Below are 57,671 nucleotides of genomic sequence, written 5' to 3'. Positions count from 1 at the left end.
AATGCTGAATGTCCCCACGATTACCGTGATACACGCCACAACTACAAAGCCGCCTATCAGCTTTGCACTCATCCTGAGATTGTTAAACCAGTTCATTGCTTGATCCTCCTGTTGATTTCTATTAATTTCGTAATAGCGTGGTGACCTGTTTTTTGGCAATAAAAGGCGCAACTCCACACTCTGACACCCTATACTCTATACTCTGACACCCTATACTCTATACTCTGACACCCTATACTCTATACTCTGACACCCTATACTCGGACATAGTTTAAGCTATTGGAATCTGTTTTGTCAAGTATTTTTTTAGGGTTATTGCAAGATTTCCGTGCTATGGTAAATTTGTTCTGCATGCACCGATGCCGGCGTGTTTTTTATCAGCCTTTTATGTTACTATTCGATATTATGGGCAGAAACCATATCAGTGTTTTTCGCATTCCCTCAACGGCGATAAGGGTGTTGACAACCCCTGCTGATTTTTTCAGCACGATGCCCAAAAAGGGTGGATACATAGGGCCGTTGGTCTTTATGATAGCGATGGGTGTCTTTGGTGGTTTGCTAAAGGCGGCCGTCAGCATCCTGGGATTCAACATACTTGAGGGGATCGGGAAGGCCGTGGCCGCTTTCTTGTTTGTACCGGTTACGGTAACGTTGTTTGGTTTTTTGGCGGCCCTGGCGCTCTTTATTATCTGGAAGATTCTGGGATCGCGGCAATCCTATGAGACCTCCTACAGGTGTGTAGCGTACATGTCCGCGCTGATGCCGGTGATGGTGGTGATTAACGGGGTTCCATTTCCGGGCGGTTTGTTGTCAGTTACACTGTTGGTAATATTCATGGTCATAGCCGGCGAAAAGGTCCACGGCATACCTCCGATGAGGACAAGGATTGTATTTGTCGTATTAGGCCTGGTCCTGGCCATGATGTACGTCAAAAACGATCAGCGCATAAGACAACCCGAAAAGGAAAAAATCTACCAGCAGCAATACAAAAGATAAAGATACCCCTATGGTTAAACGACAATTGGTACTACACACAAGTTGCAGATAAGTTGTATAATAATAGCATATATGGAAGGTTCGGCAACAATTACATTAGACGAATTATTAAGCAAGATAGCCTCCTACAACGTTGACGCCAATACGGAGCTTATAAAGCTGGCGTATCACTTTACGCACGAGGCACACTGCGACCAGAGGCGGCGTGAGGGTACCCCCTACGTTAGACACCCCTTGGCGGTTGCCTCCATCCTGGCCGACATGCACCTGGATGTCACGACGATCATCTCCGGCCTCCTGCACGACACCGTTGAGGACACCGATACGACTATCGATGACATTGGCGACATCTTTGGCGTGGATGTTGCGTACATGGTCAACGCCCTGACCAAGTTGACCCAGATGGAGTTTAAAACCCGTGAGGAGACCCAGGCAGAGAACTTCCGAAAGATGTTCATGGCAATGGCCGAGGACGTCCGCGTTATACTGATAAAGTTTGCAGACAGGCTCCACAATATGCGAACCCTCGAATTCATGCCCTCGGACAAACAAAAACGCATATCGGCTGAAACACTGGACATCTATGCCCCGTTGGCCAACCGCCTGGGTATCGGATGGCTGCGTGCTGAGTTCGAAGACCTCGGCTTTAAATACCTCCATCCCGAACTCTACGAGGAAATTGCCCGTAAGGTCGCCGAAAAACGCCACGACCGTGAGAGCTTTATAAAGGACCTGGCCTTCAACATCGAGTCGAAACTCAGAGAACACGGCATATTTGCGAGGGTCAGTGGCAGGGTGAAGAACTACTACGGCATATACCAGAAGATGGTCAAACAGCGAGTCCCCTTTGAGGAGGTCAACGACATCCTGGGTCTTAGGATCATCACACAGACCAAGGACCAGTGCTACATGACCATGGGCATCATACATTCGATGTGGATACCGGTTCCTGGCAGATTCAAGGACTATATAGCCATCCCAAAGGCCAACATGTACCAGTCGTTGCACACCACCGTGCTCAGTGCACACGGAGAGCGGATCGAGTTCCAGATACGCACCGAAGACATGCACATGCTGGCAGAGCGTGGCATCGCCTCTCACTGGATATACAAGGAAAAAGAACGTCCCATTGACGACAGGGACGCCAAGTACTTCAACTGGCTCCGTGAACTCATCTACATGCAGAAAGACTCCAGCGATGCCAGGGACTTCCTGGAGATGTTCAAGGGCGAGGTGTTCCAGGACGTCGTATTTGTGCTAACGCCCGCAGGTGAGATCAAGGAGCTTCCCACCGGTTCAACACCCGTTGATTTTGCCTACGCCATCCACACCGAGCTTGGCAACAGGTGTGTTGGCTGTCGCATAAACGGCAAGATAGCGCCGTTAAAATACCACCTCAAAAACGGCGACATCGTTGAAATTCTGACGTCCTCCTCACACACGCCAAGCCGTGACTGGTTGGGCTTTGTTGTTACGCACAAGGCGCGCAGCCGCATCAAACACTGGATAAAGTCTGAGCAACGTAAACAGGCCATCACCCTGGGCACTGCCATGCTGGATGAGGAACTACGAAAACACGATATCGGTCTTGCCATCCTGAAGTCAAAGAGGATCAGGGAGTTGTTGCAAGAGTTTGGCCTCAACACCCTTGAGGAGCTATATGTTGAGATAGGCTATGGGAAGCTCTCCGTTGTCCCGGTGATCAACCGCTTAAAGCCCGAACAACACCCACCCGAAGAAGCAGGACCAACGTTAAAGGTACGGAAAAAGCCCACACATCACAGGGGTATCCAGATCATGGGCATAGACAACCTGCTCTACAACACGGCAAAGTGCTGCTATCCCGTCCCCGGCGACAACGTGGCAGGCTTTATCACAAAAGGCAAGGGCGTGACCATTCACAGGATGGACTGCGATAACTTTCAACGTCTGGCCATTGATGAATCGAGGATGGTTCAAATATCCTGGAAGGCCGGCGGGGACTTCACAACAACAACGCGGCTGTACGTCGAAACAATCGATAAGCCCGGCATCCTGGCAACGCTGAGTTCCATGATTTCAACGTTTAACATAAACCTCTCCCAACTGGAGGCCAGATCGGCTCAGGATAAGCATGCACACTTTATCTTTACACTCGAGGTCAGGGACAAGGTGCAGTTGACCAACCTCAGCAACAAACTCATGTCCGCAGATGGCGTGATCAGCGTCCACCGGTAACATAGAAACAAGCCTGATATTGAAAAGTTTATGCACACATCTCTTGGCGTTAACTATATTGGACAGTAACAATGCCATACTACTAAAATATAAAAGTGCCTTAAATACTGGTAACCACGGTTGATTGTCGTGCTATCCAATCGAAATCTGCTATACGATTATCCTGTTACAAAAAACTCTTGACAAACACAGTCGTAAATGCAGTACAATAACTATATGGGGATTATCAATAGTTAATATATGATAGAGACAAAGATACCCGTTGTAGCACGTATAATGGATGGGATGAGAACTAAGGGTGAGTTTCCCGTGATGGGGCGTACTATTGCCCTGGTAAACACGCAGACAAAAGCGGACAACAAGACCTCTGTCGATGAACTTGCCAACACGATCTTAGGTGATATATCGTTGACCAACAAGCTGCTCAGGTTGGTAAATTCAGCCGCTTACATAAAGTATAACAGAGGGACGAAGATCAACACCATTTCACGCTCCATTCAGATATTGGGATTTAGCCATGTCCGTGAAGTAGCCTTATCACTTGTGCTCTTTGAGACTATTAAGGACAATTCGCTGGCTTCAGACGTCAGGGAGTCGGTCCTGGTTTCGTTTATGAGTGGGATAATGGCAAAGCGGATAGGCAGCAGGTTAGACATCGGCGAATTAGAGGAGGCCTTTATCTGCTCTATGTTTCATTCCTTTGGAAAGTTATTGATTGCCTTTTATCTGCCCGATGAGCATAAGAAAATCATGGAACTTGCCAGGCTCAACAAGATATCTGAAAATGAAACAGCCCTTTCCGTCCTGAATGTAACGTATGACACTATTGGTATAGCGATTGCCAAACATTGGAACTTCTCCGAAAACATCATGTACTGCATGAAAAAGGTACCTTTGCAAAAGCTGGTTAAACCAAAAACCGTTATAGAAAATATAAAATGTGTGTCCCTGTTTTCCAACAATTTATGCGAGTTACTTAACAATGAGCAAGTTAATGTAAAAATGTGGAAAGATGCCTTAAGCAGCTTTAATAACCTGTTTGACAACTGCAATGAAAATCTTATAAACGAAGCCATAGAAGCCTCTTTCAAGATACTGATGTCCCATTGTAAAGACAGCAACTTCAATATCAGCTATAGTCGCATTACCAGGAACTTGAGTTTTATGGTAAAAGGGCAGGAGATACCAGTAGTAAAGCAGGAGAAAGCTAAACCTGCAACTTCATTGCATATTATAGACAACGTCCATGACAGCGATAGCGATAGCAGCGAAATTGTAACCCCAGAGGATATACTTGCAAGAGGGGTATTAGAAATAACTAACACCATGGTGGAGGATTTCTCTTTAAATGACATATTGCGCATGATTCTGGAGACCATGCACAGGGGCATGGAGCTTACACGCACTATCATCAGTATAAAGAACGCTAAAGGACAGTCAATAGACGGCCGCTTTGGCTTTGGACAGAACATAGAGAATCTGATTAAAATATTTCGTGTTCCTATTAACAGGGACTCAAACGACGTCTTTAACATATCGCTCAACAATGACTCTATTGTCGTTATCAGCAACGTTAATGACATAGATGTGCAATCGCACATTCCGAGCTGGTTGCAGAAGGTGTTTAAAGCCCAGACGTTTATCCTGGTCCCTGTATTGGTACGTAAAACCCCGATAGGGTTGATCTACGGCGATTGGGCTACGGTCAACCCGCATGCAATGAAAAACTCGCGCATGAGATATATTAAAATGCTTAAAAATCAGGCCGTAATGGCCATCAAACAAGTCATGTAGGGTAATGTAGGAAAAAAACACTTGCCATTCTTGTATTGTACACAATCTAAACGCGCTGTAAAAAACCCTTGACAAACACAGACGTTAATGTAGTACAATAAGCAGGGGATTATCAGTAGTTCATATATGGTAGAGACGAAGATACCCGTTATAGCACGCATATTAGACGGGATAAGGGCAAAGGGGGAGTTCCCCGTAATGGGTCGCACTGTTGCTCTGGTGAGCGCACAGACAAAGGCCAACAGTAAAGCCTCTGTCGATGAGCTTACAAACACGATATTAGACGATATTTCGCTGACCAACAAGCTGCTCAGGTTGGTAAACTCAGCCGCTTATGTCAAGTATAACAGAGGCGGGAAGATCAACACCATCTCACGTACCATCCATATATTGGGATTCAGTCACGTCAGGGACGTAGCCCTGTCCCTTGTGCTATTTGAGACTATTAAGGACAACTCCATGTCCGTAGCTCTAAGGGAGGCGGTGTTGGTTTCGTTTTTGAGTGGAGTGATTGCAAAGAGAATGGGCAGCAGATTAGGTATGAGGGAATTAGAGGAAACCTTTATCTGTTCGATGTTTCATACCCTCGGAAAGTTATTGCTTGTCTTTTATCTGCCCGATGAACATAGAAAGATCGTAGAACTTGCCAAGCTCAAAAAGATATCCGAAAATGAAATAGCCATCTCTGTCCTCAATGTAGCATATGACACCATTGGTATAACTATTGCCAAGCACTGGAACTTCTCTGAAAACATTATGATATGTATGCAAAAGATACCTTTGAACAAGCTCGATAAACCAAAAAACAATATAGAAAATATAAGGTGCCTGTCCCTCTTTTCCAATAACTTATGTGAGTTGCTCAACACCGAACAAATGGACTTAAACATGTGGAAAGATGCCTTAAACAGCTTTACGAATATGTTTGATAACTGCGATCAAAGCATGGTAAACGAAGTCCTTGAGGCCTCTTTCAACATATTAATGGCTCACTGTGCAGATAACAAATTTAGCATAAACTACAGTCATATCACCAAAAATTTGAGTTTTCTGATAAAAGGCCAGGATATCCCAATAGTACAGCAGGAGATAGTTAAACCTGTAAGCTCATTGCAGATACTTGACAACACCCATGATAGCGAAGACGACAGCAATGAAATCGTAACTCCCGAGGACATACTTTCACGAGGGATACTGGACATAACGAATACCCTCCTGGAGGAGTTCTCTTTAAACGACTTATTGCGCATGATCCTTGAGACATTATACAGGGGAATGGAGTTTACACGCACCATCATCAGTATAAAGAATGCCAAGGGGCAGTCGATAGATGGCCGTTTTGGCCTTGGGCGCAATATAGAGAATCTGGTTAAACACTTTCGGTTTCCGATTGACAAGGATTCAAACGACGTCTTTAACATATCTCTCAGCAAGGACTCCATTGTGGTAATCAACAACGTTAATGACGTGGAGGTACAATCGTGCATTCCGAACTGGTTGCACACGGTGTTTAATGTCCAGACGTTTATTCTGATCCCTATTTCGGTGCGTAAAACCCCGATAGGTTTGATCTACGGCGACTGGGCTACGGTCAACCCGCAGGCAATGAAAAACTCGCGCATGAGATACGTTAAAATGCTTAAAAATCAGGCCGTACTTGCCATCAAACAAGTCATGTAGAATAAATGCCCGTATGGCACAATAAAAACAGCTTTATCTACTTAACAAACCGCTCCTTTGAAGATAGAATGTTAAAAACTCTATCACCCCAAACTTATTCTATTTCAGTTATAACCAAATTAGCATTTTTAGCCATCTCTTGAACATTTATCAGAGGAAGAATCAACGAGCCGATACCTCCATGCGCACAATTGGGTAAGGTTGCAATATCAACTGTATATAAAGAATCGGAAACTGAAAAAGCATCGGTATAATTAAGAATATTCGCTATATCTCCGTCACCTTCGCTCTCAAACTTTTGCAAAAGCTCTTCGTCAGACATTTTCATTAACCTATCAAAAACTGCTGCAATTGCCTTGTTTACTGCTTCGCTATTCATCCCCTATTTCCTCACATTTATGACAAGCGATGATATGTATACAATCCGTCACTCTAACAACACAACACCAAGGGTTGCCTGTAATCTTATTTCGATACGTTGAATATTGGGGAGATGGTAATCTGATTATTAATGCTTTAAACACTTTACCCAATTCTTTTTCTACATCTTTTACAGCCATATTATAAAGTCTTTCCTTTTGTGCCTTATTATTTTCATCAATACGTAGTTTTCTACATAAATTATGGATCAAATTTGTCATCTCTATTGTTTCCATATTCAAATATTCCGACTCGTCTGCCTTTATTTTCGCAATAATAACGCCGCACTCGGACATTTCAGCATTGCGGGTGCCCATTGAATTTTTATGAATATACCACTCTTTTGCAAGTTTAAGATATAGAGGCCCTTCGACCCAAAAATAGACCCCATTTCCAGCCAACCCACCACCTGAATTGAAGCCTGATCTAAGAATACGCTCACATATGCTAACAGTTGTTCCATGCGAACCAATGTAACATTTTATAGCCATTAATAACAAGCGATTAACGCTATTCCTACCTTTATTAATAAATTCCAAAAAACAGTAACATCTACTTAAGATTATACCATAATCTGTCATATTTACAATATCTATTTTTCTTGACTTCCCACCTACATCGGTTTCATCAACTTCCACTATACCACCTAAAGCATTTACTACAGGATCACACGTCATGGCTTCTCTAACTTCTATGTGGCAAGTGCCATGCCGATTGGTAGGATTTTAATCCCCGATTCTTTTAATTTGCAATATTAAGTTAAGTTTTAATATACATGCCATCGCACTAAGGCTAGTAAATTTAGGTGGTTCATATCTCATCGCTTACCTTCTTCCATCTGTCTTTATTATAGCATAGGTGGCTGTGGTTTGTTAAATGGATAATTCCGATAAAAAAATACCCCTTAACCATGTTCATTCCCTGTTATATCCCCCTTCTTTTCTATCTCTGATGCAATGTTGTAAAATAGTTCCGAGGTGGATGCTACGTTCAGACATAAGGTGCTGCTCATCGAGGATGAGGACAAGATAAGCGACATAATATCTACGTATCTGCTTAGGGAGGGCTACTCCGTGCTCAAGGGAGCCACCGGAGCTGAGGGACTGCGACAGATGAGCCAACGGCCCGACCTGATAATCCTTGACCTCAGACTGCCCGACATGGACGGTGAGGACCTCTGCCGGATGATACGAGCCGATTACGACATCCCAATTATCATGCTAACGGCAAAGACGCACGAGGACGACCGAGTCAGGGGGCTCCTTATGGGTGCCGATGACTATGTCCTGAAGCCCTTCAGTCCCAGGGAACTCATGGCTCGCGTCAAGGTCTGCCTCAGGAGGGCGGGCAAAAAACAACGCACTCTGAGCTTCAACAACGGCAAACTCGTCATCGACATGAGCACTCACGACGTCATAGTCAACGGCAAGGTCGTGATACTTACACCGACGGAGTTTAACATGCTCCTTGTCCTTGCCGGCAATCCCAACAAGGTGTTGACGCGCCCACAACTGACAAACGCCGTCCTTGGCTATGACTTCGACGGCTATGACAGGACCATAGATGCACACATGAAAAACATGCGACAGAAGCTGGGACAATCCGATTACGTCAAGACCGTCTACGGGGTCGGATACAGGTTTAACTGCGCACCCGATGAAGACTAAGATATTTCTCTCCTTTTTAACCGTGATCGTTGTTGCCGGTATTTCAAATGCCATTTTCAGATATTCAACCGTGAGGGACTTCGATAGTTACAGGACGGGCATAGAGGAGGCCAACGTTTACTGGCTGATAGCCTCCGTTGAGAGCAGCTATGAGGGTGGTGCTTTCAACCATGCCAGTCTGATGGAGGCCGTACACTGGGGGATGATGCTTGGTCTGGACGTGGTTGTGCTGGATGCCACCGGCAGGGACATAGTGGACTACACCCACGTGTTGCAGCACATGAGCCAGCCAATGAGGCAGAAAATGGCAGGCATCGTTGGCAGACATGAAGCGACCGAACCCGCCAGAGAGTATGATATCCTTGCGGAGGGCAAGAGGGTTGGCCGGGTGCGGTTTACGCCGCTTGTCAGGGCCGACATACGAGCAAGGGAGGAGGTATTCAAGGGGCGTGCAATGAGATTTATGCTTGCATCGTTTACGATAGTTGGAGCGGGGTCGTTGTTGCTGGCGCTACTTTTTAGCACGCTTTTGTCGTTGCCGCTGAAGAGGCTCAGGGAGGCTGCCGCAAGGATCGCCGGTGGGGACTTTGGTGTAAGGATTTCACATGGGGGCAGGGATGAGGTAGGCTTCCTCACGGAGTCCTTTAATCACATGGCCGAACAACTCAAGCGTAACGCCGAACTCAGAAAACGCCTCATGGCTGATATTACGCACCAACTGAGAACCCCCCTGACCATCATCAAGGCAAATGCGGAGGCAGTCCTTGACGGTGTGGTTGAGCACTCGGGAGCAACACAGAACATCATGGCCGAGGCGGAGAGATTGATGTGTCTCATCAAGGGCATTGAAGACCTCACAAACGCCGAGGCCACATTCTTTAAGCCTCGCAACTACAGCGAAATTAACCTGACGTATTTTTTGTCCGAGGCCCTTGAGCGATACAGGCAGGTTGCGCTCAATAAGTCTCTTGCTCTTTCGCTACATGGTTCAGACGTGATTGTCAGCGTCGATGGTGAGATATTGCAGTCAATCCTTGACAACCTGCTCTCCAACGCCATCAGATACACAAACGCAGGCAGCATTGTTATTGAGTATGGAGGGGATACCGCCGCCGTGTGGATCAAGGTATCTGACACCGGTATAGGTATACCCGCCGAAGAACTACCCCTTGTCTTTGAGCGTTTCTACAAGGGCAGACACTCCGGCGGTATGGGCATAGGGTTGGCCATCGTGCATGAGCTGGTTGGCATAATCGGCGCACAGGTTACAATCAAAAGCATTCCAGGCCAAGGAACAGAGGTGATGTTGACAATTCCGTAAAAATTACAAACTTTCATCTTTACTTCCCCGTTCATAAGGTGTTTTGAAAAGTAAAAATCGTTTTTCCTGATACACTCTTTTATCCATATGAGATCAAGCACATTTTAACAGCCAAGTTTCTTGCCCAGCTCAACACTCCTCTGACGTGCGGCGACGAGGGTCTGCGTGACGATACCTTTAACGTTGCTGTTGTTTAGCACATTCAGGCCAGCCTCGGTGGTGCCTCCGGGTGAGGCCACCATCTTTACGAGAGCCGCCGGGGGGATTCCGGAGCCAAGGAGCTTTGCCGTACCAACCAACGTCTGGATTACCAGCATCAAGGCGGTATCACGCCCAAGACCAAGCCCCTCTCCGGCGTCGATCATCGCATCCACAAAATACGCAATAAAGGCCGGTCCGCTGCCCGAAACAGCCGTCACTGCATCCATAAAACTCTCCGGCAGAACCAGAGTCTTGCCTATGCAATCAAGTATCTCCGTGGCCTGACTGAGAACACCCTCTGCCACACCTTCGCCCACCGATACGACCGACATCCCCTCCTGCTCAAGGGCAGGGGTGTTGGGCATCACACGGATTACGCTTGCACCACGGAAGACCTTCTCCAGGTACGACAGATTGATCCCCGCCATGATCGATATAATCACCTTGTCGGTGAAATCAACAGTCCGTGTTTCACCGGCAAGGGCGGCGAGGGTCTGTGGCTTGATGGCCACAATAACCACGTCGCAGGCGCTTATGAGTTCCAGGTTGTCGTCGATTGTGTTAATGCCGTATAGCTGTGTAAGCTGCTGCCTCCTGTCTTGCCTCGGTTCAGAGACAAGAATGTCCTTCATACCCTTTGCCAGCATTCCCTTGAGCATGGCCTCGGCCATGTTGCCACCACCTATAAATCCTATCATAAAACTGTTCCTCCTTGATCATATGCAACAGGGCTTGTACACGAAATCGTACCGTTACTGCCTGATACCATGCCTGTTACGGTATAAGTCGTGGACTTTGGTGTTGGCGTTACAAATGCCCACGATGTTTACTTGTTAGTACCTTGCACGGTTATTACTGCCCGAACTTCCATGTATTTCCATTCTTTCCGTAAATTTTGATTGATTGTCTTTGGTTTCTTCCTTCTCCCTTAGTAAATCTTCAAGTATCTGAAATTCGGCGTCAAGTCCATGCCACGCCCTCTTAAATTCAGAATTCTTCATCTTTTCCTGTATGTCTTCCTGCAGCATTCTACCTCTCATTGCCTGATAATGCCTGCCAACACCTTGGCGCTGTGGTCTGAGGAGCTGTCCTGTGCCAGGGAGTTGCAGTTCTGCCTTATTGTTTCGATCTCCTGGGTTGTCATGGATAGCAACCTATTGACGCAAAGACGCAACGACCGCGGGTCGGAGGTCTTAAACACCAGCCCGACGCGATACCTCTCAACGCAGGCCCTTATGGATGGCCTGTCACTAGCGATAATTGGCCGCTTAAGGCTGCATGCCGTCCACAGAACGCTTGGCCAATCAAGAAACTCCTCCTTGTAGGATATGACCGCGACATCGGCTGCAAAGAAGTACAACCGCTTGACCTCTTCGCTGACCCACTCGTTGACAATCCGATAACGCTCACCAACCCCAAGCCTCCGGACCAGGGAGACGATCCGCTTATGCCTGTCAGGTGGTACAAAGCCAACCTGAAGCACGCAGATATCGGGCGGCATATCCACAAGGGCCTCAATAACTGTCTCGGGGTCTCTGCCCTGATGCACGACGCCAAACAACAGCAGTATGGGCTTTGCCGCGGGCAATCCAAACACCTTGCGCGCATCGGCCTGCGACACCTCGACCTCTGCCGGGTTGTATCCCCAGGGGATCAGGTGGACACGCCCCGACAACACTCCCCCTAGAAAGCCGCTCCAGGCCTCAACGGTCAACTCGTCATGCCCCACGATTATAAACCTGTTGCGCAACATCGCCAGGCTGTAAAGGGGCCGCCACAGAATGAGATTCTGCAGGCGTCGATACGTGTCCATTGAGCGGGGATAACCATGTGCAAACCTGCCCTTCATGGCGTAAAAAGGCGTCATCATTATCAGTATCCAGTTGGTTTTTTTCAGGAACAAGGCAAACAAAAACGGCAAAAATATGTATGGGTCGCCGTTTAAGAGATAATAGAAGTCATACTTGTGTTGCCTGACTATGCGTATGGCAGACACAATGCAAACTACCTGGTATATGAGGTGCTTTGCGTAATAAAAGACCTTAAAGGCGCTCAATGCCGCTATCACGGATAACAACCATGAGCCGGCCCTTATGACGGTGTACTGTTTTACGCCCGGGGGCAGCCCCCCATCGAGCAACCCCTGAAACGTCAACAGCGCCACCTCCACGCCCGCCCTGGTCAGAGATGCGATTTCGTTGCGTGTCCTGTCGGAATAATGTCCCGTCTCGTGCGCCCTGGGACAGATGTACAGGATAGACATTTTAGTATCCTCTGACAAGTAATCCGCTCACGTTATGCCGTGTAAGATGTCGATAAGCCCTTTGGTCGTTTTCTCCCAGAGGTACCGATCCAGTACCAGCGCCCTGGCGTTTGCCCCAATACGCTTCACCCTGGGGGCATCAGACCATAGCTCTACTACCTTGTCGGCAAACTGCTTAGGCTCATCCGCTATGACAAAGTGTTCGCCGTCTATGCCGTCAATACCACCGGCTCCGCTTGAGGTCGTCACGACACACTTGCCCAAGGCCATTGCCTCCAGTATCTTGTTCTTTATCCCTGAACCGGATATCATCGGCGCTATGAACATCCTGGAGCGGACAATCATTTCGTAGGGGTCATCGACGAAGCCCGTTACAACAACCCCCCTTGAGGCGGTCAGTGCCCGTACCTCCGGGGTCGGGCGGGAGCCTATGATATGGAACTCTGCGTTGTCGAGTTTTTCTCTGATTGTCGGCCATATTTCTTTGACAAAGTACACGACGGCATCTATGTTGGGGCTGTAGTCCATTTTTCCCAGAAATGTCAGGGTATCCAATGGTGGCGCTGCGGTTGGCCGGCTGCCGTAATCAATGATTTCCTGTGCTACGCCGTTGGATATGGTGATGACGTTGGTCTGGCCGGAGAGCTTCCTGATGTGTTCCGAATCACTGTCGGAGGTCATAAAGCAATAGTTAAAGCGTCCCGGTAGTTTGCGTTCGTATGAGACTACCCGATCCCTTTCCACGAGGTATATAAGCCTCCAGAGGAAGTTGCTGCCGAGCTTGTTGTCCTGCATGTAGCTCAGGGACATGGAGTCAACGCAGTCAACCACGCACGGGATATCGACGTTGCGGACATAGTCTGTAGTCCTGATGTGACTGCAAAATATGAGGTCGTACTTATTTTGCCGTATGAGTGAGTTGATCTTGTCCTGTGCCTGTCTGAAGTAGTAGTAGCCCACCTGGAGCGGTCTTTGATCGACCAGTGCCCTGAGGGCATTGAGGTAGCTGGTATGTTTGTAGTGTCTGTAGATGTGGACGTTGTTAAAGTGTTGTTTATAGGCATTGAGGTGCCTGTCCTGGATGTCGTATTCGGTCAGGCTAAAGACGTCCGTGGTGAAGTGTTGGGCGATCACCTTTGATACGTTATACATCCGGATCAATCCACCCGATACCGGCGGATACGGAAAGCGTGAGGCAAGGTACAGAACCTTTTTCTTATTCATATCAGGCCACCTTTTTCTTCCCCAAACACGACCACTCTGATCGTTCGGAGGATTATTTGTATGTCAAAAATCAGGGAAAAGTTCTTTATGTAGTATATGTCATATTCGAGTTTTTTTGCAGCGTCCTCGATAGAGGCACCGTACTTGTAGTTGATCTGCGCCCATCCCGTGAGGCCAGGTTTTACGATGTGTCTGAAGCTGTAGTATGGGATTTGCTCCTGTAGTTGGCTGATAAAGGCGGGTCTCTCCGGTCGCGGTCCGACAAAGGACATCTCCCCCTTGAGGATGTTAAACAGTTGAGGCAGCTCATCAATGCGCAATCGCCTGATGACCCTTCCCACCCTTGTGATTCTTGGGTCGGCGTCAGCAGCCCAGGTGGGGCCGTTTTTTTCGGCGTCCCTGACCATGGAGCGAAACTTGCGCAGTCTGAAAGTTTCCTCATTCTGCCCCACCCGCGTTTGCATGTACAGGGCCGGCCCGCTGGATTCAAGCCTGATTATCAGTGTCATCAGCAGCATAAACGGCGCCAGCAGGATTATAAACGTCACCGACAGCAAGATATCGATGAGCCTCTTTGCCCTTATGTAGAAGTCATTGTGGATGACCGTAAAGCCGCGCGAGTACAAAAACCACCTGTCCTCCAGAAAGTAAATAGGCACCCGCTCCAGGACGTCCTCGTAGAAGTCGGACATTTCCCTGACCACCATGCCCTTCATGCGACATTCCAGCAGGTGTTGAAACAGCAGGGGGGGAATCCTGGGTGAGTCAACAAACACGATCACTGGTGACTCTGCGCGCTTAAGCCCCTTGCACGTAAGCTTCTTGTCCAGCTTGCCGCCATAAAACACGGTCTTGTCTATTTTGACCTTGTCTGATTTATCAAGGCTCTTTGACACCTTTCTTATAAACTCCTCGGGGCCGTACAAGACGACACGAACGGGTTTGTTGATCTTGTGCCGTATATTATACATCAAAAGACGCGACGTGGACGTGAATAAAAATATCCCGGCAGTCTGCATTGCCAGCAGTCCCCTGCCTATAAAGAATTTGTAAAACACGAAGGAAAAGAGCATTATTCCTATGGCGGCACATACCACCCCCAGCAGCAGTCTCATGATGAGCTTCTTGCGAAAAGACAAGTCATAGAGGTCAAAGATATAGAATGCCGTAAATATTGTCACTACCCACAGGGTCATGTCGTTGATAGTCTGTGACAGTACAAGCTCTTTGTGTCTCAACAGGTGGGCGATAAATATGGATACGTATATAGAGACGACATCAAAAAACGGGATCAACGCCTTTTGTAACCGATAATTTGTCAACTACGCTATAATCTCCTGTGGTCGTCTCTTATGGAGTTCACTCACTTGCCATCGCATATATCCATTGTCTGAAATTATTATACCACATCCAAAGGAAAGAAGGGGGTGACTTCGCTTCTCGATTATCCCCTTGACCCCATAAAGGTGCTGCGTATTTTGAATTTAACCAAATCTAAATCTGCTATACAAATGTTGCAAAACATGTTGCCTGTAGGATATTATAAAATCATGGAGGTATCACATAAACGGCTCAATATTTATGAGACAGAGTATGGCAAGAAACCATCGGGCATATGATATCAAGAAGACCTTAATTTATTGGAATGAATTTATAAACAGGATCGCCGTTAACGCTTATTGTGATAGTTTGTCCATCGACAAAGCTAACAGCTAAAATGATAAGCAAGGTTAGGGTTATTATGTTCTTGCTGCATCTTAAATATCGTATAAGCATATAACAAACTCCCTTCCCTCATGATCTATTATAACATAATCTTATTGTACCAGATATAGGAATAATGTCCTATGACTAGTATCATAAGTCACAAAAAAATAATATTTAATGTACTGACATATTGTGTCATCTACTTACGAAACGTGTCACACTTGCATCCGCATCTTTAATACAAATACGTCTGTTTCGCTTGTAGTTATAACGGGCACGTTAAATGCACCGATACAGCGAACGGTTTGTTATAGTTCATCCCACGCCCGGCAGTAAGTTACGCTGGTATTTATCTGATATACTGCCGAATTTAGACATTTACATTGCATCATGAGTATAATGGCATTGGTATCTGTTTCATGTAACAGAGTTTGCTGTTGGGCAGAACCATATAACGTTTAATTGGAGGAAGAAACAATGTTGTTTCGAAGTAACAGTCAAACCGGGAAGAGGTATCTCCACTGTCACAAAAAGCTCAGTGCGAGGGTGTTGTTAATGTTGATGATGTTTGTAGTAATAGGAGCCTTGTGTCTCAGTGGCTTTACAGTTAATGCCTCTGCTGCCGTGACCATGTTAGCAAGCAATATCTCAGGCGATGTTACTCCCCCTGCTGCAATAGTTACAACCCCAACACCGACACCGACACCAACGTCAAGACCGACGCCGACACCGACACCGACACCGACACCGACACCGACGTCAAGACCGACACCAACGCCAACCGTCACACCGACGCCAACTGTCACCCCAACGCCGACGTTAAGGCCGACACCGACGCCGACTGTCACCCCAACGCCGACGTCAAGACCAACGCCGACGCCAACCCCGACGCCAACATCGACGACCTATACCTTTGTAACCAAATGGGGGAGCTATGGCCCGGACAACGGACAGTTTTACTTGCCCACCGGGGTTGCTGTTGACAGCGCCGGGCATGTGTATGTGGCTGATCCCGTAGGCCATTGCGTCCATAAGTTTGATTCAAACGGTAATTTTATAACCAAGTGGGGAAGCATAGGTACAGGGGATGGACAGTTTACCGGAATATCTCCCTTGAAGGTGGCCGTGGACAGCGCCGGAAATGTATATACGGCTGATAACGGCAATGGTCGCGTCCAGAAGTTTGATTCAAACGGCAACTTTATAGCCCAAATGGGTAAAGGACTGATGAGTAATGTTCAGGGAGTTGCAGTGGACGGCTCCGGAAACGTATATGTCTCCGATTCCGGAAACTTTTGTATACATAAGTTTGATGCTGGTGGTAACTATATAACCAAGTGGGGGAGTGCCGGGTACGGCGCCGGGCAGCTTGGTCAGCCCATGGAAGTGGCCGTAGATAAGTCTGGAAATGTATATGTGGCAGATTCCGGGATTGCAAGTTATAATGCGCGCATTCAGAAGTTTGATCCAAACGGCAACTTCATAAGCCAGATAGGGGATGCTGGTTCTGCCGACGGGCAGTTTACCGCCGTTGTTGGCGTGACGGTTGACGCTGCCGGAAACATATATGCTATTGACTCCTTGGCCAATAGAGCGCAGAAGTTTGATGCAAATGGTAACTTTATAACCAAGTGGGGAACCCAGGGGTCAGGAGACGGACAGTTTTCTGGACCACAGGGAGTTGCGGTGAACAGCTCCGGAAGTGTATACGTTGCCGATACGGGTAATTATCGCGTAGAAAAGTTTGCTCCTCCGTCAACCCCGACGCCAACTCTGCACGTTAAAAATGATTTCGATGGCGATGGCAAGGCCGATATATTGTTACAAAACACCGCTCTGGGGGATGTCGGCATCTGGTTTATGAATGGGACTACGATAAGTTCCGGCAAGTATGTGACCATGAATCTGCCATCAAATTGGGTGCTTAGAGGTAAGCCGGACATCAACGGTGATGGCAAGGCTGATATGCTCTGGCAAGACACCAACACGGGCGATGTTGTTGTCTGGATAATGGATGGTGCTACCATATCATCAGGGGGCTATGTTTTTCATGCTCTGCCTTCACAGTGGAAGTTTATAGGAGTGGGAGACTTTGACGGCGATGGCAAGGACGATATATTGTTGCAAAATAACGCCCTGGGGGATGTCGGCATCTGGTTTATGAATGGGGCCACGATAAGTTCCGGCAAGTATGTGACCATGAATCTGCCGTCAAATTGGGTGTTAAAAGGCATAGCCGACCTCAACAGTGACGCCAAAAGTGATATGCTCTGGCAAGATTCCAACACCGGTGATGTCTTTGTCTGGTTAATGAACGGTGCGACCATATCTTACGGTAACTTTATCACGCTTGCCCTGCCCTCAGAGTGGCGCATTATGGCAGCAGGGGACTTTAAAGGCGATGGCAAGGCAGAAGCATTGCTGTACAATATATCCACCGGCGATGTTGTTCTCTGGTTTATCGATTCAACGGTAATAACATCAGGGGCATATGTAACTCATAATCTGCCGCTAAACTGGATATTCAGAGGCATAGAGGACCTCAACGGCGATGGCAAGCTCGATATAATCTGGCAAGACACCAACACTAATGATGTTGTTGCCTGGATGATGGATAGCAATAACATATCATCCGGTGGACTTATTATGCATGGCCTGCCCTCACAGTGGCAGATCAAATAAGCCCTAAGCGATGAGGGCAACAAGGCACGATTGAGTGATTGAAGAGGGGCCGGCCGCAGAACTGATTGTGTGTCGGCCCTTCTGCTTATAGAGGATTTTTATGACTTTCAAAAATAGAGTGGTGAACTATTACTTCAGATGTAATTTTAGAGCCTGATGTAGCCTTACTCTTTCAAAAAGAATAAATTCAATCTGTGACAATGATACCTCTGATGTGGTATAGTATAAAGTATAATTAATACTGTTAAGTCAGGAGGTTTATTTTTATGATAGTTCTGTATGTTGAGAATTTCAGAGGGTTTACAAAGCAGTATATACCGTTGAAGGACGTGAACTTTTTCCTCGGAGAAAACAGCACAGGAAAAACCTCCATACTAGCCTTGATTAAGCTTTTTTTTTCACCTGATTTTTGGCTTAATAAAGACTTTAATGCTGAAGAATACCAGTTTGGTAACTACGGAGACATTGCAAGTGTTAACGCCAAAGGCATTGATTATTTTCGGGTAGGCTTCATATCTTGCTCAGAACGACAGTCAGAAGGTGAAGTGCCTAAATCTGATATTTTTTTAATGGAGTTTCGTGAGGAAGATGGAATCCCGGTAATTTATAAGTATTGTTGCATACAAGGCCTGAATGTTTTCCAATCTCTTTTTGCTAACAAAACAATTAAATACTGGATTAGCAAAATTGAATATGGTAAAAAACCACTTAAAGCAATCAAGCAGACTTTTGAGTCGTGGTTGGTATCAGACCTCAATGAAGCAAACTTTAAAAAGTTAAAAAAACCTCCCTCTGGTTATAAAGAGATGCCTGATGGCATTTTAATGAGCAACATGCTCAGTGGGCTTATGAAGAAAGATAAATATTTACAATATAATTTAAACGGATTTGATTTTGTTAAAGAGGTTGTATGGATTGCACCTCTGAGAAGCAAACCAAAGAAAACTTACGATCAAATTAATTTTGTCTTTTCTTCTGAAGGTGAACATACGCCATTTTTGATAAGAAAAATACTTAAAGACAAAAATAGCGAACTGTCTCAAAAATTTCTAAAATCTCTTAAAGAATATGGAGAAGAAAGTGGTTTGTTTAAGGATATTGAGATAAACAGTTTCGGAGAGCATCCTGCTTCTCCATTTGAACTCAAGATTGTAACTGAAGATAAATCGCTAAACGTTTGCAACGTAGGTTACGGTGTAAATCAATCCTTGCCAGTTTTAGTGGAGCTATTTGCACGCCCCAAAAATATCTGGTATGCAATCCAGCAGCCGGAGGTTCATCTTCACCCTCGTGCGCAGGCAGCGCTTGGCGATGTTTTTTTTAACGTTGCTCTAAAAGAAAAGAAACGGTTTTTTATTGAAACCCACAGTGATTTTATCGTTGACCGTTTTCGCCTTAATGTCAACAAAAACAAGGATTGCGGCATAGAATCGCAAGTAATTTTCTTTGAGCAAAAAAATGGCGTCAATACTGCACAGTCAATAGAAATTCTGCCTGACGGTAAGTATCAGGAAGGTATGCCGGAATCATTTTACAGCTTCTTCATCAAGGAAGACCTTTCAATACTGAGGCTACAATAATGTGCATCGTGATTGACACAAATTGCATCAGTCGTGTGTTTGATACAGATAATGTTGAACACCATGAGTTTGAGCCTGTCTTTGAATGGATCACAAGAGGTAAGGGGAAGATTGTTTATGGAGGTTCAACATACGCGAAAGAATTGGAAGAGATGAAAACCAGGCGGAATGTTCTAAAATCATTTGATAAGGCCCGTAAGATTGTCTACATCAACGATGTTACTGTTGACGACAAGGAAGAGGAGTACAAGGCCCACGTTAACAACAGGGATTTTGATGATCCGCACATTGTTGCCATTATTGCCGTAAGTGGCGTAAAATTAGTGTGTACAAATGACGATCGTTCCATCCCATTTCTGAAAAACAAAAAATTCTACCCGAAAGGAAAATCCCCCAAGATTTACACCTCAAAGAAGAACGCCAACCTCCTCTGCGACAACAACATTGCCAAGTGTTGCAAGCCTGCCAACAGACTTAACAAAACCATGTGGGAGCTTTTAACTAAATAACGGAGCATAAATGTTTAGAACATCAGGGTTAAGAATAATGGGGTCAAGGGGGGCAGGTACGTAATCACACGTCATAGAGGATGACGCTCCAGATCGGCTCGCTGAGGTTGTAGAGGGGGAGGATTGTTGTTGTTGCCTCAAGGTGCCTGATGGCGTCGTATATCTTACGCCCGGAGTACTCGGCTGCTATTACGATCACGTTGGGCTTGAGGGATTCAATGTCCTCGTACCTGTAGATGGGAAATCGGCCAATCTGGTCACCCTTGATATCCCTGTCCACGATTCCGATCACGTCTAACTCGCTGTGTCGGTTAAACAGTGCGATCACGTTGTCGGCCATGGTGCCTCGTCCACCGTAGATCAGCACACGCTGACCCGCCATGACCATGTTGCCAATTGCACGTTCCAGGCAGACGATGTACGGAGGTGGAAAGTCCGCCTTAAAGGCGCTGTCTATCCCCATGTCGTTTACAATCAGTCCGCTGTAAAAGCACGGCAATGCAGCAAAGGCGCCGACGTCGTTTGATACAAATGCGGCAGCAACGGCCTTTATGTATCCTGCGGGGATTATCAGGTTGATCAGGGGGATGATATAGTCACCGTCGTCGATGACGGGCATGACGCTACGGATATAGTCTATGAGCCGGGGATCGGTGCGGCGTATGTTGACCTTTTCGTTTAGCATCACGCCGGTGATGTTTTCCTTCTTGCGCTGCAGGGGATTGTGATGCAGGCAGGCAAGTTGCAAAAACGTCCTGACCGCAGTGATTGCCGTCTGAGCAGGATGGATATCGCCACTGAGCAGGCTGTAGTTTATGTCGTAACACTCCAGGGTGACGGGGACAAGATGAAAGGCCGTCTGTTCACTATCGGCGGCGTCTGCTTGTGACAATTGGCGCAGGAGCGACGTTGCCATATCGTTGTGGTCGTACCGGATGGTTTTGATGGCGGCTCTGGTGCTGCGGTGTGTCCTGGGTCGTGACTGCTTAAGGGGCAAGCTGCCAATGAGCGTTTCGAGGCGATTGCGGATCGTGTGGGTAGCGTGTGCAATATCGTAGATGCGGTTGGACATCTCTTGCCTGATGCGGTCGTGCGTGAGGAAGTAGAGTATCTTGTCGTTTAACTCCTCCAGGGTGCTGAAGTAGGCAATCCCCGCATCATCGGGGAACAATCCAGCCAGTTCGGGATTTTGGTTGACGAGCTGGAAGGCGCCACACCCTGCCGCCTCAAAGTGGCGCAGTTTGGTCTGGTAGCTCAGGATGTCCTCATCGCCATCGCCGGAGAAACCGAAATTGAGGACTATCTTTGCCCGATTGTAGGCCTCGGCCATCTGAGCGCTTGAAAGGATGCCACCGTAGCATTGTCTGAGTACCGGATGCCTGTCCCACCCCGGGCCAAAGACCGTAAGGCTGTAGCCATGAGTCTTGCTATGTCTGTACACGCTCTCAAGTACCCTTTGTCTGAGGCGTCCGTCCCGTAGGTATATCTGAGGGGGGTGGGCCACCCCCGGCACAAAGAAGTCCCGGCTGACCAGGTTTTCGCCAACGTACAGGACGTCGTAGAGTTTATCTGCCCCGTCTATGCGGTTAAAGAACAGGGGGTTAAAACTCCAGGGCATAAAGATGAAGTTATCCCCCCTGCCCTCTGCCTGTCGTCGTTTGAGGGCGTTGAGCGAATGCGTGCCCACCACGTCAAAGCGGTGGTCGTAGGGGGTGTTTTGTTTGTACCACAGTTCCGGTTCATCGTCGGCGTAGAAGGCCGCTATCGGGATGCCTCCGCCCCTGACCAGGTCAAAGAACCTGTCTGAAAAATCGGAGTTTATTGCATCGGGGTAGAAAAACATGCAGTCGTAGTGTCTTTGCCTCAGCACCCTGAGGATATAGAACTCGTGGTAGCCGTTTTTGTAGGCGTTGAGCATCGGGGTGACGTCTATAAATGTTGCATCGTACATCCGCCCTACCGTCTCGACCCAGTTGTCCCTGACATACCGGATAGAGAGCGCCCCAACCATCAGAATAGAAAGGGGGATATCTGTCTCTGAAGTGATGTCAGTAGTATCCTCTTTATAGTTCATGGTAACTATACTGTTACGCATCCTGGATTCCTGGTCAAGCCAGGAATGACACAATTGGAAAACGGCTATAACTGTCATTCCTGCGAAAGCAGGAATCCATGTCTTTAAGCCATGATGTTAATTTTACCATGCTTTTTAAAGAGGATACCGTCAGTGCGCTGCAATGGAGCAATATCAGAATCAGTGTCATATCAGTTTATTTTTTATGGCATATTTTATCAATTCCGTCTTTGTCTTGAGCTTCATCTTGTTCTTGATCCTGTCTTTATAGGTGGAGACGGTCTTGAGATTGATACCGAGTTCGGTGCCGATATCTTTGAGTAGCATCCCGGAGGCCAGCATCAACATCACCTGATACTCCCGCTCTGAGAGCACTTCATGGGGCAGTTTTTCCTGCTGAAACCTGTCAACGTGCCTGGCCAGCTTCTGTGCCATAGCCGGGGTAATGTACTTGTTGCCTGAGGCCACGGCCCGTATAGCATCAACCAACTCATCTGCCACCGCTGATTTGTTTATGTAACCGGCAGCACCGTTTTCAAAGGCACGTATGGCAAACTTATCATCAGGAAGCATGCTTAGTATTATTATCTGAAGTCTTGGGTTACCGGCCTTTAAAGCCTCAAGAAGGTCAAAGCCGCTACCGTCAGGCAGTGATATATCCAGGATAACAACCTCACAATCAACCTTGCCTATAAGCTCCATACACTCGGAAACACTACCGGCCTGGGCAACTATGCTCATGTCGCTTTGCGTAGATAGAATATTCTCAATCCCCTTTAACACAACAGGGTGATCATCTACTGCCATAATCTTAATCATAAACCTGAACTCCTTTGGGTATAGAGACCGTTACCTGGGTACCAACACCCTTTTCTCCTTTTATGCTTATCTCTGCCCCTATCATCAGCGCCCTTTCTTTCATTCCCATAATGCCAAATGAACCTGTCTCCGATAACTCGGACTCATTTATACCATCGCCATCATCTATTACCGACAATCTCAAGCATATATCATTAGCATCTATTATAACAAAAATCTTGGAGGCATTTGCATGGCGCATAACATTTGTCAGGGACTCCTGAAATATCCTAAACAGCGCTATCTCTCTGTCACCGTCCAGCTTTATATCCCCCTTGTTACAACACAGCTCAAAGGCAATTCCACTGCGTTGTTGAAAGTCTTCCAGATAAGACCTGATTGCCTGCAGCAGCCCCAGCTTATCCAGCTCCATTGGCCTCAGATTCGTGACTATCCGGCGTATGCTGCCAAAGACCGCATCTATGGAGGACGATATCGACAACAGCTTATCAATGGCAGTGCCGTCATGCCTTGATGCCGTCATCTGTGCTATCAGCAAAGACACGTCGATCTTTAAGCCGGTCAGTATCTGTCCCAGGTCATCGTGGATGTCACGAGCGAGGATGACTCGTTCCTCCTCTCGTGAGGAAATCATCCTCGATGTGAGCATATGCAGCTTCTGCTCTGTCTCTATGCGACTGAGTATCTCGGCCTTAAGGCGGTTTTCCATATCCTTGCGGTTGGTTATGTCACGTGCCACTACGACGACCGTCTTGACCTTACCGCTGTCGTCATATTCAGGGAATAATCGCCAGTTAAAAAAGTGTTTGCCACTGGGGCTTTCAAGCTCAAATTCGAACTCCTGCGGTTGACCTGTTTCAAAGACCTTTTGTGCATATTCCTCACGGAGTCTGGTCTTGTCATCAGGGAATCCAAAAATCCGAAATGTCTTTCCGATGACATTGCTGGGCTTTATTGGCCAATATAAGCTAATTGCAGGGTTTATGTACAGGTATTCGCCATTTGAATTAACGCGTGCTATGATATCGTTGCTGTTTTCTGCCAGGGTGCGATACTTCTCTTCGCTCTCACGCAGGGAGTTTTCAAATTGCTTACGATCTGTGATCTCCCGGCTTATTCCCAATATTCCGATAAAGTTTCTTGCACTGTCAAATACTGGTGCCTTTATGGTGTCGAAGTATATGACGCCTTCCTGGGTGGTCATTTTTTGCTCACAACGATACAAGCTATGTAAACATATAACCTCATCGTCACTCTCTCTTATCGTCTCAGCAAATGATGGCGGGAAAAATTCATCAGGGCTTTTGCCTATTAAAAAATCCCTGGCAAGCCCCATGAACTCCTCGTATGCCCTGTTAACAAGGATTAAACGTCTGTCTTTATCCTTAAAGTGAATTATATCAGGTATGGCGTTAATCAACGCATCTAACTGTGCGTTGGCTGCCAACAAACTTTTCTCGATACACTCCCGCTTTGCTATCTCTTTATTTAAGGGGGTGGATATCCTGTTCACTATCCATAATGTCACCATTGTCGTCAGAAATAAATCTATTGCCAGCTCACGGTATTCACTATGCGGTTTGATATTTCTGACGCCCATCAGGACTAAAACTACCAGCGAGATAACCCCAAATATCTCTAAGAAAAATATAGTTTTTCTTGTCATCTTTTTTCAGTATCACATCTTACGTCTTAATCACTCCCATTCCTAACGATTTAATCTATCATAGTCTTGATATTTTTTGCAAATACCTCCAAGAATTTTTACTTTTTTATCTGACGATGCTACCGTTGTTTCCGACTCCTGCGACGATCGTAGCGCCGGCCAGGAGGGCGACCCTCTCCACTTCGTCGTAGCCGCTGCCGTTTGGATTGCTGTATGGGATCACCACGCCGGCAAACTGATACCTCTGCCGGAGGTTGACGGCAAAATCGTACAGCAGTTCGTACCTGAAGTCAGCCGTGTTGCTAAAGACGTGCATCCGTTGGGGGGCAATCAAACCGGCAAAGACACCGGCAAACCGCTCATGTAGCATGAGATGCACCTCGTAAGGCATGTCGTTGAGTTGTCGCAGCAACTCCTGCGTCAACGTATACGTGGCGCTCTGGAGCAACAACACCCGTGCCCCGGGGGACAACCGTGCGCCTAACCTGTCCCTGAAGGCCGCCCTGAATTCCCCGCCGAACTGCCCGGCCTTTGCCCTGCCCCAACGCTGGTAGGCGAGCGTCACAAACCGTTCAAGTGCTTCGGCGCTGAAGTGGTTCGTGCGTGCCACGGCAGTCTTTGAGCCATCGTAGCGGTCCCAGTCATGCGTGGTGATCCAGCCCCTGTCCTTATACATTTCATACATCCTGGTGCCGGGAAACGGCGTGGCTATCGAAAACTGTACAGAGTCCGCCACCAGACTGCACGCCAGGTCTATCGTGCGCTCGATCCCCTCAACCGTATCGCTGGGAAGGCCAAACGTAAAGGTCAGATGCACCTTTATGTCGATCTCCTTTGTGAATCGGACAATCTCCCTGACCCTGTCCAGGTCCAGACGTTTTCCGATCTCATCCAGCACCGTCTGGTCTGCCGACTCCACCCCGTACTTGAGGCTGTACAGGCCGGCGTCCTTGAGGGCAATCAGCATCTGCTCATCCATCAGGTCGGCCCTGGCCATGATCCCCCAGGGGATGCCCGACAATCCATGCTCCCTGATCAGGCGGGCCATCTCAAGGACGTGTTGGCGGTTGACATTGAATGTGTCGTCATCTATGTAGAAGCTCCGGTATGGATGCCTGTCAACGTTTGCGGCTATTTCGTTCACCACGTCAGCGGCAGGACGCCTGCGGTACTTGTTGCTGTGGTAGATTACCTGTGGCCAGACGCAAAAAATGCACTCAAACGGACAACCCCGCGTTGAGGTTATCTGTAGTTGTGGACGCTGAAGCCCACATACACCATCGTAGTAGTTGTCAAGTGGTAAACCCTCGCGGTGAGGCCAGGGGAGGTCCTTTAAGTCTGTCAGTGCACCGGCGGGGGTTTTCAGCACACCATCTCCCAGGCGACAGAGCAGATTGTCAAGCCCCTCCGGTGATCGTGCGTCACGGATGGCAATGAGCAACTCGTTTACCGGCACTTCGTACTCACCATAGACGGCGTAGTCTATCTCCGGATGGTCTGACAGAAACCCCTCCTGTTGCAGTTCAAAGTGGCTTCCACAGAAAATGACAATCGCCTGTGGCAGGATGGCCTTTATGGTCCGGGCAACCCCGAGGTCGTTTCGCAGGCTGGGCGTTGAGGTTTCGATGACAACAGCCCGGGGGGTAAACCCCTCCACGTAACGGTAAAATACGTCATAGCCCTCACCCATTGCGATGCTGTCTCTTATGACGGCCTCAAACCCGCTCCTGGCAGACAGCGCACAGGCGGTTGCAAGAAATATCGGAAACGGCATGTATCCGCCGACCATATCCTCCCCGTAGCAGGGCAGCGTGTGGGGCCAGCGGGACCCCGCCCGTATCCCGCGCCATCCCCTGCCAGTGGCATCCCGCTCGTGCCACGGGACGTTGGCAAACAGCACCCGCATCAATGCTCCCTCATGTGCAGGATGAAAATATCACTTTTCATTTAATCTTATGGTATCACAGCATAGTATGTTTTGCAAGCAACAAGTGGAACTATTTTTCTCCGGGGGGTACTGTTTACATGCAGGGTAATAGCATGTAACCGGAGGCTCCCTTCTTTTCTTTGACGAAGCACCCACAAGTGTATCCTCATTGTATACACATTTTTATTACCACTTGTTATCCACCAAAAATTTATGCACCCCAAGTCTTTTGGTTGCTTTCAATTTTTTAATGCCATGCGTTATAATATATCATATGGATACTACACCACCAGGCGGTTACGATAAGCTCATCAAGGAGCTGATAGAGGAAATAGAGCAGCCTCTGATAGAGAATGTATTGGGAATCAAGGCCGATAAAATTACCAGACTGAACCCCCTGATGCAGTTGACGGACGAACGTGAGACTGATTTCCTGGCCAGGGTGGACTGTGCCAACACCGACTCCTTCATTGCACACGCAGAGATTCAGAGCACAAATGACCCCAAAATGCTTAAGAGAATGATGCGGTACTTTATTCACATATATTCGTTGTACGAGTTGAGAGTAAAGCAGTACGTCATATTTATCGGCAAAGACAAGATGAATATGAAAACTCGGTTAAACCTGCCGGAGATGCGCTACAAGTACAGGTTGATCGATATGAGGAATATCAGGTGCGAACAATTTCTGTATTCGGGTGTACCAGGGAAAATTATCATCGCTATATTATGCAATATGGGCGGGCGCGATGAGAGGGAACTTGTACGACAGATTTTAGGTGAGCTGATGAAGGTCGCTAAAGGACTGGAACTGTCAAGAAGTATAAGGACATTAGAGATGCTCTCAAGATTGAGAGACATGCAAAAAATCGTGATAGAGGAGATTGGAAAAATGTCACTTGCATACGATTTACCAATAGAAAAGGACCTGAGATTCATACAAGGTAAGCAAGAGGGTAAGCAAGAGGGTAAGAAAGAGGGTAAGAAAGAGGGTAAGAAAGAGGGTATACAGGAAGGTATAGAGAAGGGTATACAGAAGGGTTTGGAAAGTGGCCGTGTGGAAGGCATGCAAGATACGATAGAACTGTTGTTAAGGGCCAGATTTGGTGAAGAAGGCTTATCGTTTATGCCGAAGATCAGAGGCTATGGAGATACGTCAAGGCTCCGCTCAATAACGGAGGCGTTGATAAAGGCTCAGGACATCAGGGAGATTGAGGGACTGCTTTGACCTACTCCGGTTACAAATGTTAGCAGCGAGGTTTAAAGCTTGCTTTAAAAGGAGGAGGTTATTATGCGTTAGGGCATTGTGAGGATATGGTGTTATGTTGCGAGTTTGAGTAATTTGGATTGCGACATTGGTACCCCTTGGCATTAGTCGTGGGAATAAGCAGTTTCATTAAGGAATACAAGAGCCTTTGGTAGTATATGTATGTAGCAACTATGAAAAAACTTGAAACGACACAAACAAATGAATACATCGGGACAGAAAGAAATATACAGGACTCCGTGGCCGACGAACTTCCCGGATATTGCAATCCATACAACAGTAGAAGAGCGTGATGCTCATACATGCTATAAGGCCGGCAAAACAGGCGATTGTGCAGCGGCCTATCAGCATCCCCGATGTAATGGCACAGGAAATTGCCGGCAGACTCAATCTGGAGTTTGATGGATACTCGATATTCCAGTCAAATAAGGTTGGGCATACCCGTGCCAGAGCGATGCACCGGATAGTAACACCCGCAATATTTACAGGACATGTGTGCAAAGGAGCCGATTATGTTATAATAGATGATCATGTAGGGTTGGGTGGAACTATTGCCAACCTTCGCGGTTATATTGAGTGCAATGGTGGGTGTGTTATAGCCGTATCCACGTTAACTGAAAGTCGGGATGGCCGGAAGCTGGCATTGAGGCCGGAAACACTTGAAGCATTGGAGAAAAAACATGGACAAGAACTTGATGAATTTTGGCGAGGTAGTTTCGGACATGCAATTGCAACCCTTACCGAAGCCGAAGGGGGCAATCTCTTACGTCAATCATCCTTTGACGTCATCCGAGCTCGAATGGCTAAGGCAGCAGAGCAAGCACGCGGGCGAGGTCTTTCGACTGTTGAAATCGGCAGAGACGAAACCCAATCGTCCGTAGAGCCAAGTCAATTGGTATAACACAAAAACAGGTATGGTCTACATCTACCTCATAGACACGGACGGCTCAATCCGGGATTCCGGTTCACTCGTAATGGTTGGAGACCTAAATATGCGCCCTGTTTTTTTTGGGTAGCTTTTAATTTTTAATGCCATGCGTTATAATAGATAGATATGGATACTACACCACCAGGCAGTTACGATAAGCTCATCAAGGAGCTGATGGAAGAGATAGAGCAGCCTCTGATAGAGAATGTCTTGGGGATCAAGGCCGATAAAATTACCAGGCTGAACCCCCTGATGCAGTTGACGGACGAACGTGAGACTGATTTCCTGGCCAGGGTGGACTCCGCCAACACCGACTCCTTCATTGCACACGCAGAGTTTCAGAGCACAAATGACCCCAAAATGCTTAAGAGGATGATGCGGTACTTTATTCACATATATTCGTTGTACGAGTTGAGAGTAAAGCAGTACGTCATATTTATCGGCAAAGACAATATGAATATGAAAACTCGGTTAAACTTGCCGGAGATGCGCTACAAGTACAGGTTGATCGATATGAGGAATATCAAGTGCGAACAATTTCTGTATTCCGGTGTACCGGGGAAAATTATCATCGCTATATTATGCAACATGGGTGGGCGCGATGAGAGGGAACTTGTAAGACAGATTTTAGGTGAGCTGATGAAGGTCGCTAAAGGACTGGAACTGTCAAGAAGTATAAGGACATTAGAGATGCTCTCAAGATTGAGAGACATGCAAAAAATCGTGATAGAGGAGATTGGAAAAATGTCACTTGCATACGATTTACCAATAGAAAAGGACCTGAGATTCATACAAGGTAAGCAAGAGGGTAAGAAAGAGGGTAAGAAAGAGGGTAAGAAAGAGGGTAAGAAAGAGGGTAAGAAAGAGGGTATACAGGAAGGTATAGAGAAGGGTATACAGAAGGGTTTGGAAAGTGGCCGTGTGGAAGGCATGCAAGATACGATAGAACTGTTGTTAAGGGCCAGATTTGGTGAAGAAGGCTTATCGTTTATGCCGAAGATCAGAGGCTATGGAGATACGTCAAGGCTCCGAGATTTTAGGTGAGCTGATGAAGGTCGCTAAAGGACTGGAACTGTCAAGAAGTATAAGGACATTAGAGATGCTCTCAAGATTGAGAGACATGCAAAAAATCGTGATAGAGGAGATTGGAAAAATGTCACTTGCATACGATTTACCAATAGAAAAGGACCTGAGATTCATACAAGGTAAGCAAGAGGGTAAGAAAGAGGGTAAGAAAGAGGGTAAGAAAGAGGGTAAGAAAGAGGGTAAGAAAGAGGGTATACAGGAAGGTATAGAGAAGGGTATACAGAAGGGTTTGGAAAGTGGCCGTGTGGAAGGCATGCAAGATACGATAGAACTGTTGTTAAGGGCCAGATTTGGTGAAGAAGGCTTATCGTTTATGCCGAAGATCAGAGGCTATGGAGATACGTCAAGGCTCCGCTCAATAACGGAGGCGTTGATAAAGGCTCAGGACATCAGGGAGATTGAGGGATTGCTTTGACCTCCTCCGGTTACACTAAATGTTAGCAGTTTTTTTATGCGCCCTTGCAATCAGCACCCTGGATATTTTCCTCTTTAATTAAGTTATACTGTTATGGTTGAAAACCCCTGTACTTCAACGAAAACTCTAAGCGAGAAGGGACGATTATGAAGGCATTACCGGCACACAAGGGGGCATTGTACCCGGTTGTTAAGCGATGGGGAGCGTTCTTTATCACAGTCTCTCTGGTTGTCATTTATATGGTCCATATGCCCGGGAAGTCGTACCACGGGGCATTTGAGCCTCCGACGGTACAAGAGCAGGCGTTGTCTGAGCGCCTGAGGACTCACGTTACCGTGCTGGCCGGTGACATCGGAGAGCGGAACCCGTCAAACTACAAAAAGCTACAGGCTGCCGCTGAGTACATAAAACATGTGGCGGCAGAGATCGGCCAAAACACCAGATTAAAGGTCTCCTCGCACGGATATCTATCTGACGGCAAATCCGTAGAAAACATCGAAATCGAGCTGAAAGGCAGCAATCCTAAAGAGGCCGAAAAGATCATTGTCATCGGTGCACACTACGACTCGGCGCTTTTTGCAAAGGGTGCCAATGACAACGCATCAGGGGTTGCCGCAGTGCTTGAAATCGCACGCATCATGGCAGATAAGAATCCGGCGAAAACGGTCAGATTCGTCTTCTTTGTCAACCACGAGCTGCCCTACTTCCAGACCGATAAGATGGGCAGCCTGGTCTATGCCACTGCTGCAAAACAACGGGGCGACAAGATCATTGCCATGCTTTCCCTGGAGACAATCGGCTGTTACACGGACAAACCCGGCAGCCAAAACTACCCTTTTCCATTTAGCTTGCTCTACCCCTCAACCGGTAACTTTATAGCGTTCGTGAGCAACTTCCAATCAAGCACGCTCCTGCGCAGGTCAATCAAGCTGTTGCGTCAGGACACAAGGTTCCCCTCGGAGGGCGTTATAGCCCCCGGCAAGGTGCAGGGCATTGACTGGTCTGACCACTGGGCCTTCTGGCAAATGGGATATCGGGCCATTATGATTACCGATACCGCCCTCTTCCGCTACGAACACTACCACCTGCTGACAGATACTCCCGATAAGCTGGACTACGAAAGGTTGTCACGAGTCGTACTGGGAATATCTAGCATGGTTTCAGGTCTGGTCGGGCAATGACGGTGTGACAGACAACGGCGCCTGTCCCAATCTCGGCGCTTGTCCCAATCGCTCCACCGGGCACCTATCGCTTGAGTTAAGTTTTGTTACACCTCATAGACGTTGTAATCCCTCACGAGACAGATGTCCTCTTCGGTGAGCTTGAGGTCGCTTGCCGTTAGCTTGTACGTGTTCAAGAACTCTTCGTTTGTCTTTATCTTGTTGATGGCGACAGCGGCCTCCTGGAGGATTATTTCTTTGAGGTGCTTGTCCGTGCTTCTGGGGTCGTGGTGCGTGAAACCGATCTTTTTGACCTTGCAGGCAATGCCCTGTTTGATGCTGCCATGGGGGGTGCCATGTCCATAGCCCGCCGTGGAGGTCTGGTATCTCTGATTGTCGTATTGAGAGTCTATGATAAGCAGGTCGGCATTGGCAAAGTGTTCTCTCAGTTCTGCAGAGATGGCTGCCACGTCCTCGTGGTCAGTGGCTATGACGGCAACCTTGCCCGTTGGATTCTCCTCGAATCGGTAACTTATGCAGTTGGCATTGCCGTGGTTGGTTCTGGCCATCTTGATCACCAGACATTCACTCAACAGATACTTGTTTTTGCTGAGGGATACCTGCACGTTCTTCTTTATAATATTCTTGTAGTCATCCAGGCCTATCATCGTAAAGCCCCCGATGGGATGAACCACGATTACGCAGACATCATAGTGTGACAACGTAACGAACCTCATCTTGTGTGATATTTTTTTTGCATCCACGGGAAAATACGGACGATTAAACAGATACTTGATCATGCTCTCAGGGCCGTGTCCGTTATCCATCGGGCCGTAGATGGTCATCGGTATCCTGTCAATGAACGTCGGCGGACTGAGCGTCAGCCCCACGATGTGGTCCCAGTGAAAGTGCGTCAACATGATGTAGTAGTTAAGCCCACTGGCTACTTCGCTGAGGTAGTTCCATCCCGCCGGAACAAACCCCGTGCCGGCATCAACAAACAACCTCGCCCCCCTGGGCAAACACTCGGACATGATCTCAAAACACGTCGTATTGCCTCCAGCCTCTACACTGTCAACGTTGGATATCGCTATGCTACCCCGTGTGCCCCAGGCCTTAACTATCATGCCTCTGTCTCCATATCTCGATTATCATTACATAATATAATACCCTACTTTATTATTTTGTTGCCATCTTTTTTTATTCACTAATTTCATGTCTTTGTATTATAATTGGAGATATGGAAAAAACTGTGAGATAAATGAGAGATTATCCCGACGAAACAATAATAGACGATACGCCGTATAGGTTTGAAAAAGTGCTAAAAGAGGACTTCTTTTCGATAAATCTCCTCTACCGCAGCCAACGCAATACACGTTATGTCCTGAAACTCTCCGACTTCCGATTCATCTTAGGTGGATTGTTGCGTCCGCTGGCCTCGTTCTTCTCGCTCAGGGAGTATAAGATATACCAGCAAGTGGCCGATATTGAGGGTATACCGCCCCTGGGACCACGTTATGGCAGGCGCGGATACTTTCACCTCTACGTCGATGGCCAGGTGCTGCATGAGTTCAAGGGCAAGTTGCCCGAGGACTTCTTCACTCGCTTAAAGGGCATCATCGAAGAGGTGCACCACAGACGCATCTTCTACCTCGACCTCAATAAGCTGGGCAACATCATTGTGGGCAACGACGGGCTGCCGTACCTGATAGACTTCCAGGTAAGCATCCATTTCAAGCAACGCAGAGGCATCACAGGCTATATTACCGATAAGATATTCACCGCACTTATCAGGGAGGATATATACCACCTCTATAAGCACAAACGGCGCTTTCAACCGGAACTGATGACACCCCCGGAACTTGAACTGGCCAAACGAACGGGCTTTAACAAGTGGTACAATCGCCTCTTTGGCCATCCCTATCGTAAGGTCAAACGCCTCATATATCCATCGGGGAGTAACGAAATAATCTGGTACAAGTGGAAAAAGATTAAAGACAAAGATAAAAACATTCCGTAGGAAATAAAATACCCCTCTTGACAAAAAGATGCCATTTTACGTAATATATAGTCAAAGTATTAGTATACTTAAGAACATAAGGAGGTAATTTGTAATGAAACAAAGTATTAAGTTTAGGAGGCTTCTCTTACTGATGCTGCTGGTGTCTATAGCGGCGCTTTATGGGTGCGCCGGTATGGAGTTTGCCCCCAAGAGGGCCATGTGGTACTACCACAAGGAATTGCCTGAGGCAGACAGGGCAGTAGAGGCAGCAAGGACAGCCGGTAAGGATAAGCAGTGCCCCGAGGAATTTAAGGCAGCAGAAAAAATGCGTGACGATGCCTATGATGTCTACTGGGCGTGTCGCACGGCTGAGGGTATAGATAAGGCAAAGAAGGCAACAGATATGGCCAAGGCCCTTTGTCCGACACCACCACCACCGCCCCCGCCACCAACCCCGGCTCCTACACCAACGCCTGAGGCAAAGGCTGTGCCAACGCCGGCTCCCACACCAACCCCTAAAAAGGTCGAATGTGACAAGGAAATCGCCGTTATTAAGATCGTCAATTTTGACTTCGATAAGTATAGCATAAAGATGGCGTACAAAAAAGAACTCCATATGGCAGCCGAAATAGTCAAGAAATACCCCAAGGCGGTAATAAACGTTGACGGTCATACCTGCAGCATCGGTACGGACAAGTACAACATGGGCCTATCTGTCAGAAGGGCTAATGCCGTCAAGGAGTTTCTCGTCAAACACGGCGGCGTAGATGTCACAAAGATTGCCATACATGGTTATGGTGAGAGTCGTCCGGCGTTCCCTAACAAGACAAAAGATGGCAGGATGAAGAACAGACGCGCTGAAATCCATATCATGCAAAAGCAAGAATGTAAGTAAAAGAGTATCAGGACCAGGGGGATATGGCGACATATTCCCCTTTTTTTTTAATCCTGTATCGATGTGATTTTCATGTTGTATAAATCAGGTAACCGATGTTACACCGTCATTGTTTTTTGCACAATCCTTTCATTTTTTGTTATAATCAATCTTGGTAAAAAAGTTATAGAGGTGCTTATGAGAAAAAGGATTTTGACAGAGGATTTAGCTATAGGGATGTTTATAGACGGCATGGATGCCTCATGGTTTAAGACACCGTTTTTGAAACACCACTTTCTTATAAAGACGACTGAACAGATAGAGAAGATAAAGGAGACGGGAATAGAGTATGTTTTTATAGATACAGATAAGGGTGCTGATATTATGAGCAAGGCCCCGGGTAAACCATCAAAGGGTAGTGTCTCCGGCGGTGGAGAATCCGGCGTGGGTGTCGTGCCGGATCAAGGCCATGCGGCTACACAAGAAGAGCAGTTTAAGAACTACGTTAAGATGAAGGAAGAACTCATGAGTGTTGACAGTTCGAGTCTTTTTAGTGGCAGCATGATAGACTTCAGCTTGTATATAAAGAATGGCCTTACCATAAAGCCGCTTGTGCAGTACAAGGGCAGGGAAATACTGTTAAACGATGAGATGGTAAGCCCTGTCAACGAACTGTTGATAGAAAAGAAAGATACCCCAAAGTTTAAAGGGTATATCAAATGTGCGATAAAGGGAGGAGTTGGAGGCCTTAATCCCCAACAGATCAAAAATATAGCCGTAAAGGAGAATGCCAAGATCATTGTCCAGGAGCTTCTTAGCAATCCTGGCAATAGCGAAAAGGTACAGGAGTGCAGGGATGCCGTTGAGGGTATCATGTCTGCCATTATGGACAGCAAGGGGTTTATAACAAATCTGTTGACAATAAATAAGAACGACTATTATACCTATACGCACTCGGTCAACATAAGTGTGTTTTCAGTGGCCACAGCTATAGCGGCTGGTGTTGTCTCAGAGGGTGAGCTTTTTGGCATTGGTCTGGGTTGTCTGTTGCACGATATAGGCAAGACCACCATTCCACCTGAAATACTCAATAAGCCGGAGGAGCGTCTCACCGATTTTGAGATCAAACTGCTGCGGGAACACGTCATTGAGGGTGCCAACATCCTCAAGCTGTACAAGGGGGTCCCGGAGTGGACACTATATCCGGTACTGGAACACCACGAAAACATAGCCGGCACCGGTTATCCCAATGGTCTTAACGCAGAGACTATGCACGTTGCCGGTAAGATTACCTCCATTACAAACTACTACGACATGTTGACTACCTCCCGTCCGTTTTTTGAGGCCCTGACACCTTTTGAAGCCCTATCCTACATACGTAACAGCAGTCAGGAATATGACCTGGACATCTTTAAAGAGTTCATCAAGATACTTGGCAAGACTCAATGAGACTGCCGCGTAAAAAGAAAATGCGTCTCAAAGGTCGGTTGACTATCCTCACTGTTATGCCGCACGTGCTTGCAATTGTCATAGTTCTGCTCACCATTGTTGATGTTGCGATAGCTCATAAGTACCTGATCATCCTGTTGGCAGTGATACTGTTGAGTTTGACACTGTCGATGCTGGCACTAAAGAGGGTCATGAGGCCCTTTGGCGAGTTAGTTATAAGCGCCAGGGAGATTTCGCAGAGTGAGTTTAAGCGGTCCATTGACAAGGATGCCGAAGATGACCTGGAGAGTCTCAGCAAAGTCTTTACCGATCTGATAAAGAGTTTTCAGCAGTATAGAAACGAAATGGAGCGTGGTTCCTCCGAGCTCTCTGACGTCAATCGCCAGATGTTAAGCGAAATCGTTCAGCGCAAGAGAACCGAGAAACGATTACACTACCTGGTTGAATTCATCAAGATAATCACGCACCTGTCCTCCACCTTTATAATGATCTCTTCCACTGAGGTTATGGATTGGCTCCACCGTGCCCTTCAGGCAATAGGGGAGGTGCTGGGAGCAGACAGGGGCTACATCGTTATATTTAACCAGGGCAGAACAGAAGTTGCAGACGTCTTTGAGTGGCAGCACACGCCACAGTCCGAGGCAGTGATGAAGGACATTGATATGCCATCGCTGCACCGGTTGTCGTGGTTGATGGGCAGGCTTGAGAAGGTTGAAAACGTATACGTGGAAAACACAGCCGACATGCCGGAGGAGGCAGTGGCTGAGAGTGAGTTCTTCGCCAATAAATCGATCTATTCTTTTGTAGCCGTGCCGATGGTCTATGGTAATAACCTGGTAGGATTGCTGGGATTTGATTCCGTGGCCGGGCAAAAGTCGTGGGCCGATGACATCATTGCCCTTGTGAGGGTGGGTGGAGAGATTTTTGTAAACGCCCTGGAGCGTGCCCGAAACGACCGTGAACTCTTTAAGTATCGCAGCCACCTCGAAGACCTCGTCAATCAACGAACCCGGGAGCTTACCACTACAAACGAAATGCTGATACAAGAGGTGGCAGATCGTAAGGAGGCCGAAGATGAAGCCAGAAAAGCCAAAGAGATCGCCGAAGAAGCCAACCATGCCAAGAGCGTCTTCCTGACCAATATGACCCATGAACTACGCACCCCCCTTAACGGCGTCCTTGGCATTACCGACCTCATGCTCAATACGCAGTTGGCAAGTCAGCAGCAGGAGTACCTTGAACTTATTAAAAATGCCTCCAGCAGTCTCCTGTCTCTGTTAAACACCATCATAGATTTCTCCAATACTGAAACAGGCTCCATGCAGTTGAATGACTCCGGCTTCAACCTCTCTGACACCGTCAACTCCGCCCTTAAGCCACTGATACGTCAGGCGGAAAAGGCCGGTATCAAACTGACCTCAACCATCGCTGCAGATATCCCCGATATGCTTATCGGCGACCATGATATGCTCAAAAACGTACTGACATATATTATAGAAAACTCAATAAAGTTCACCCAAAAGGGACAGGTATCTCTGGCTATCATTCCGGCACTGTATGACCTGTCCAGTCGTACCCCTGTTGTTAGCTCTATGCACCCCGTCGATGTCAAGGACAATGCACGTGGCAAGTGGCTCCACGGCGTCGGTTTCGACGACGACTCCAAATACGGATATGTGATGCTGCATGTTTCCGTACGCGACACCGGCATTGGCATTGCCACCGACAAGTTGCGCGTTATCTTTGACAGCTTTACACAGGTGGATGGCTCAATGACGCGCAAGTATGGGGGGATGGGGCTGGGATTGGCTATAGCAAAGCGCCTGGTAAACATGATGAGCGGTGAAATATGGGTAGACAGTGTCCTGGGTAAGGGCAGTCTGTTTCAATTTACCGTGTGGCTTAAGTCAAGCGATGTCTGCTTGCCGGGTGTCGCAATTCCGCCACAGTTAGAAATACAAGAGCCTCCATGGGTAACTTCTACGGCAGAGGACGGTGATAAGCAATCAAACCTTGATCAGTGGGCTGTCTTTATAGATAACTATGCCATAGAACTGGAAAATCTTAAAAATGCTATCGAACAAAACGACCATATAGCCGTCGAAAGATGTGCCCACGCCTTGAAGGACATGTTTGCACAGGCAGGGGTAACACCACTGAAAACCGAAGCATTCAGGATAGAGCTGGCATCAAGGAAAAAGGACATGGTCAAAGTGGAAACCGCCTTTAACAACCTCAAAGATGGCTATGCCACAGCCTTGCACTCTGCCTCATACCACGACTATATTCATAAAACAACGGCAGAGTGAGGCAGCATCCCCTCCACCACAGGGCAATCACACTTGACCGTAAGAAAAAAAAGGGGCGGTTTGTGGCAGGGGTGCCCCACCCCCTCCGCTTCTTGGCGCTCCAGGTCGCACCTGGCCCCCTTCAGAACCCCCTGCAAGGGGGCCAGCCCCCTTGACCCCATCCTGCGCAACCTTAGACTGCTACCTGTGATTTTTATGACTTGCTACTTGTTCATTTAGCCTTGTGCCTGTGATTGCTCTTCTTTGACCATGTTATCGACTAACTCTTCAAGGTCTTTGCCCATTTTAAAGCCCACCGATTTCCTTGCTGGTACGTTTATGGGTTCACCCGTTCTGGGGTTACGTGCCTTTCTTGGTTTATGGTCCTTGATGACAAAGGAGCCAAACCCTCTGATTGTGAACTTGTTGTTTTCCGTCAGCGCCTTTTTAGCAAGGTCGGTAAATATCTCTATCGTCTCTTTCTGTGTTGTCCTGTCTCTTCTTGATTCATCGATTGATGACTCTTCCTTACCGATAAGGTCGTCCTTGACTGTTTCTGATGTTTTTGCTATATCTTGATTACCGTATCTTAGATCGATTCTGCCGCCTTCTTGTTTTTTTGCATCCTCTATTGCTATTGATATTCCTTTGACAAGAATACCTGCAAAGTCAAGAAATGTTCCCATATATACCTCCATTGTTGTTCCTTATTGTGGATTTGTATTTGCCAAATATCAATATTGATATCATTAGGTTAATTTTATAGAAAATTGAAACAAAAAATCAATAGTTTTTTTACTGTGCAAAAAAAATTATTACTGTTTTCTATATTAACTGCAACACAAATATCTGACATTTTAATCTCTCCTTAATGTTTCATCTGTTATGATATATCTAAAGAACATATGGAGGGGTAGTTACCCCTGTTCTTAAAGGTTATCAGGAGGTAGTTATGAGAAGGTTACAGACAGTGTTTTTAATTTTGGTGGTGGTTGTTGCCGTGGTGGCTGGCAATGCCTATGCCGGCGGTAGGGAAGAACGCGAGCAACACGATAAGCATCACAACGAACAAGGACGCCATGGTAAGATATATGGTGTGATTGAGGAGATGCCTAAGGAGTCTGTCGGCACCTGGACCGTGGGCAAGAGGAAAGTGGTTGTTACCGACAATACGCACATCAAGGAAAAACACGGCAAGGCCATAGTTGGTGCATACGTGGAGGTTGAGGGAGGCTATGACGGTGATACGTTTGTTGCGGATGAAATAGAGGTGAAAAGAGCCAGAAACCGAAGCTGACCCCACAGGGGGTTGGGGATTCCCCAATCCCCCTTATATGTTATATAATTTGAGAGTCAGGAGAAAAGCAATGAAACAGAGTAGTGGAGTAACGGGCAATAAAAGTCTTGGATTTCCGGCAATCCTTATCCACCTTGGGCTTGTCGTATTTGGTATATCTGCGTTACTTACCGGGGAGCTTGCAGATGATGACAACGAGATGCAGTATACGGGGTTTGACCTTCATATGTGGCTGGGAATTGGTGTTACCGTTTTTGTAGCGCTGCGCTTGGTGATGGGACTGCTGGGGCCGTCAAATATGCGTTTTTCCAGGTGGGTGCCTTACACCCGGGCCAGGCTCAGGGCTGTATGGGAGGATATAGCGGGACTGATGAGGTTTCGTCTGCCGCATCGTCCCACACATCAGGGACTGGCGGGAGTTGTCCAGACATTTGGGATACTGGCCTTTTCGTGGATGGCGCTAACCGGTACGGCGATGATATTTTTCACGGAGTCGGAAAGGGGGACGGCACACATGGCAGAGGAGAGCCATGAGGTCGGCCTTGCACTCATTGCCGTGTTTCTCTCCCTGCACGTGGGGGCCGTGATTATGAATACCTTGTGCGGGCGTCACGTATGGAAAAAAATGTTGTTTCTCAAGGAAGACACTGATAATAACGTAATCCCCCTGGGCAAAAGACAAACTGAGGGGCTTAACGGATGAAGGTCCTCATAGTGGAAGACGAAAAACACCTGGGAAGTATCCTCAGAAAGGGACTACAGGAACACTCCTTTAGAGTTGACCTGGCCGTTGATGGACAAGAGGGACTGTACATGGCAGAAACCTATCCCTATGACGTCATGATCCTTGACCTGATGCTTCCAAAGGTGGATGGTCTGACCATTTTGAGTACCATACGGGCAAAGCATATCGATACACCCGTTATCGTACTTACGGCACGGGCGGAGGTGGACGATAAGATAAAGGGGCTGGACGTTGGCGCCGACGATTACATTGCAAAGCCGTTTAATTTTTCCGAATTATTGGCCAGGCTCAGGGCGCTCCTGCGCAGAAGCAAGGGGGTGCCCTCTGCCCTGCTTACAATTGCCGACATGACGATAGATACAAATGCACGAACGGTCAGCAGAGGCGGTGCAATAATTGGTCTGACGTCGGGTGAGTACAATCTCCTGCAGTACCTGGCGCTGAACAAAAACAGGGTCATCGGCAGGGCTGAACTGGTCGATCACCTCTATGATTCCGATGACGACCGTGACAGCAACGTCATAGACGTCTACATCAACTATCTCAGGAATAAGATAGACAAGGGGTTCGACAGGAAACTGATACACACTGTCCGGGGGACGGGCTATGTGCTAAGGGATACCCCGTGAGTGTGCTGAGGTCTATAAAGGGGCGGTTGTTTCTCTGGCTGTTGTCTCTGACGTCGGGGCTGATAATGGCTATCAGTGCCTTCCTGTACTATGAAATCAAGGAGATCATCTTCCAGGCCATCGATAAAACCCTCCATTCCAAGCTACAGATAATAATCGGTCTCCTGCATGAAGAACACGGCACCATAGAACTGGAACTGTCAGAAGTCATAGCCGGGGAGTATTCCATACCACGCTCGGGACACTACTACAAGGTGATAATGGACAATCGCATCCTGGCGGTCTCTCACTCCCTGGTAGATGCCGACTTTGACCTGACCTCCACAAACATAGCGATTCAGGATAATAGACGCAATGAGATAATCTACACGTCCGTGGGGCCTAACGGTGAACCAATCAGGGTCTTGCAACAGCAGACAGTCTTGCTCAACAGACACTTTAACATATTTGCGGCGGAGGATATCTCTTCAACTCTGGCGATGATACAGGCGTTTAGGAATCTCTTGTTCGCCCTGCTCCCTGCCGGAGCTGTGTTTATATGCGCCGTTGGCATTCTTATTGTGAGGGCTGCCCTTATGCCCATAGATGCGTTTTCGTCGAGGCTCAACACGATAACCCATCAGACCCTGTCGCAGCGCCTTGACACAGGCAAAGAGGTCAGAGAGTTAACGGGCCTTGCGGGTTCCTTTAATGCGATGCTTGATCGGTTGCAGGGCGTCTTTGAGAGTGAAAAGCGGTTGGTTTCTGATGCCTCGCACGGACTCAAGACGCCCATTTCGGTGATCAAGACCCACTGTGAGGTGTTGTGTCAGCGTCAGAGGTCGGCAGGGGAGTACGTAGAGGCTTTGGAGACAATCAAGTCCGTTGCCGATGCCATGGACAGGCTTGTGAAGAACCTCCTCTGTCTTGCGCGCCTTGACTCCGGCATCCTGACGGTTGCGGATTTCAGACCGGTACGTCTGAGCGATTGTATAGAAAGCGCCATAGAAATGGCAATGTCCCTGGCGAAAGAAAAAAACATAAGCATCAGCAACTCCATATCAGGCGACATTAGCATCCCGGCAGACAGGGACAGATTGACAGAGGCCATTTTAAACCTGATAACAAACGCCATCGTGTATAACAAAGACGGCGGCCTTGTGGGGCTATCGTCCGTTGTGGAAGGTGGCATGGTCAAAGTGCGTATTACAGATACGGGTATTGGCATCAATGGGGCTGATATCCGGAACATCTTCAATCGGTTCTATCGTTGCGACAACCACGCAGTGTCCGATGGCAGCGGTCTTGGCCTGAGCATCGTGAAGTCAATAATTCAGGCCCACGGCGGGTACATCGACGTTGACAGCGAAATTGACAAGGGGAGTTGTTTTACGGTCGCATTGCCTGCAACAGAGAGGATTCGTTAAAAAAGAGTACATTAATAGTCGCCTTCGTCTTTGCCTTCGTTTTCTTTGTCGAGGTCGTACAGGGACATGGCTACCTCTCTGACGCGCTCGTCCCATCTGATGTCGTCCTTGTTGAGTTCGAGTTCGGCGTAAAAATTCTCTACGTCGTGCCCGACCAGCTTGTAGGGGTTCTTGGGGGATTCGGGGTCTACGATTATGTGACGGAGCTGGTGTCTGATCAATCGCACCTGGTCTTTTTTATCGATGTTAGTAAATGTCAGTTTGTCCAGAAACAGGATAAAGTCATAGCCTTCGGCGGTGGCGGTGTCTTCTTTTGTGAGGTGTCTGGTGAGGTCGTTTGTCTTCTGTATCCGTCCCAGGACGATGTTACCGCTGCTGGTTCTCTTTTTCCTGTCAAACAGCACCCTGATACTGACGTTTATGAGATCGGAGAAGTACTGGTTCCTTACCTCATTGACCAGGGCTATAACGCTGGACGGTGCGTCCTCAAATCTGTTAAATGCCAATTCCTTACACCTCCTCCTTGGTATCGTCTGATTATGTTACCCGTGGCAAGGGAGAGACAGGACATGTTGTCCACCCAGCCTCCCACCCACGGGTTATTCAAAAGGGTTATTTCTTTGTAAGCGCTGCCACCCCTGGCAGTACCTTACCTTCGAGAAGCTCCAGAGAGGCGCCTCCACCGGTTGATATAAAGGATACCTTGTCGGTTACCCCGGCCCTCTTAACGGCCAACACCGAATCTCCACCGCCAATGATGGTAGTGGCCTTGATATTTGCTACGGCATTGGCCAGGTCAAAGGTGCCCTTGGCAAAGGTGTCTATTTCAAAGAGTCCCATTGGGCCGTTCCACACGACCGTCTTGGCATCGGAGAGTGCATCTGCAAAGAGCTTTGAAGACTCCGGGCCGATGTCGAGGATGCGCCATCCTGCGGGGACCTTATTGGCCGGTGCCACCTTGGTCGGAGCGCCCTGCTCGGCCTTTTCGGCTATCAGGCAATCAACGGGCAGGAGAAAGTTGACCTTGAGTTCCTTCATTTTTGCCATGACGTTTTTTGCGACGTCGAGCATATCGTCTTCGCAGAGGGAGTCTCCGATCTCATATCCCATAGCCTTGAAAAACGTGTTGGCCATACCCCCGCCAACGATGACCTTGTCCACCTTGCTTGCCAGGTGGTCGAGCACGCCGATCTTGCCCGATACCTTGGCCCCGCCAACGATGGCCACAAACGGCCTCACAGGCGATTCCACGGATACCAGCAGGTAGTTCAGCTCTTTCTCCATCAACAGTCCTGCCGCCGAGGTCGGGACAAACCTGGTTATTCCCTCGGTGGTGGCATGTCCCCTGTGTGCGGTGCCGAAGGCGTCGTTTACGTAGACGTCGGCCAGCTTGGCCAGGGACTTGGAGAATTCGGGGTCGTTCTTTTCCTCTTCTGCGTGGAAGCGAACGTTTTCCAGGAGCAGGACGTCACCGTCCTTCATATCGGCAACCATCTTTTCAACCTCGGGGCCAACACAATCTGGGGCAAAGGCCACCTTTTTGCTTTTATCGCCTGTGCGGCTCGCACTGAGCAGCCCCTCCAGGCACTTTGCCACGGGTTGGAGCGTGTACTTGGGATTGGGTTTTCCCTTTGGCCTGCCGAGGTGGGAGGCGAGGATCACCTTGGCGCCCTTGTCGATAGCCATGTTTATGGTCGGCAGGGCCGCACGGACACGGTTGTCATCCGTGATGTTGTTTGCCTCATCAAAGGGGACATTGAAGTCAACCCTGATGAAGGTTCTTTTGCCCTTGAGGTCGAGGTCCCTTATTACTATCTTGTCAAGTGCCATTATTACCTCCTGGAGATAACATACAGGGCGAGGTCCCGCAGGCGGCAGCTATAACCCCACTCGTTGTCGTACCAGGATATGACCTTTGCCATGTTACCGATGACCTTTGTCAACTCGGCGTCAAAGCTGGAGGAGTGTGGGTTGCCCTTAAAGTCGGAAGACACCAGGGGTATGTCAACGTATTGGAGGATACCCTTCATGGGACCTTCGGCGGCCTTTTTGATGGCGGCGTTTATTTCATCTTTTGTGGCCTCTTTGGCGAGTTCCACGGTGAGGTCTACGACGGAGACGTTAGGGGTTGGTACGCGCATTGCAAAGCCGTCGAGTTTGCCCTTTAGCTCCGGCAGCACCAGACCGATAGCCTTTGCAGCGCCGGTGCTTGAGGGGATTATGTTTATTGCGGCTGCCCTTGCGCGTCTGAGGTCCTTATGTGCCAGGTCCAGCACCCTCTGGTCGTTGGTGTATGAGTGGACTGTCGTCATTAGTCCCTTGACTATGCCAAAGGTGTCGTTTATGACCTTTGCCACGGGGGAGAGACAGTTGGTTGTACATGATGCGTTAGAGATTATCTTGTGTTTGGCGGGGTCTAGTTTATCGGAGTTGACGCCCATACACACGGTGATATCCTCATCGGTGGCCGGGGCCGATATCAATACCCATTCCGCTCCGGCTGCGAGGTGCTTTGCGGCATGTTCTTTTTTGGTAAAGAGTCCGGTTGACTCAACGGCAATCTCTACTCCGAGGGCCTTCCAGGGAAGTGCTGCCGGGTCTCTCTCTGCAACCACCTTGACGGACTTGCCGTTTACCACGATAGTGTCGTCCTTGACTGAAACATCGGCCTTGAGATTACCAACCACAGAGTCGTACTGCAGCAGATGAGCAAGGCTCTTGGCGTCCGTAAGGTCGTTTACCGCTACAATTTCTATTTCGGGGTTATCCATGCAGGCCCTGAAAAAGTTCCTGCCTATCCTTCCAAAACCATTTACACCTATTTTTACTGCCATTGAAACCTCCTAAAATTTAACTTAATATTTGAATATATAGCAGAGACTAAGTCTTACTATATGATACTACAAGTCTTGCAAATAATTGATCACCAGCCCTGTTGGAATCTTGGGATAGAAGTACGTTGACTTGGGCGGCATCTTGACGCCGGTTTGTGCCGAGAGGCGGACGTCTTCGACCCTTGTGGGGTTTAGTATGAATGCCGCCTTAAACTGGCCGTCTCTGACCATGTCTATGGTCTTTGCCGTATCCATTTCGTAACCGAAGTCGTTGACGTCAAAGAGTTGTTTAAACACCACGTTGTGTAACAGGACGACGTCTGTGGCATCGAGGCCATGTAGTTGTTGTCCGTTGTAGCGCAGGACGTAGAAGCCCTCATGGCCGTGCAGGTACAGGCCAAAGGTGTGGGGTTGACCGTTGATGGCTGCATTTATGGCATAACGTGCCGAGGGGTCGGTCTTGTGCAGGGCCGGCGTTGTGATGTGTTCGACCTTGAACTGTTCTTTAAGCGTTGTTATGGGGTCTTTTGGTGTGCCATCGTGGTGGAGATTGATCATCCTGTGTGTAGGCAGAATGGTCAGGCCGCCCTCCGCTGCATTGACCAGGAGCATCATGACGTAGTCGTAGTCCTTGCGTTGTGTGTGGGAGGTTCCGGTTTTGAGGTGGCATTGCTGTTGCATTATGCGTTGGTACTCCAGTGCGGTTTCGTAGCGGTGGTGTCCGTCGGCGATGAACAGGTCGTTTCCGCTGAGGTTAGCGCTTATGGCGGCGACGTCGTCGGGGGCGTTGATGATCCAGCATTTGTGGTGTATGGAGTCATCGTCGTCGAATTCAAAGTACGGTTTGGTGTTGAGTATCTTGTCATAGAGGCTGTCAAGTCCCTTGTCCGGGTCGTTGTAGATGGCAAAGATTGGGCTTATGTTTGCGCAGCAGGCACGCATGAGGTTGAGTCTGTCGAGTTTAGGTTTTGCCTTGGTCATTTCGTGGGGATAGATACCCTCGCCGTGTTGTACGAGTTTCACGGCGGCAAAGACGCCTCGCATGGCAATCTGTTTGCCTTCGACGGAGTAGTCGGTTTCATAGAGGTAGAATGCCGGTTTGTCTTCAAACTTGATGATACCGTCTGTGAGCCAGCCCTTGAGGCTTTCGGAGGCCCGGAAGTACTTGTTGCATATATCGGTGTCATCGGCAAACTCCTTGCCGCACTCAACCCTGGCGATGTTGAACCGGCTCTTGAGGTAAAGCGCATCCTGTCTCTGTGGCGTGATGATGTCGTATGGGGGAGCAATGACGTCCTCCATAGCCACCCGCCCCGGGTCGTACAACAGCCCTCTGAAGGGGATTACCTCAGTCAATCGTGTCTCTCTCAACAATCAAAGTGTAGGTATTATAGCATGTCTTGTGATTAAAATCAAACGGAATTTTAGGGGGGGCATAAATTTTTGGTGGCATCAGGGAAGCATTATTTACTGTTTTTTTCTAAATAGCCATTTAATGCTGTTTTTGGAGATGGATTCCCGTTTTCACGGGAATGACAGGAAATGGCATTTTGCGCCCATATGTGTCATTCCTGCACAAGCAGGAATCCATTAGCCACTACTTTCTTATGCACCCTTTAGGGGCTGAGTAGTTTGTTAAATTCATTCCTTAATTCCTCATTGTCCTTTACTATCCAATGCTTAAATGCAGTAAAGGCAGAGGAACTGCTTAAGTGCCATTCTATCTTTTTATAAGTCTCATTGTCTTTGTCATACTTGAAATAGTCAAACAGCAATTTTCCAAAAATTACCATTTCTTCTATCAAACTCTCTCTGATATTCTCCGCTTCCTTCTTTTTTAATTTGGTGGTTCCTGTATATACAGCGTTTAAAAGTTCGACGGTTTCTTTGACTTCATCTTCATTCTTTAATGCCGTTATCTTTGGTTTTTCCTTAGGGTAAGGCTTAATCTCATATTGAATCCAATTTAATACGTCATGTTTTGAATCAGTACAATTTAAAATATTTTTATATTTGTTTGTTTTAGTGTTATTACAGTGCCAACAAGCATAGAACAAATTTTTCCAGTCAAACATCAAGTCTTTATTTCCTTCATGTGGGATAAAATGTTCAACATTTATTCCAGTTGGTCCTTTATATTCACATATGTAACATTTGTTTTTGAATTCTTCTGCTACTTTTTTTATAACTTCACCACATTTATAATCACCATTAGGTTTTATCTTTTCTATTTCCAGACAATCTGGCGCTATTTGTGATTTTTTAACGTTTACCATTCTTTATGTTTTTAAGTAACAACACCAATTGCACTTGTTGGAATTTTAGTTTTAACTCTGGGGCTAAAAATGCAGGTATTTCTTTTAGATACATTTCCAGTTTAAACAGTTTATCTTCTTCTTCTTCTGTCAGCATTTCAAGACCTGCCAAACGTTCATACCTTTCAATCTTATCTTTAACAACCTGAGAATATTTATCAGAATCAAAATAATCCTCTACAATACTGCTATAGGAATACCCACTGAAGTCACTCGCTATGATATTATTTTCCAAGTCACAGATTACAGCGTTTTCAATTGAATTTAACACAAACGGCGAATGGGTTGTAACAATAAATTGAACATTTGGAAAAAACGATGTCAGAAGCGGCAAAATCTTTTTTTGCAACGAGACATGCAAGTGTGTCTCGATTTCATCTATCAAGACAATTCCTTGGATATCGTAGCTCTTGGTTCTATGTGGTTCCATCCTCATGATGATTTCTGACATTATATCGAAGATTGCCGAATAACCATCAGAAAGTTGATTAAACGTAAATTTCTCTCTGTCTCTTTTGACTATATGATAGTCGTAATTTTTTATGTCAAATTCCAATTTGATTTCATTATCCTCAAATATCTCTTTGAGCCTTTGTTCAAATATTTCGAACCAGTTATTTATGTTCTTAACAGTATCTGTATCATTTCCTCTTTCAGCAAAAAGTCTGTCTACTTGTAAATTTACGATATGTTGTATGAATTCAGAACTTGCTTTATCGTTAAAGACATATTGTTGTTTAATTTCAATTTTTCTTATACCTGTAGGTTGTTTTAATTCCGCTTTTCTCCTGGCGTTAAAAAACGCAAAAAAATGCTCACCCCTAATGTACGAAGCTCTATAAAATAAGTAGCTATGGTTAAAATATAACTCTATGCCTGTTTTTTTTATGATTTTTTCTAATAATATGCTAGTCTCTATTTTTCTATGAGTTCTTTTGTTCAGGAAGGTTCTTTTGTTATGGTCCAAAAATTCCTTACCAGCTATAGAGTTAATATATTTATCTTGATCAGCATTACCTAAATAGTCTCTTATTGCCTCCAAGACCGAAGTCTTACCGCTCCCGTTTATACCTGTGAAGATCAGATGTTGTCTCGATATACCCGAAAGTGAGATATTAATATCCATTAGATGCCTAACCTTACGGATATTTACCTTGGTTATGTATACGTTTTCGTCTGCCATATATCTGCCATATACTTTTGTTAAATTATGGTTCTTTAGTATTTCATATGGGTAATTTTTTCTACCCTATCTAAAGAATCATCTATGAGTAAGGTATCCTCACCTCTTTGGGCCATTAGTTTAAAGGCCTTGTCCCAGTTTTTTCTTGGTTTTTCCTTTACCGGTTTAACAATGAGTGTATTTCCATTTATTTCAAGCTCTGCTTCCTCATCGTCAAAGCCACACTGTTTCATAACAGCATCAGGTATCCTTATTCCACTATAATTGCCTATAGACACAATGCTCACTCTCATTACTAATTATAGCTGTTACACATTTTATCTGTCCAGGCACCCTGGTACACAATTCCTATGGCATGTTGATCTTCAGGTCGTAACTGCCCACGGAGACCTCCGAGGCAATGCCGGCATCCCACAACAGAGACATCGTCTTTGCCCGGGAACGCTCCGGCACCATCACGATTAACCGTGTTCCCTGCTGGATTAACTCCTTCCACTGCCTTATCTTATCGGGGGTTATACTGCCTTCGCTCTCCACCTCCACTACGGCCATGACCATGCCAAGGTTCTTGAGGATCAGGTTTGGGTAATGCCCATCAAGGACGTGTTTCCTTTCTCCCTCAAGGTTGACTGCAATCTCTGAGTAATCCTTTGCCAGCCTGGCCTTGAGATGCCTCACCAGCCAGTCATGAAATATCTTGTCTGATTCCATACTTTTTCACCTTATAACAAATTTGTCTTGGCGTAATGCCAAGCACCCTGGCGGCCTGCGCATAGACCCATCCGGTCTTGACAAGCGCCTCAATAATATGTGTCTTCTCCAACTGCAGCAGCGGCAACGCCTTACCTGATACACCCACCACCGGCGTAGCCGCAGCCATCGACGCCCGTATGTTCAACGGCAAACGCTCAGGCACTACCACGTCCTCTGGGGTCATGATGACCATCCGCTCGACGGCGTTTTCCAGCTCACGCACATTGCCGGGCCACTGATACTCCAGCATCAGCCTTAGGGCATCGGGGGAGAGGTTTACCTGGCGGACATTTTCGGCGTTGAACTTGTCAAGGAAGAACTCGATCAACGCACCGATGTCCTCCCTCCGGTGACGCAGCGGTGGGAGCGTCACGGGCACCACGTTGAGCCTGTAGTACAGGTCCTCCCTGAACTTGCCCTCCCGCACGAGGCCCTCAAGGTCCCTCGACGTGGCGGCGATCACACGGACATCGACCTTGATGGTTCTTTCGCTGCCGATCCGCTCAAACTCCCTCTCCTGGAGCACGCGCAGGAGTTTTGGCTGGAGCGAAGACGTCAGGTCTGCTATCTCATCCAGGAAGATGGTGCCCTTGTGGGCCAACTCAAAGCGTCCCTTTCTGAGATTGGCCGCACCGGTAAAGGCGCCCTTTTCGTGACCAAACAGTTCGGCCTCAAGGAGTCCCTCGGGGATCGACGCACAGTTGAGCTTTACAAACTGCTCGTTGGCACGCGGCCCCATGTAGTGTATGGCCCTGGCAATCAGCTCCTTGCCCGTGCCGCTTTCGCCCATGAGCATTACGGTGGCCCTCGATGGCGCCACCCTGTGCACCGCCTCATATACTACCTGCATCGCTGCGGAATTGCCCACGACGTTGTCTATGCTGTATTTGCCCTTTAGCTCAAACTTCAGGGCATCCCGCTGGGCAATCAGCTCCTGCTTTTCCTGCTGCACCTGCCCGTGGAGCCTGACCGCCTGCGCTATCAACGCCGATACGATCTTCAACAGTCTCAGGTCATCATCCAGGGATATGCCCTTTGACTCAAGCGGCCTGTCTACGCTCAACACCCCCAGTATCTCGCGACCAAACTTGACCGGAACACACAAAAAGGCGGCATCCTCACTGGCGATGTCAGGACGTGCCCCCGTCTTGTTCAGGAAAAACGGCTCATCCTTTATGTTAGGGATGACGATGGGATAGCCCGACTTGGCCACCTGACCCATGATTCCCTCGCCCTTCTTGTATCGTCCGAGCTCTATTTCGCTGCGACTGAGGCCGTGGGCGGCCCGTATCACCAACTCATTGTCTTCTATGAGGGCGACGGTTGCGCGCTTGAGGTCGAGAAACACGCACAGAAACTTCATCGTCATCTTGAGCGTCCTGTGGATATCCAGCGAAGAACCAAGCAACTTGCTTATCTCATAGATGACGTTTAGTTCTGCTGTATCTCGTCTCATCCGGACAGGCTATATCAGCCCCTTTTGGCTGAGGCTTACGTAGTCGTCGTTGGTCACGATCAGGTGGTCGTGGATGATGATGCCGAGGGTATCTGCGGTACGCTTGAGGTTTTTGGTGAGCTTGATGTCATCCTCTGAGACCTTGAGGCTTCCACTGGGGTGGTTGTGGACGAGAATCATGGCGGTGGCCTTGTGTCTCAGGGCGTTTTCAAATATCTTGCGCGGATAAACAACCGTACTGTTGACCGTCCCCTCGCTGACTACTTCAAAGGCAACGATTTCGTTTCTGGCGTTCAGGAAGAGCGTCATAAACCGTTCGTCCTTGAGCGAGCCAACGGATATACGGAGATAATCAATAATGTCATCGGGGCAGCGGACCACCTGCCTTTCCAGGAGTGTCTCACGCATGTAGAGTTCCACGAAGTCCCTGGCAAGCTTTATCAGTATGGCAGTCTGTCTGCCGACCCCGCCCACCCCAATTAGGTCATCCATCCCGGCATCGAGCAGCCCCCTGATGCCATCAAACCGGCCCAACAGGTCCTTTGCCTGGGGCTTTACATCCCTGCGACTGTGGACAAACGTCAGCAACAGTTCAACGGCCTCGTAGTCGTTAAGTGAGTCTATGCCGCCTCTGACATACCTGTCTCTGAGTCTGCTGCGATGTCCCAGGTAGTGGGGTTTGCTGCCATTGGCTTTGGTCATTCCTCTTTGGTCAACTCATACTTGATGTTGAGCTTGATGTCTCTTCTCAGGGAGTGGTAGACGCCGCAGTACTTGTTGATTGAGAGGTCGAGTGCCCTGTCTACTTTCTTCTCCGTGAGGTTTTTGCCCGTTATGTAGAGCATGATGTCAAAGCCCGTGAAGTAGTGTGGGGGGGACTCTTGCTTAATGCCCGTGATATTGGTCTTCATGGCGGTGATCGTAGCCTTCATCTTTTGCAGAAACATGAGGCAGTCTGTGGAGATGCACGCTGCAAGGCTCATCATCACGGGTTCCGACGGCTGACATCCCCATTCGACGTTTGCGTCGTAGTCTATTTCGTAGCCCTTCTGTGTGCGTCCGAGGAATATTAAGTCCTTGTCCCACGTCAGGGTTCCCTTAAACGTTGTGGCTACCTTGGCCTTATAGCTTCCCAGGGAGCCTTCCAGGTCTTGTATCTCTGGTTCATCGGTCATTTCCCTTACCTCCGATAAAGTTTTTATGTCGTTATATTATAGCAGATTTCGATTTGAACTGCCTCAACACTGTTGCCTGTCACATCAACACGTATGCTAATTATCATAAGAATTATACTGAAATGACACAGTTTTTTTCAGGCATGATAATTGAGTGTGAAATAATGGGGGTCAAGGGGTAATGTTGTTGACTTAAGCATAAAGATGTCTGAACCACGATTTAACGGCCTGGCGACTGTAAGGAGCGATTTGATTATCAGGATTATGTTAAGAAGGCTTCGTTTTTGTTTTCCTGTAAATCTTTTAATCTGTACTCATAATCTTATCAAATGTGGATATCTGCAGTGCTCGTCCTATCTCTCCGAGCCTGACCAAGGCATCTTCAAAGTCAAAATTTGCGATACTCTCCTGCACCGTTCTTGCCGCATCTGTGTGTCCTGTACACCCAAGTCTGTCAACTAAACCATCCATAACGCCAACGGCCTGCGGATCATCATCGGCCAAAAGCGCTGCCAGTTTTATCATGTCATCGGCAAGGCTGTCCATGTCTACAATAGCGTCAGTCCCTGCCGTCGCCTCAACCTCATGCGACATACCTTCAGAAATCCTCCTCAGTAAGTCGGCGAGTTCACCATCTGCCTCAGCCATCGCCTCATACAAGCAAGCCGTCTCACCCCTGTTCAGAATGTCTTCCAGCCTAGCCGCCAGATCGAACATCCTGTTGGCCCCGATGTTGCCCGCAAGCCCCTTGAGCGTATGGGCATGGCGGATTGCGGTTTCGGCATCGTTGTTTTCCGTGGCAGCCTTAATCCGTGTAATTGCATCGGCTTGATTTTCACTGAAACGGGTGATTAATTTACGCAGCAACCTGACATTACCACCTACACGTCTTAGAGCCTTGTCCGTTTCAATGCCGGTGATATTTGGCATGGCATCGTCTGTTGCTACCGCAGGGGCGATGCTTGATTCAGGAGCAGGTGCTTTGGGCTTGATCCAGCGCACCAGGGCACTAAAGAGTTGGGCGACATCTATCGGTTTGGCAATGTGGTCGTTCATACCGCATTGGATACACTTCTCCCTGTCCCCGGCCATCGCATTGGCAGTCATGGCCAGTATGGGGAGAGCGGCAAAGCGTTTATCCCCCCGAATCCTGCGGGTAGCCTCAAAGCCATCCATCACGGGCATCTGACAATCCATGAGCACGCCATCGTAGTCCGCCAGGGCGACCTTTTCCACTGCCTCAACACCGTTGCCTGCCACATCAACACGTATGCCCACCCCCTGGAGAATTTCCAACGCCAGCTCCTGATTGACTGCGTTGTCTTCGGCCAGCAATAAATTAGCACCCCTGAGAAGTCTTCCGGCCTCCTCGTAATCCGCCTGCCTGTGCTGTTTGCGTGGTCGCCGCAGGACTGATTTGCCGAAAATATCAAGTTGCGTGGAGGTTGATAGCTCAGGCTGCTCCGCCTGCAGGCCAAACCTGGCGGTAAAATGAAAGGTACTGCCAACACCGGGGGTGCTTTCGACTCCTATTTCTCCGTCCATCATTTCCACCAGGCGCCTGCTGATGGTTAGCCCAAGGCCGGTGCCACCATACTTGCGCGATGTTGAGTTATCCGCTTGCGAAAAGGCGGTGAACAGTTTTCCGAGCTCTTCTTCGGTGAGACCAATGCCGGTGTCGCTTACATCAAAACGCAAAAACACCCCGTTAGCTTCATTGGCAATGCACCGGATACTTACGGTAATTTCACCAAATTCGGTAAATTTAATGGCATTGTTGACCAGGTTGAGCAGAACCTGTCCCAGCCTCAGCGGATCGCCTCTGAGGGCTGTGGGCACATCGGTTGCTATGTCAAACAGCAGTTGCAGTCCCTTGTCCTGTGCCTTGATTACGGAGAGGTCTGCAAGGTTTTCCATGACATCTTCCAGGTAGAAATCTGTGGTTTCAAACTCCAGTTTGCCCGCCTCTATCTTGGAAAAGTCCAGAATGTCGTTGATAATCCCAAGGAGGTTTTTGGCGGCAGACTCGATCTTTTCGATGTAGTTACGCTGCTTTGCATCGAGGTTTGTATGCAAGGCCAGGTGTGACATGCCAATGATGGCGTTCATCGGGGTACGGATTTCGTGACTCATGTTGGCAAGGAAGTCGCTCTTGGCCCTTGTTGCTTCCTCGGCAACATCCTTGGCTACCTGCAACTCCGCCTGGATGATGTCCCGTTGACAGATCGCGCGCCTCAAGCGCCGATTCCAGATGAGCACAAAGGTAGTGATAGCAAGCAACGAAGCCGCAACCGGTCCAAAGACCTTCCAGTTAATCCTTGCCTGATATTCAACGGTAAGCCACCGGCCCGTTATTGCTGCCCGTTCCTGCTTGGACATGCTTGCCAGGGCCTTGTCGAGCGCGGACGCCAACAGCGGCCAATCCTTTCTGACACCGAATGCTATGTCATAGATGTAGGGGGTCTGCGCTGCTATCTTGAGATTGGTCAGGCCGAGCCTATCCATGTTATAGGATACCATGGCCATGTTATCTATGTAGGCATCTATTTTGCCTGAGGAAAGCTCCACAAGGGCAGTGCGGACATCAGGCAGCGATACCAGCGGCACATCCGGATAATCACGCTTCATACTTGTCTCGACAATCAGCCCCTTCAACACACCAACCCTGAGACCTTCAAGGTCATCTATGCCGCTGATGTATCGGACATTCTGGCGGGTAACAATGACCGATGCAAAGGTGGCATGAGGCTTGGTAAACAGGATGCTCTTTGCACGCTCCGGGTCGGGCGAAATCTTCGGTATAACATCCACTTCACCCTCTTTCATCTTCTTCATGGCTGCACCGACATTAAGGCCGGAGACCAGGACAATTTCAATGCCAAGCCGCTTGGCACAGGCCTCTATAAATCCGGCGCTGATGCCGGAGTAAACGCCCTTTTCGTCGATAAACTCAAACGGCGGACGCGCAGAGTCCACCCCCAAACGCACTTGTTTGCCGGCCAGAAATGCCCTTTCAGCAGGGGTCAATTCCACCGTCGCATTTCCATCCACGGTTGCCCATGCAAAGATTGGAATAAAAAACGCATCAAACAACAACAGGAACAAACCTGCCATGATGCACAGTCTGATGCGTCTCAGTAAATCACCAGCCGACAGCAAATGACCTCCTCCACGGGGCTTTCGGTTCCTCTGACGTACTCCAAAGCGTGGTTGCATATTCCACCATTGTCAGGTTATATTCTAACACAAAGGCGGTATTAGCTTCACAGGTATTTAGCGTCACATGTCTACATGGGGGAGGTGTTTCTGCAGAGAGTCGTCTCTTGTGTTGCAAAAAGAAACGCTGTAGATTCTTTTTGCAACACTATGATATAATCCATACACATTTAGAAGCAAGTTATGCTTCTATAAAAAAATATGGAGGTTATCAGAGATGTCAATTGTCAAAAAAGCGCTTTTCTTACTAGCAATAGTCACCCTTGTGATGGGTGCTCTGTCGCCATCATTTGCCGGGGAGCCGGCCGGGGAGGTGGCAGGGAAGGCAAGTGCGGTTGCGTGGTGGGTGTGGCCACTGGGGTTATTTGTGTTGACCTTTGTGCTTGGAATTGTGGCCGTGCTGGGTGGTGTTGGAGGCGGGGTGTTATTTGTCCCGATTGTGGGTGGGTTTTTCCCGTTTCACCTTGACTTTGTAAGAGGGGCCGGTTTGTTGGTTGCCCTGGCCGGGGCGTTGGCGGCAGGTCCCGGGCTTTTGAAAAAGGGACTCGCCAATCTGAGACTCGCCCTGCCGGTTGGGTTGATAGCCTCCGCTTGTGCCATCGTAGGGGCAATGATCGGTCTGGCGCTGCCTACCAATGTCGTCCAGACGTCCCTAGGAATCACCATCATCGGCATTGTCCTTATAATCTTAAAGGCCAAGAAGTCCGAGTATCCCGAAGTCAAAGAGGCCGATGCCCTCTCCACGGCCTTAGCTATAAACGGCATCTACCACGAAGTATCCACAGGGCAGGACATACACTGGAAGATACACAGGACCCTCCCCGGCTTTCTCCTCTTCATTGTCATCGGCGTGATGGCAGGAATGTTTGGGTTGGGTGCTGGATGGGCAAACGTTCCTGTTCTGAACCTGCTCATGGGTGCCCCGTTGAAAGTTGCTGTGTCCTCAAGCAAGTTCCTGCTCTCCATTACCGACACATCAGCCGCATGGATATACATCAACAACGGGGCCGTGTTGCCGATGATCGTTGTTCCCTCCATTATTGGCATAATGCTTGGCTCTATGGTGGGAGTAAAGATCCTTGCCAAGACCAAACCGGCGGCGGTAAGGTATATCGTCATCGTGATGCTCTCATTTGCGGGTCTGCGTGCCCTGCTTAAGGGATTAGGCATATGGACATAACAACATTTTTTAACAAAAATCTGATAAACTATAAGGAGGACTAGAAAATTGGAAAAAAAACAGGTTGCTACCGAAGAACAACTGACATATGCCAAACTCCTCGACATCGGAATGAAGTTGGGGATAGTGATGTTGTTTGTTTCATTTATGATCTATATAACGGGGGTATTCTCTCCGTTTGTACCAGTGGACGATCTGCCGAAACTGTGGGGGTTGTCCGTCCACGAGTATCTTGAAAAGACCGGTATTCATCCGGGTTGGGCATGGCTTCACCTGCTTGGTAAGGGGGATTTCCTCAACTTTGCCGGAATTGCCTTCCTGGGTGGAGTTACGATAATATGCTTTCTGGCGATAATACCGATCCTTTTCAGAAAGAAGGACACCGTTTATGGCGTAATAGCAGTGATTGAGGTACTGGTCCTGGCGCTGGCGGCATCGGGACTGTTAAAAACAGGAGGGCACTAATGGTCAATGACAAGTATAAGATGAACCTGATGGGGGACCTCAAATCGATCCTCCTGGCAACGGACGGTTCGGAGTTCAGTCGGGGGGCGATCAAGGAGGCCATTAGCTTTGCAAGGGCGTGCAAGACCATCCTGACGGTGCTGAGGGTGCTTGAGTACAATCCCGAGTTTGAGACCGAGGGAAATCGCTACGTAGAGCAACTGGAGCTGGCCGCAAGGAAGCACTTCGACGACATCCGCAGTATGGCCTCGGAGGAGAATGTGGAGTGTGACATCATAGTGCGCAGGTCTGTGCAGGCCTATGAGAGCGTGGTGGAGGAGGCCGTTAGGCAGAAGGCCGACGTAATCGTAATGGGCAGGAGGGGCAATACGGGGCTGAAGAGGCTCGTTCTTGGGAGTCAGACGGCCAAGACCATTGCATATGCCCCGTGCAAGATACTCGTGGTGCCCAAGGATGCCGAAATAAAAGGCGAAAACATCATGCTTGCAACCGACGGCTCCAAGTACAGTGATGCGGCCGAGCAGGAGGCCATCAACATGGCAAGCAGGTGTCCGTTTGTAAAGAACTTCCTGGCAATATCCGTCGTCTCCTCAAAGGACAAACTGCCGGAGGCACAGAGGAACCTCGAAAAGGTAAAGGAAAACGCCGAAAAAAGAGGCGTCAAGGTCGAAACGCTGCCCCTTGTGGGTGAGCCGTACAAGGCCATAGTCAATGCCTCGATGGAGGCAGGCATCGATATAACCATCATGGGGTCGCACGGAAGAACCGGTATAGAGAGGCTCCTGATGGGAAGTGTAGCCG

General features: G+C 48.0%; 51 protein-coding genes (2 of these 51 cut by a window edge). 25 read left to right on the top strand and 26 right to left on the bottom strand.

Annotation, left to right across the window (positions count from 1 at the left end; genetic code table 11):
* Positions 1-96 carry the start of a methyl-accepting chemotaxis protein gene (locus Mcas_RS03700; protein ID WP_040334134.1) on the bottom strand. 1,590 nt of this gene lie to the left of the window's left edge, so 96 of the gene's 1,686 nt are visible here — the first part of the coding sequence; the start codon lies at positions 94-96; its stop codon lies beyond the left edge, outside the window.
* A 291-nt stretch (positions 97-387) separates the two neighbouring features.
* Between Mcas_RS03700 and Mcas_RS03695 the strand changes: the two genes are divergently transcribed.
* The 4 genes from Mcas_RS03695 to Mcas_RS03680 all read left to right on the top strand — a co-directional run bounded on the left by Mcas_RS03695 (position 388) and on the right by Mcas_RS03680 (position 6,687).
* Positions 388-996, top strand: coding sequence for a YIP1 family protein (locus Mcas_RS03695; RefSeq protein ID WP_162176249.1), 609 nt, complete (start codon positions 388-390; stop codon positions 994-996).
* A 72-nt stretch (positions 997-1,068) separates the two neighbouring features.
* Positions 1,069-3,213 (top strand): RelA/SpoT family protein, encoded by a 2,145-nt coding sequence (locus tag Mcas_RS03690; protein ID WP_040334132.1) that lies wholly within the window; start codon positions 1,069-1,071, stop codon positions 3,211-3,213.
* A gap of 240 nt (positions 3,214-3,453) precedes the next feature.
* Entirely contained in the window at positions 3,454-5,007 is a 1,554-nt protein-coding gene (locus tag Mcas_RS03685) for an HDOD domain-containing protein (RefSeq protein WP_040334131.1), read from the top strand.
* A gap of 126 nt (positions 5,008-5,133) precedes the next feature.
* Positions 5,134-6,687, top strand: a complete 1,554-nt coding sequence (locus Mcas_RS03680; protein WP_040334130.1) for an HDOD domain-containing protein — start codon at positions 5,134-5,136, stop codon at positions 6,685-6,687.
* A gap of 94 nt (positions 6,688-6,781) precedes the next feature.
* Here the strand turns inward: Mcas_RS03680 and Mcas_RS03675 are convergent, their stop codons facing one another.
* Complete coding sequence (locus Mcas_RS03675) at positions 6,782-7,066, bottom strand: hypothetical protein (protein ID WP_040334129.1); 285 nt, start codon at positions 7,064-7,066, stop codon at positions 6,782-6,784.
* Positions 7,059-7,745, bottom strand: a complete 687-nt coding sequence (locus tag Mcas_RS03670) for a hypothetical protein (protein ID WP_156033090.1) — start codon at positions 7,743-7,745, stop codon at positions 7,059-7,061. The genes Mcas_RS03675 and Mcas_RS03670 overlap by 8 nt, the downstream gene beginning before the upstream one ends.
* A gap of 339 nt (positions 7,746-8,084) precedes the next feature.
* Here Mcas_RS03670 and Mcas_RS03665 point away from each other — a divergent pair, with 339 nt between their 5' ends.
* Positions 8,085-8,774: a response regulator transcription factor gene (locus Mcas_RS03665; RefSeq protein ID WP_040334127.1), complete on the top strand. Its 690-nt coding sequence runs from the start codon at positions 8,085-8,087 to the stop codon at positions 8,772-8,774.
* Entirely contained in the window at positions 8,764-10,095 is a 1,332-nt protein-coding gene (locus Mcas_RS03660) for a sensor histidine kinase (protein WP_040334126.1), read from the top strand. Before Mcas_RS03665 ends, Mcas_RS03660 begins: the two co-directional genes overlap by 11 nt.
* 104 nt (positions 10,096-10,199) lie before the next feature.
* On the opposite strand, the gene proC is transcribed toward Mcas_RS03660, so the two are convergent.
* From proC to Mcas_RS03635, 5 genes are all read right to left on the bottom strand, one after another.
* On the bottom strand, positions 10,200-10,994 hold the full coding sequence (gene proC / locus Mcas_RS03655) for a pyrroline-5-carboxylate reductase (protein WP_040334125.1): 795 nt from the start codon (positions 10,992-10,994) through the stop codon (positions 10,200-10,202).
* Between the two features lie 135 nt (positions 10,995-11,129).
* Entirely contained in the window at positions 11,130-11,324 is a 195-nt protein-coding gene (locus Mcas_RS03650) for a hypothetical protein (RefSeq protein ID WP_156033087.1), read from the bottom strand.
* An 8-nt stretch (positions 11,325-11,332) separates the two neighbouring features.
* The gene (locus Mcas_RS03645) at positions 11,333-12,559 is read right to left on the bottom strand and encodes a glycosyltransferase (RefSeq protein ID WP_040334123.1); all 1,227 of its coding nucleotides are present in this window, start codon (positions 12,557-12,559) and stop codon (positions 11,333-11,335) included.
* A gap of 27 nt (positions 12,560-12,586) precedes the next feature.
* Positions 12,587-13,783, bottom strand: coding sequence for a glycosyltransferase family 4 protein (locus Mcas_RS03640; RefSeq protein ID WP_040334122.1), 1,197 nt, complete (start codon positions 13,781-13,783; stop codon positions 12,587-12,589).
* Positions 13,780-15,105 carry a sugar transferase gene (locus Mcas_RS03635; protein WP_052566823.1) on the bottom strand — a complete coding sequence of 442 codons (1,326 nt, stop codon included), beginning with the start codon at positions 15,103-15,105 and terminating at the stop codon, positions 13,780-13,782. Before Mcas_RS03635 ends, Mcas_RS03640 begins: the two co-directional genes overlap by 4 nt.
* An 862-nt stretch (positions 15,106-15,967) precedes the next feature.
* Between Mcas_RS03635 and Mcas_RS16205 the strand changes: the two genes are divergently transcribed.
* The 3 genes from Mcas_RS16205 to Mcas_RS03615 all read left to right on the top strand — a co-directional run bounded on the left by Mcas_RS16205 (position 15,968) and on the right by Mcas_RS03615 (position 20,261).
* Positions 15,968-18,172: an FG-GAP-like repeat-containing protein gene (locus Mcas_RS16205; protein WP_156033085.1), complete on the top strand. Its 2,205-nt coding sequence runs from the start codon at positions 15,968-15,970 to the stop codon at positions 18,170-18,172.
* Between the two features lie 266 nt (positions 18,173-18,438).
* Positions 18,439-19,752: an AAA family ATPase gene (locus Mcas_RS03620; RefSeq protein ID WP_040334121.1), complete on the top strand. Its 1,314-nt coding sequence runs from the start codon at positions 18,439-18,441 to the stop codon at positions 19,750-19,752.
* 35 nt (positions 19,753-19,787) lie between these two features.
* Positions 19,788-20,261, top strand: coding sequence for a hypothetical protein (locus Mcas_RS03615; protein ID WP_156033083.1), 474 nt, complete (start codon positions 19,788-19,790; stop codon positions 20,259-20,261).
* Between the two features lie 64 nt (positions 20,262-20,325).
* Here the strand turns inward: Mcas_RS03615 and Mcas_RS03610 are convergent, their stop codons facing one another.
* From Mcas_RS03610 to Mcas_RS03595, 4 genes are all read right to left on the bottom strand, one after another.
* The gene (locus Mcas_RS03610) at positions 20,326-22,356 is read right to left on the bottom strand and encodes a glycosyltransferase (RefSeq protein WP_162176248.1); all 2,031 of its coding nucleotides are present in this window, start codon (positions 22,354-22,356) and stop codon (positions 20,326-20,328) included.
* Positions 22,357-22,521: 165 nt separating this feature from the next.
* Complete coding sequence (locus tag Mcas_RS03605) at positions 22,522-23,154, bottom strand: response regulator transcription factor (protein WP_040334118.1); 633 nt, start codon at positions 23,152-23,154, stop codon at positions 22,522-22,524.
* Positions 23,147-24,820: a PAS domain-containing sensor histidine kinase gene (locus Mcas_RS16200; RefSeq protein ID WP_052566820.1), complete on the bottom strand. Its 1,674-nt coding sequence runs from the start codon at positions 24,818-24,820 to the stop codon at positions 23,147-23,149. Before Mcas_RS16200 ends, Mcas_RS03605 begins: the two co-directional genes overlap by 8 nt.
* A 106-nt stretch (positions 24,821-24,926) precedes the next feature.
* Positions 24,927-26,726, bottom strand: coding sequence for a B12-binding domain-containing radical SAM protein (locus Mcas_RS03595; protein WP_040334116.1), 1,800 nt, complete (start codon positions 26,724-26,726; stop codon positions 24,927-24,929).
* A 295-nt stretch (positions 26,727-27,021) separates the two neighbouring features.
* On the opposite strand from Mcas_RS03595, the gene Mcas_RS03590 reads away from it, so the two are divergent.
* The 5 genes from Mcas_RS03590 (at position 27,022) to Mcas_RS03570 (ending at position 31,624) form a co-directional block, all read left to right on the top strand.
* Positions 27,022-27,975: an RpnC/YadD family protein gene (locus tag Mcas_RS03590; RefSeq protein WP_040334115.1), complete on the top strand. Its 954-nt coding sequence runs from the start codon at positions 27,022-27,024 to the stop codon at positions 27,973-27,975.
* Between the two features lie 328 nt (positions 27,976-28,303).
* Positions 28,304-28,915 carry a hypothetical protein gene (locus Mcas_RS03585; RefSeq protein WP_162176247.1) on the top strand — a complete coding sequence of 204 codons (612 nt, stop codon included), beginning with the start codon at positions 28,304-28,306 and terminating at the stop codon, positions 28,913-28,915.
* A gap of 153 nt (positions 28,916-29,068) precedes the next feature.
* Complete coding sequence (locus Mcas_RS03580; protein ID WP_040334114.1) at positions 29,069-29,986, top strand: RpnC/YadD family protein; 918 nt, start codon at positions 29,069-29,071, stop codon at positions 29,984-29,986.
* Complete coding sequence (locus tag Mcas_RS03575; RefSeq protein WP_040334113.1) at positions 29,952-30,443, top strand: hypothetical protein; 492 nt, start codon at positions 29,952-29,954, stop codon at positions 30,441-30,443. Before Mcas_RS03580 ends, Mcas_RS03575 begins: the two co-directional genes overlap by 35 nt.
* Positions 30,444-30,589: 146 nt before the next feature.
* Complete coding sequence (locus Mcas_RS03570; RefSeq protein ID WP_040334112.1) at positions 30,590-31,624, top strand: M28 family peptidase; 1,035 nt, start codon at positions 30,590-30,592, stop codon at positions 31,622-31,624.
* Positions 31,625-31,710: 86 nt separating this feature from the next.
* Here the strand turns inward: Mcas_RS03570 and Mcas_RS03565 are convergent, their stop codons facing one another.
* Complete coding sequence (locus Mcas_RS03565; protein WP_040334111.1) at positions 31,711-32,730, bottom strand: MBL fold metallo-hydrolase; 1,020 nt, start codon at positions 32,728-32,730, stop codon at positions 31,711-31,713.
* Positions 32,731-32,864: 134 nt separating this feature from the next.
* On the opposite strand from Mcas_RS03565, the gene Mcas_RS03560 reads away from it, so the two are divergent.
* The 4 genes from Mcas_RS03560 to Mcas_RS03545 all read left to right on the top strand — a co-directional run bounded on the left by Mcas_RS03560 (position 32,865) and on the right by Mcas_RS03545 (position 38,237).
* Positions 32,865-33,623, top strand: coding sequence for a hypothetical protein (locus tag Mcas_RS03560; RefSeq protein ID WP_040334110.1), 759 nt, complete (start codon positions 32,865-32,867; stop codon positions 33,621-33,623).
* Positions 33,624-33,717: 94 nt separating this feature from the next.
* Positions 33,718-34,500: an OmpA family protein gene (locus Mcas_RS17995; protein WP_052566818.1), complete on the top strand. Its 783-nt coding sequence runs from the start codon at positions 33,718-33,720 to the stop codon at positions 34,498-34,500.
* A 192-nt stretch (positions 34,501-34,692) separates the two neighbouring features.
* Positions 34,693-35,928, top strand: a complete 1,236-nt coding sequence (locus Mcas_RS03550) for a cyclic di-GMP phosphodiesterase (protein WP_162176246.1) — start codon at positions 34,693-34,695, stop codon at positions 35,926-35,928.
* Positions 35,925-38,237 carry an ATP-binding protein gene (locus Mcas_RS03545; protein ID WP_040334108.1) on the top strand — a complete coding sequence of 771 codons (2,313 nt, stop codon included), beginning with the start codon at positions 35,925-35,927 and terminating at the stop codon, positions 38,235-38,237. Before Mcas_RS03550 ends, Mcas_RS03545 begins: the two co-directional genes overlap by 4 nt.
* Positions 38,238-38,452: 215 nt before the next feature.
* Here Mcas_RS03545 and Mcas_RS16190 read toward each other — a convergent pair whose 3' ends face one another.
* Positions 38,453-38,902 carry an HU family DNA-binding protein gene (locus tag Mcas_RS16190; RefSeq protein WP_052566817.1) on the bottom strand — a complete coding sequence of 150 codons (450 nt, stop codon included), beginning with the start codon at positions 38,900-38,902 and terminating at the stop codon, positions 38,453-38,455.
* A gap of 266 nt (positions 38,903-39,168) precedes the next feature.
* Between Mcas_RS16190 and Mcas_RS03535 the strand changes: the two genes are divergently transcribed.
* The 4 genes from Mcas_RS03535 to Mcas_RS03520 all read left to right on the top strand — a co-directional run bounded on the left by Mcas_RS03535 (position 39,169) and on the right by Mcas_RS03520 (position 42,293).
* The gene (locus tag Mcas_RS03535) at positions 39,169-39,513 is read left to right on the top strand and encodes a DUF5666 domain-containing protein (protein ID WP_040334107.1); all 345 of its coding nucleotides are present in this window, start codon (positions 39,169-39,171) and stop codon (positions 39,511-39,513) included.
* A 70-nt stretch (positions 39,514-39,583) separates the two neighbouring features.
* Positions 39,584-40,216 carry a cytochrome b/b6 domain-containing protein gene (locus Mcas_RS03530; RefSeq protein ID WP_052566816.1) on the top strand — a complete coding sequence of 211 codons (633 nt, stop codon included), beginning with the start codon at positions 39,584-39,586 and terminating at the stop codon, positions 40,214-40,216.
* Complete coding sequence (locus Mcas_RS03525) at positions 40,213-40,887, top strand: response regulator (protein ID WP_040334106.1); 675 nt, start codon at positions 40,213-40,215, stop codon at positions 40,885-40,887. Before Mcas_RS03530 ends, Mcas_RS03525 begins: the two co-directional genes overlap by 4 nt.
* Positions 40,884-42,293, top strand: a complete 1,410-nt coding sequence (locus Mcas_RS03520; protein WP_040334105.1) for a sensor histidine kinase — start codon at positions 40,884-40,886, stop codon at positions 42,291-42,293. The genes Mcas_RS03525 and Mcas_RS03520 overlap by 4 nt, the downstream gene beginning before the upstream one ends.
* 11 nt (positions 42,294-42,304) lie before the next feature.
* On the opposite strand, the gene Mcas_RS03515 is transcribed toward Mcas_RS03520, so the two are convergent.
* From Mcas_RS03515 to Mcas_RS16175, 12 genes are all read right to left on the bottom strand, one after another.
* Positions 42,305-42,799: a putative metallopeptidase gene (locus Mcas_RS03515; RefSeq protein ID WP_040334104.1), complete on the bottom strand. Its 495-nt coding sequence runs from the start codon at positions 42,797-42,799 to the stop codon at positions 42,305-42,307.
* A gap of 106 nt (positions 42,800-42,905) precedes the next feature.
* Positions 42,906-44,123 carry a phosphoglycerate kinase gene (locus Mcas_RS03510; protein WP_040334103.1) on the bottom strand — a complete coding sequence of 406 codons (1,218 nt, stop codon included), beginning with the start codon at positions 44,121-44,123 and terminating at the stop codon, positions 42,906-42,908.
* A gap of 2 nt (positions 44,124-44,125) precedes the next feature.
* The gene (gene gap, locus Mcas_RS03505) at positions 44,126-45,127 is read right to left on the bottom strand and encodes a type I glyceraldehyde-3-phosphate dehydrogenase (protein WP_040334102.1); all 1,002 of its coding nucleotides are present in this window, start codon (positions 45,125-45,127) and stop codon (positions 44,126-44,128) included.
* Between the two features lie 66 nt (positions 45,128-45,193).
* A complete protein-coding gene (locus Mcas_RS03500) occupies positions 45,194-46,483 on the bottom strand; it encodes a DUF1015 domain-containing protein (protein ID WP_156033079.1) in 1,290 nt (429 codons plus the stop codon).
* A gap of 260 nt (positions 46,484-46,743) precedes the next feature.
* On the bottom strand, positions 46,744-47,403 hold the full coding sequence (locus Mcas_RS16185) for an HNH endonuclease (protein ID WP_052566815.1): 660 nt from the start codon (positions 47,401-47,403) through the stop codon (positions 46,744-46,746).
* A complete protein-coding gene (locus Mcas_RS16180) occupies positions 47,390-48,625 on the bottom strand; it encodes an AAA family ATPase (RefSeq protein WP_052566814.1) in 1,236 nt (411 codons plus the stop codon). The genes Mcas_RS16185 and Mcas_RS16180 overlap by 14 nt, the downstream gene beginning before the upstream one ends.
* A gap of 35 nt (positions 48,626-48,660) precedes the next feature.
* A complete protein-coding gene (locus Mcas_RS03485; RefSeq protein ID WP_200873623.1) occupies positions 48,661-48,903 on the bottom strand; it encodes an AbrB/MazE/SpoVT family DNA-binding domain-containing protein in 243 nt (80 codons plus the stop codon).
* A gap of 70 nt (positions 48,904-48,973) precedes the next feature.
* Positions 48,974-49,336, bottom strand: coding sequence for a hypothetical protein (locus Mcas_RS03480; protein WP_040334099.1), 363 nt, complete (start codon positions 49,334-49,336; stop codon positions 48,974-48,976).
* Positions 49,311-50,834 carry a sigma-54-dependent Fis family transcriptional regulator gene (locus Mcas_RS03475; protein WP_040334098.1) on the bottom strand — a complete coding sequence of 508 codons (1,524 nt, stop codon included), beginning with the start codon at positions 50,832-50,834 and terminating at the stop codon, positions 49,311-49,313. The genes Mcas_RS03480 and Mcas_RS03475 overlap by 26 nt, the downstream gene beginning before the upstream one ends.
* Before the next feature lie 9 nt (positions 50,835-50,843).
* Positions 50,844-51,536, bottom strand: coding sequence for a RadC family protein (gene radC, locus Mcas_RS03470; protein ID WP_040334097.1), 693 nt, complete (start codon positions 51,534-51,536; stop codon positions 50,844-50,846).
* Positions 51,533-52,009 carry an OsmC family protein gene (locus tag Mcas_RS03465; protein ID WP_040334096.1) on the bottom strand — a complete coding sequence of 159 codons (477 nt, stop codon included), beginning with the start codon at positions 52,007-52,009 and terminating at the stop codon, positions 51,533-51,535. Before Mcas_RS03465 ends, radC begins: the two co-directional genes overlap by 4 nt.
* Before the next feature lie 303 nt (positions 52,010-52,312).
* Positions 52,313-55,168, bottom strand: a complete 2,856-nt coding sequence (locus Mcas_RS16175) for an ATP-binding protein (RefSeq protein WP_052566813.1) — start codon at positions 55,166-55,168, stop codon at positions 52,313-52,315.
* A 274-nt stretch (positions 55,169-55,442) separates the two neighbouring features.
* Between Mcas_RS16175 and Mcas_RS03455 the strand changes: the two genes are divergently transcribed.
* The 3 genes in view from Mcas_RS03455 to Mcas_RS03445 are tightly spaced (at most 48 nt apart) and all read left to right on the top strand, a layout consistent with a single transcriptional unit that may run on beyond the window.
* Entirely contained in the window at positions 55,443-56,405 is a 963-nt protein-coding gene (locus Mcas_RS03455; RefSeq protein WP_040334095.1) for a sulfite exporter TauE/SafE family protein, read from the top strand.
* Positions 56,406-56,453: 48 nt separating this feature from the next.
* The gene (locus Mcas_RS03450) at positions 56,454-56,870 is read left to right on the top strand and encodes a hypothetical protein (RefSeq protein WP_040334094.1); all 417 of its coding nucleotides are present in this window, start codon (positions 56,454-56,456) and stop codon (positions 56,868-56,870) included.
* Positions 56,870-57,671 carry the 5' portion of a universal stress protein gene (locus Mcas_RS03445; protein ID WP_040334093.1) on the top strand. It continues 50 nt past the right edge of the window, so the window shows 802 of its 852 coding nt (coding positions 1-802); it begins with the start codon at positions 56,870-56,872; the stop codon falls past the right edge of the window. The genes Mcas_RS03450 and Mcas_RS03445 overlap by 1 nt, the downstream gene beginning before the upstream one ends.

The sequence above is a fragment of the Candidatus Magnetobacterium casense genome (assembly GCF_000714715.1).
Classification (GTDB): Bacteria; Nitrospirota; Thermodesulfovibrionia; order Thermodesulfovibrionales; family Magnetobacteriaceae; genus Magnetobacterium; species Magnetobacterium casense.
This window is presented reverse-complemented; position numbering and strand designations above follow the sequence as displayed.

Bases quoted from the DNA above. Each gene is read 5' to 3' on its own strand.
- Mcas_RS03650 (WP_156033087.1), bottom strand. From the start codon at position 11,324: ATGCTGCAGGAAGACATACAGGAAAAGATGAAGAATTCTGAATTTAAG.
- Mcas_RS03580 (WP_040334114.1), top strand. From the start codon at position 29,069: ATGGATACTACACCACCAGGCAGTTACGATAAGCTCATCAAGGAGCTG.
- Mcas_RS16185 (WP_052566815.1), bottom strand. From the start codon at position 47,403: ATGGTAAACGTTAAAAAATCACAAATAGCGCCAGATTGTCTGGAAATA.
- Mcas_RS03685 (WP_040334131.1), top strand. From the start codon at position 3,454: ATGATAGAGACAAAGATACCCGTTGTAGCACGTATAATGGATGGGATG.
- Mcas_RS03525 (WP_040334106.1), top strand. From the start codon at position 40,213: ATGAAGGTCCTCATAGTGGAAGACGAAAAACACCTGGGAAGTATCCTC.
- Mcas_RS03640 (WP_040334122.1), bottom strand. From the start codon at position 13,783: ATGAATAAGAAAAAGGTTCTGTACCTTGCCTCACGCTTTCCGTATCCG.
- Mcas_RS03575 (WP_040334113.1), top strand. From the start codon at position 29,952: ATGGAGATACGTCAAGGCTCCGAGATTTTAGGTGAGCTGATGAAGGTC.
- Mcas_RS17995 (WP_052566818.1), top strand. From the start codon at position 33,718: ATGAAACAAAGTATTAAGTTTAGGAGGCTTCTCTTACTGATGCTGCTG.
- Mcas_RS03675 (WP_040334129.1), bottom strand. From the start codon at position 7,066: ATGAATAGCGAAGCAGTAAACAAGGCAATTGCAGCAGTTTTTGATAGG.
- Mcas_RS03680 (WP_040334130.1), top strand. From the start codon at position 5,134: ATGGTAGAGACGAAGATACCCGTTATAGCACGCATATTAGACGGGATA.
- Mcas_RS03480 (WP_040334099.1), bottom strand. From the start codon at position 49,336: ATGGAATCAGACAAGATATTTCATGACTGGCTGGTGAGGCATCTCAAG.
- Mcas_RS03530 (WP_052566816.1), top strand. From the start codon at position 39,584: ATGAAACAGAGTAGTGGAGTAACGGGCAATAAAAGTCTTGGATTTCCG.
- Mcas_RS03690 (WP_040334132.1), top strand. From the start codon at position 1,069: ATGGAAGGTTCGGCAACAATTACATTAGACGAATTATTAAGCAAGATA.
- Mcas_RS03610 (WP_162176248.1), bottom strand. From the start codon at position 22,356: ATGCGTAACAGTATAGTTACCATGAACTATAAAGAGGATACTACTGAC.
- Mcas_RS03565 (WP_040334111.1), bottom strand. From the start codon at position 32,730: ATGATAGTTAAGGCCTGGGGCACACGGGGTAGCATAGCGATATCCAAC.
- Mcas_RS03475 (WP_040334098.1), bottom strand. From the start codon at position 50,834: ATGAGACGAGATACAGCAGAACTAAACGTCATCTATGAGATAAGCAAG.
- Mcas_RS03510 (WP_040334103.1), bottom strand. From the start codon at position 44,123: ATGGCACTTGACAAGATAGTAATAAGGGACCTCGACCTCAAGGGCAAA.
- Mcas_RS03620 (WP_040334121.1), top strand. From the start codon at position 18,439: ATGATAGTTCTGTATGTTGAGAATTTCAGAGGGTTTACAAAGCAGTAT.
- Mcas_RS03605 (WP_040334118.1), bottom strand. From the start codon at position 23,154: ATGATTAAGATTATGGCAGTAGATGATCACCCTGTTGTGTTAAAGGGG.
- Mcas_RS03465 (WP_040334096.1), bottom strand. From the start codon at position 52,009: ATGACCGATGAACCAGAGATACAAGACCTGGAAGGCTCCCTGGGAAGC.
- Mcas_RS16200 (WP_052566820.1), bottom strand. From the start codon at position 24,820: ATGACAAGAAAAACTATATTTTTCTTAGAGATATTTGGGGTTATCTCG.
- Mcas_RS03695 (WP_162176249.1), top strand. From the start codon at position 388: ATGTTACTATTCGATATTATGGGCAGAAACCATATCAGTGTTTTTCGC.
- Mcas_RS03595 (WP_040334116.1), bottom strand. From the start codon at position 26,726: ATGCGGGTGCTGTTTGCCAACGTCCCGTGGCACGAGCGGGATGCCACT.
- Mcas_RS03455 (WP_040334095.1), top strand. From the start codon at position 55,443: ATGTCAATTGTCAAAAAAGCGCTTTTCTTACTAGCAATAGTCACCCTT.
- proC (WP_040334125.1), bottom strand. From the start codon at position 10,994: ATGATAGGATTTATAGGTGGTGGCAACATGGCCGAGGCCATGCTCAAG.
- Mcas_RS03660 (WP_040334126.1), top strand. From the start codon at position 8,764: ATGAAGACTAAGATATTTCTCTCCTTTTTAACCGTGATCGTTGTTGCC.
- Mcas_RS03590 (WP_040334115.1), top strand. From the start codon at position 27,022: ATGGATACTACACCACCAGGCGGTTACGATAAGCTCATCAAGGAGCTG.
- Mcas_RS16205 (WP_156033085.1), top strand. From the start codon at position 15,968: ATGTTGTTTCGAAGTAACAGTCAAACCGGGAAGAGGTATCTCCACTGT.
- Mcas_RS16190 (WP_052566817.1), bottom strand. From the start codon at position 38,902: ATGGGAACATTTCTTGACTTTGCAGGTATTCTTGTCAAAGGAATATCA.
- Mcas_RS16180 (WP_052566814.1), bottom strand. From the start codon at position 48,625: ATGGCAGACGAAAACGTATACATAACCAAGGTAAATATCCGTAAGGTT.
- Mcas_RS03535 (WP_040334107.1), top strand. From the start codon at position 39,169: ATGAGAAGGTTACAGACAGTGTTTTTAATTTTGGTGGTGGTTGTTGCC.
- Mcas_RS03545 (WP_040334108.1), top strand. From the start codon at position 35,925: ATGAGACTGCCGCGTAAAAAGAAAATGCGTCTCAAAGGTCGGTTGACT.
- radC (WP_040334097.1), bottom strand. From the start codon at position 51,536: ATGACCAAAGCCAATGGCAGCAAACCCCACTACCTGGGACATCGCAGC.
- Mcas_RS03570 (WP_040334112.1), top strand. From the start codon at position 30,590: ATGAAGGCATTACCGGCACACAAGGGGGCATTGTACCCGGTTGTTAAG.
- gap (WP_040334102.1), bottom strand. From the start codon at position 45,127: ATGGCAGTAAAAATAGGTGTAAATGGTTTTGGAAGGATAGGCAGGAAC.
- Mcas_RS03560 (WP_040334110.1), top strand. From the start codon at position 32,865: ATGAGAGATTATCCCGACGAAACAATAATAGACGATACGCCGTATAGG.
- Mcas_RS03645 (WP_040334123.1), bottom strand. From the start codon at position 12,559: ATGTCTATCCTGTACATCTGTCCCAGGGCGCACGAGACGGGACATTAT.